This is a genomic window from Kitasatospora sp. NPDC032757 (assembly GCF_055579305.1).
Genome location: NZ_JBVINN010000006.1, coordinates 210,658 through 264,074 on the forward strand (window position 1 = coordinate 210,658; position 53,417 = coordinate 264,074).

Consider the following 53,417-nt stretch of genomic DNA (forward strand, 5'->3'; position numbering starts at 1 on the left):
AAACCGACGAGGAGGGGGTGCGCATAGCATCCTGTCCTGTTCCCCCCCCCCCCCCCCCCCCACCCCCCCCCCTCCCCCCCCCCCCCCCCCCCCCCCACCCCCCCCCCCCCCCCCCCACCCGGGTGGGTGTCAACGGGCCTGGGCCCGTCTTCGAACACCCTCGGGCGGAGCGGTGTTCGAGGACGGGCCCGAGGTCAGGTCAGGAGGTCTTCTGCAGCGACCAGGACTGGTAGGCCTGACCGTTGGGCTTCTGCAGCTCCAGCAGCCAACCGCCGTAGTACCAGCGGTTGCTGACGCCGAGCACCAGGGTCGAGCCCTCGGCGCTCAGGGTGAACCCACCACCCGACGCAGTGAGCGCCCACTTCTGGGCGGCCGCGTCGGAGCAGGGCTGCTGGGCGAGGTACTGGCCGGCCACCGGGCCGCCGCCGAGCTGGAGGCACTTGTCCGAGCGGGCGGACTTGATCCGCACCGCGCCGGACCCGGCGTCCTCGAAGGTCCACTTCTGGTTGGCGTAACCGGTGCGCTGGTAGGCGATGGCCACGGTGCCGTCGTTGAGCGAGCTGCCCCAGAGGTCGGCGGCCTGCCCGGTGAGCCCGTTCACCAGGGTGTACTTGGTACCGGGCTGCGGACGGCCGGCGTCGGCGAGGGTGCGGAAGGTGGCCGCGCGGCCGGGCTTGGAGACCGCACCCGCGCTGTCGCGGACGGCGACGGCCACGGTGTACGAGGTGCCGGGGGCGAGCCGGACCAGGCCGACCACGGTGGCGCGGACGGTGCCGATGGCCTGGCCGTTCAGCAGCACGTCATAGCCGGCGGCGGCCGGGACGGCGGGCCAGCTCAGCACGACCGAGTTCTGGGTGATCTGACTGACCGTCATGTCAGGGCCGGTGGTGCCGCCGGTCGGCGTGGCGGTCGGGGTCGGGGTCGGGGTCGGGGTGGTGCTCCCGGTGGGCGACGGGGTCCCGGTCGGGCTCGGGGTGCCCCCGGTGGCCGTGGGGGTCGGGCTCGGCGTCCGGGTCGGCGTCGCGGTCGGCGTGCCGGTCGGGGTCCGGGTCGGCGAGGCCGTCGCGGTGGGCGTGGGGGTCGGGGTGGGGTTCGGGCCGGTACCGCCGCCGGCGATCAGGAAGCGGTTGTTGGCGACGTTCCAGTGCGTGGCCAGGTAACTGCCGGGCGCGGGCGCAGTGTTGTAGTAGTCGTCGTGACGGCAGTCGAGCCGGCTGTCGCTGGCGTTGTCCGGGCAGACCGTCTTCATCGCCGGGTAGTACGGGGTGTCCGAGTAGCACATGAGGTCCCACTCGTCGACGCAGTGGCCACCCTTGCTGGAGTTGGGTGCGCTGTTGCTCACCGCACCCAGGTTGTGGCCGAGTTCGTGCGCCGCCGTGTTTCCGCCCCAGCAGCCGGAGTCGGTCCGGCCGTACGAGGGACCGAAGTTGCTCAGGTTGTCCTGGCCGGGCCGCTCGTCACCCGCGAAGGTGCCGATGCCGCAGTACACCTTGGCGTCGGTGAACATCATGTACTTGCGGTCCTTGCGGTTGAACCCCTGCGCGGCGAGCGCGCGGTTGCTCGCGTTGAAGTCGCCGATCTCGGAGTCCGAGATCTGCACGTTCAACACCGAGGCGGTGCAGTCGGGTTCGGTGACGAAGCGGACGTGCCGGACGCCGCCGGTCTCCTGGGCACTGGCGTTGTAGATGGTGTCGACCTCCGCCGCCCACTTCTTGAACGAGGGCAGGTACTGGGCGAAGCGGTCGCTGCTTGCGGTGTGGACGTACACGACCTGGACCCGGTTGCCGGCGCTGCCGTCGCCGTCGCAGACCACGGCGGAGCCGGCGGCGGGCGTCTGCTGCGGCGCCGCGGGGGCTCCCGCCGCCGGGGTGCCGGCGTCGCTGAGCAGCGCCTTCTGGCCGGCGTCCAGGACGGGGACCGAACCCTTCAACAGGTCGGCGGCAGCTGGCGGTTGGGCGTCGGCCGGCGGCGTGAGCGCCGGTACCTGGGCAGCCGCGGCGGCGACCGGCGGGACGTCCTTGTGGATGTCCACCTCCTTGGGCGGCGCGTCCGGCCCGTGGCTGCACAGCTGCCCGCCCGTCACCTCCAGCGAACCGGCGCACCGGTCGCCGGTCGGCAGGGTCAGACCGGCATAGACAAGACCGCGCTCCGGCTGGTCCTTGGGTATCTCGTGCAGCGGCGCGGCCTTCTGATCACGCTTCGGGGCGGGCGCCTGGGTGGCACCCTCGGCGGTACCGGTCTCCCCCGGCCCGCCGTCGTCGGCGACGACTCCGGCCGTGCCCGCCTCCGCCCGGTCGGCCGATCCGTCCACCGCCGCCGTGACGCCCGCCCGAACGGCGGCCGGCTCCAGCGCGGTCTGGATGCCCAGTGCCCCCGCGACCAGTCCGGCCGCCACCGCCACCGCCAGCAGCGCCGTGCGGCGCCCCGACGTCTTGCGCCGCTTGCGCCGGTGTTCCGTGCTCCGGTGTCCCATCGCGCTCTCTCCTGTCCTCGGTACGAGGCCCGCGCCACGCAACGTGGCTGCCGGGCCTTCCGACACCACGGAGACCGGGCACGACGGGAGGGGATAACAGAAACCTCTTTCGAAATTCGATCAGGCGGATCGGCGGCCCCGGCCGCGAACGCCGCCACAGGCCCTTCTCCGGGCCTGACGGTGGCTCCGGTCGCACACGGACGTGCCCGTTCCGTCCGGCTTCGGTGCACCCGGCCGCGGCGCCCGGCCGGACGGCCGTCGGGAGAGGTTCCGTGCAGGGCGTGCAACGGCCTGAAACGGCCTGCCACGAGCGGCGCGGCTGCCGGCGCGACCGAGCGCAGACGTCAGCCCGGCCGGGGGATCCGGCGATGATGATCGTGCCGCCCCGTCCGGCCGCGAGCGGCCCAGAGCAGTCGGCGCGCGGCGGTGCCGGGGAGCGCGCTCGGGGGGTACGCGCTCCCCGACAGGGGGTGGTGGCGGCCACCCGGCCGGGCCGCCCGGGGATACGGGCTCCGGCTGCCGTGACGGAATGCTAGACCCGCCGGGTTGCCCTGACCAGAACCCTGACCAGCAGACTTCCCGCCCCGGCCATGCCATTCGAACTCACCGTGCACACCCGCACCACCACCCGCGACACCACCCGGGAAGCAATCCGGGAGACCTTGAGGGAGACGTTCAGGGAGATCTTCCGGGACACCTCCGACGAAGCGTCACTCCGGCTGCCACGGCAGCCTCCGGACGGGGGGCTCCGACGTCCCCGGACGAGCACCGGGGCACGCCGTGCGCGCCGCCCGACGTGCTGCCGTGCTGCCGTGCTGCCGTGCTGCCGTGCTGCCGTGCACATGCTGCCGCATACCGGGGGCCGGGGGCCGGGTGACGACGCCGCGGCGGGAGAGGGCACTCAGGCCGCCACATCCAGCAGGGGGACGGCGGTCCGGCAGGCCCTCGGCGCGTGCATGGTCGCGAGGGAGGCGGCGAGCCGGGCCGGGTCGCCGGCCAGCCAGAGCCGCAACGCGGCGGCGAGCGCGGCGCTCGCCGGACAGGTCGACAGCCCGCAGTCCAGGGCGACCCGGTCGCCGAGCAACGGGAGGAGGTCGGCGACGGGCGAGGGCAGCCAGAGGGTGACGGCGCAGGGTGCGGGGCGGGCCAGGACGCGCGTCAGCCGGAGCGCGGCGGCGTCGCCGTGCAGCGCGGGGATGACGTCGAGCAGGCCGTCCGCCGCCACCTCCGACACGTCGCTGCCGTGGCCGCGCGCGAGTGCGCGCAGCAGCGCCCGCTCGGCCGCGGTGATCCGGACGGTCAGCATGACTTCTTCGCAGTCCATGGTCCTGGTTCCGCCTTCTGCTTCGGGTGTGCCCGTCGGTGGGTGTACTCGTCGCTCTTTACTCGTCGCCTGCGTTCTCGTCGCCTGCGTTCTCGTCGCGTGGTTCTCGTCGCTCGTCTGCTTGCCTGCCCTGGGCCCGGACCCGGACCCGATCATGTCCTGCCCGTCAGAAGGCCCTCTCCACCGGCGCAATCAGGCCGTCGTGGCCCTCGTGCCCGTCGTGGCGGCGGCGGACAAGCAGGGCCGAGACCGTCGCCCGGATCGACATGGATGCCGAACGGCCGACGGGTGAGGCCGCACGGACGGGTCATCAGGCTCCTCCTCGGTTCCGGGCGTGCACACGGGTTTCGGACCGTACGGACGGGTCGCGGGCTGTACGGGCGGACGCCGGACCGACCGGACGGGTCCCGGACCATCGTGGACCGGCGGGGGCCCTCCGGCCGAGGGCCGAAGGACCCTGCCCGTGAGGCAAGGGCGGACGCGCCTTCGGCCGAGGCCGTCCGCCCAGGTCAGGCCCTGCACACGGAAGCGGGCGCCCGGTCGCGGGCATGATGCGGGTACGCACCAGGCGGGCCGTTCCGTCCGAGGGCCGGTTGCGGACACCGTCCACCCCCGGCCAGACTCCGCCCGTGAACGAGACCGAGACCGAGACCGAGACGATCCCGCTCGACCGGGGCGACCCGCGCTGGGTCTTCCCCGCCCTCACCGAGGCCGAGGCCCCCGCCGTCGAGGCCGCACTCGCCCTCGCCGCCGGCCGGTTGCGCCGGTCTGCCGCCGGACTCGGCGTGCGGGCGGGCAGGACCGGGGCCGGGCTGGAGTACCACCGCACCGGACCGATCGTGGCGGCGACCGTCACCGGCTTCGTCGAGGCGCCGGGCCTGCTCGTGGTCTGCGCGCTCGGGTTCCCGCGCCGCTGCGGATTCGACCTGCGCTGGGGGCCGCCGTGGCGGGCCCTGGTGGAGATCGAGTTGGCGGGCGAGGTGGTGGAGGACTGGGAGGAGTGGTTCGAGCACCCCGTCGAGGCCGCCGAGGGGTTGGCCGCGGCGGCCGACCGATGGCTCGACCGGGTGGACGCCGACTTTCCGCCGCGCCACCGGGCCTGACGGCGCGGGAACGGTTCAGCACCCTCCCCCGGCCGCACCGCCCACCGGCCGGCGCGCCTGCCACACCTCCGCCGTCCGACTCGCCCACCGCGCGCCGCGCCCGGGGGACGGCGCGCACGCTCCGCCGATGGAGTGATCCCCCGAGGTATGACGCAACGCTCGCCGGACCGGCGCGTTTGCTATGGCGTGCGCCCCTCTGTTCACGGCGTGCGTGGGGGTCCGCCCTGGTCGGGGGCCCTCGGATCCCGCCTGTCGCGGCGGCGGCTCCGGCGGGCCCGCCGCGCCGGTCCCCCCTGGTGAGAGGTAATGTCATGCCCCTGACGACCGAGCTTCGCAGACCGATCGTTCCCTTCGGAAGCGCCCCCCGGTCGGCCGCCCCGGCCGCTCCCCCACTCGCGCCGGGCGCGCTCCCGGGCCTCGGCCACGCCCCCGCCCTGCTGCGCGATCCGCTCGGCTTCCTCGGCTCGCTCTCCCACCACGGGGGCGTCGTACGCATCCGACTCGGGCCGCGCACGGTCTGTGTGGTCACCGACGCCCGCCTGGTGCACACCCTGCTGGTGACGCTCGCCCACGACTGCCCGCGCGGCGCCGTCCAGGACACCCTCAAGACCGCGTTCGGCGACGGCCTGCTGATGTCCGAGGGCCAGGCGCACCGCGACCGCCGCCGGGTCGTCCAGCCCGCATTCGGCCCGGACCGGATGGCCGGATACCTCGCGGTGATGCACCAGGTCACCGAGGAGCGCGCCGCACGCTGGCGGCCGGGCCAAGTCCTCGACGTCGCCAAGGAGATGAACCACCTCGCACTGGAGATCGTCACCCGGACGCTGTTCGACGCGCGGCTGAGCGAGGACGCCACGCTCGCCTTCCACCGGGCTCTGCCCGACATGGTGAAGGGTCAGATCGTCCAGTCGCTCTACCCGCACCCGGCGTTCGCCCGGCTGCCGCTGCCGGTCAACCGGCGGTTCGACGCTGCCGTCCGGGTGCTGAACCAGGTGGTCGACCAGGCCGTCAACGGCGCTGCGCGGCCGACCGGCTGCCCGGCCGACGGCTCCGGGCGGTCCGACGGCAACGCGGACACCACTCTGCCCGGGCTGCTGCGCGCCGCGAGCGACCCGGCCACCGGCCGCCCGCTCACCGAGGCGGACGTCCGCTCCGAGGCGATCACCATGTTCGGCGCGGGCACCGAGACCGTCTCCACCACGCTCACCTGGCTGATCGACGAGCTGCTGCGGCACCCCCGGGTGGAGGCCCGCGTCCTCGCCGAGCTGGACGAGCACCTCCCGCCGGGCACCGTCCCCACTCCGGAGGCGCTCGCCCGGCTCACGTACACCCGCAGCGTCACCCGGGAGGTGGTCCGGCTGCACGCACCCAACGCCTTCCTGATGCGGACCGCAGGCGTGCCGGTCGAGCTCGGCCCGTACCGGATCCCGGCCGGCACCGAGCTGCTCTACAGCCTCACCGCGCTGCACCGTGACCCGCTGATCTATCCGGATCCGCTGCGCTTCCAGCCCGGCCGGCGGCACGGGGGCGGCGGCACGGCGAGCGCCGGCCGGCATGCGTTCCTGCCGTTCGGGGCGGGCAAGCACAAGTGCATCGGCGAGGCGTTCGCCTGGGCGGAGCTGACCGTGGCCGCCGCCGCGATCCTGCGCCGCTGGCGGCCGACGGCGGTCCCGGGCACCCGGGCCCGCGAGGTGGTCTGGACCACCGTCCAGGCCCAGGGCTTACGCGTCCGGCTCGCCCCGCGCGAGACCCCCGGCGCACCGAAGGCCCCCACCGTACGGCCGGCCGCCGCACGGCCCGCCACCTCGCGACCGGCCGCCGCGGCAGCCGGTCGCGAGGCCGCAGCCGTCGAAGCCGTCGAAGCCGCCGCAGCAACCGCGCCGGGCACGGCCGCCACACCGGGCACGGCCGCACCGGCCGTCGCCGCCGTCCCGCGGCCGGCCCGGCCCGCGTACCCGGCGCCTCGCCTGCCCACCGCGGCCGCCCGTCGCCGCCTCCCCGGCGAGCTGCGCACCGCCACGGACCGGCACGCCGACTGGGCACTCCACCACCGTCTGCTCTCCCCCGCCGAGCTGCCGCGCTACCAGGCCTTCGCACTCCCCGCGTTGATCGGCCACTCCTACCCGCGGGCCCGGGGCGCCGAACTCGACCTGCTGGTCGACGTGCTCGGCTGGTTCACCATCCTCGACGACCGCTTCGACGGCCCACCCGGCCGCCGGCCGACGGAGGCGCACGCCGTCGTCGAGCCGCTGCTCGCCGTCCTGGACGGGGACGCCCCGGCAGCCGCGGCCGGCGACCCGCCGCTGCTGCACTCGTGGCGGGAGCTGTGGGAGCGCCAGTGCGACACCATGTCCCCCGCCTGGCGCGAGCGGAGCACCGCCGAGTGGCGGTCCTGTCTGGAGACCTTCCTCGCCGAGGCCGCCCACCGGGCCGGGCGCACCTCCCCCGGCCTGCCGGAGACCGTGCGGCTGCGCCGCCACGCCAGCTGCCTCTACCCGTTCATGAACATACTGGAGCGGGTCCACGGCGCCGAGGCGCCGGCCAGGCTGCACGCCGACCCCGCGCTGCACCGGCTGCGGGCGCACACCGCCGACGCGGCGACGCTCATCAACGACCTGTACTCACTGGAGCGGGAGGAGCGCCAGGCGGCAGTGGCCTTCAACACCGTGCTGGCCCTGCAACGCATCCGCGGCTGCACCCGCACCCAGGCTGCGGCGGCGGTCCGTGCCCGGATCGCACGTCTGAGGGAGCAGAGCGACACCCTCCGGCGGCGCCTGCTGCTCCGACACCCGGCCGGCCACTGGTATCTGAACGGCACCCGGGAGCTGGTCGACGGCGTCCACGCGTGGACCAGCACCACCCGCCGGTACGTCAGTGACCGGTCACGGCCTCGGTAACGGTCGTTCCCTCGATCAGGGGCACCACCTCAGTGGCGGTCGCCGAGGGTGAAGAGCAGGATGACGAACCCGGCGAAAAGGTGTGTGGCGAAGATGTAGATGCCCGCGCGGATCAGCATGGCCCTGCGCCTGCTCTTCTCGTCGCTGATGCCGTCGGCCATGGCCGGGTTCTCCTTCGGGTCGGGCGGTCGTGCCGTGTGGGCTTGGTCCGGGCGGGTGTGCGAGGCCGCCCGCCCGGCTCTCACCTGCTGGTCGTGCGGGCGGCGCGCCCGGGGTCCGCGGCCTGCACGGCGCAGGCACCGGGCGAGCGGAGCTCGGTGAGCAGCGCGCCCTGGTCGGTGATCAGGTCGGTGAGGATGCGCCGGGCGGCGCGCAGCAGCTCGGCCACGTCCGGCGTGCTCAGCGCGTAGACCACGGTGTTGCCCTCGCGGGTGGCCGTGACCAGCTGGGTCCGGCGCAGCACCGCGAGCTGCTGGGAGAGGTTGGACGGCTCGACCTCGATCTCGGCCAGCAGCTCGCGCACCGGCCTCGGCCCGTCCTGCAACAGCTCCAGCACGCGGATGCGGACCGGGTGCCCGAGGGTGCGGAAGAACTCCGCCTTCGCCTGGTACAGCGGGACCGGCATCGTCCGCTCCCTCCCTGGTGCTCGCCTGCGCACCGTGGTGCCGGTGGCCGGGGTGCCCGATGGGCGGTGGCCGGGTCGGCCGGTTCGGCCGGTTCGGCCGTGGAGCATCATCCCCTGCGGATGAAGAATTCTTCAAGTCGTCATCGCATCGCGGCCGCCCGAGCCCGCAGGCAGCGCCCGCGATCTCCCGCAGCCGCACCTTCTCCGGCCGAGCATTCGCAGCCGAACGGGCGGGGCCCGGGAGTCCGCCGCCTCCCGGGCCCCGCCGTACTACCGGACGGTCATCAGCACGGCACCACGACGTCCACGGTCACCGGCGCCGGGTTCCACGGGTAGGCGGCCACACTGAAGCTGCCGTGCACGGTCGACCCGCACGGCGCCGTGCCGCCGACACCCCGCACCTGCACCGTGCTGGCCGTGAACAGCGTCCGCCCGTTCACCGAGCCGAGCGAGGCGCCGCCCACGATCTGCCCGGAGAGCCCGGTCAGCAGCTCGCGGGTCTGCGGCTGCGGACCACCCGGGCTCGGCGGCCCGGCCAGGGCGACCTGCCCGTAGAACTGGACGCCGTCGCCGGTGACCTCGGCGCACACCTTGGTCGACAGCCCGGCCTGCAGCCCGGACGCACCACAGGTGACGGTCGTGGCCGTGGTCGTCGCAGTGGCCGCACCCGCCTCGGCCGGAACGGCCAGCAGGGTCGCCGCGCCGGCGACGCCCGCGGCGAGCAGAGTGATTCGGTTCATGCGGTTCTCCGTTTCCCAATTTCTCATAGCGCCACATGTGACATTTCACATGTGGCGTGCCGCCACCCTCGCATACGATTCGAACGCCCGGCCGCCGATCGGGCATCGACTCACCGGACAGACCGGAAAGCGGCCTTCGATGGCGCGATCCCGGCCCTCCCCACCCGGTGGGCCGACCGCAACCCCCGAACCGGCTCGAACCCGTGTCCTTGACCGGCCGCCGGCGTTGAGCGGGCGTGAAACGTCTCCTCGCGATCGCCGCCGCGGTGACCGCCGCCCTCACGCTGACCGCGGTCGCCGCCCCGCCCGCGTCACTGCTCGGCGGCGAGGTCCGCCGGCTCCCCACCGAGGACCGGGTCGTGGCGCTCACCTTCAACGCCGCCTGGGACGAGACCGGGCTCGACACCGTCCTCACCGAGCTGCGCGAGCGTGCCGCGCCCGCCGCGTTCTTCCCCACCGGGCAGTTCGCCGAGCAGCATCCGGACGCCGTCCGCGCGGTGGCCGCCGCCGGGCACGGCCTCGGCAACCACTCCTACAGCCACCCGTTCTTCGCCGACCTCGGCCCGCAGCAGGCGCGCGCCGAAGTGCTGCGCGCCGACGCCGCGATCCGAACCGCCTCGGGCGCCGAGCCACTCCCCTTCTTCCGCTTCCCCTACAGCGAGACGACGCCGCAGCGGATCGCCGACGTCAACGCTCTCGGCTTCGCCGACCTCGAGTTCACCGCCGACACCAACGGCTACCTCGGCCCCGCCGGGGGCATGACCACCGCCAAGGCCGTCGACCGCGCGCTCGCCGCCCTCGTGCCCGGCGCGATCCTCCAACTCCACGTCGGCGCACCCGACGAGAGCCCCGACCACCGGTGCCTGGACGCCGAGGCGCTCCCGCTGATCATCGACGCCGTCCGCGCCCGCGGCTACCGCTTCCTGGACCTGCGCGAACTGCTCGACGCTGAGCGACGAGGCGACGGGCTGACGGGCTGACGGGCTGACGGAGCATCGGGGTAGCGGGGTTGCCGAGCGACCAGGCACAGCGAGGCCCGGGGCGCGACGATCCTCGGCGGGCCCGGCCATCCGGCCCCGCCCGCTGCCTGCCGCCCGCCACCCCGCCTGAACTGCCCTATGAGGGAGCCGGGTTGACCCCGGGCTCCGTCACCCGACCTCGTCGTCGACGAAGCCCAGCCGCCGGTTGAGACCGATCACGGCAGCGTTGGCCGGGTGGTGGATGGTCCGCAGCCAGCGCCTGCCGTCGGCCCGGGCGAAGTCGATGGCCAGCAGCTTCATGGCCAGCGAGATCCCGCGCCCGCGGTGGCCGGCGAGGACCCCGGTCATCTCGGCGAACGCATACCCCTCGGGTCGCAGCGTGGTCGCCGCCATCCCGGCCCAGACCGGGCCGTCCAGGGCGAGGACGACGCCCCGGGGATCGTAGACCGGGATCTCGATCCGCTGGGCGAGGTACTCGTCGAAGGTGTAGAACTCGCCCCGCTCGGGGATGTCGGCGGCGCAGGTCTTGTTCAACTCGTAGAGGGCGCGGCGGTGTTCGGCCGTGTCGCCGACATCGGCCATGGTGGTGAACACGATCCCGGCCTGCCGGGCGCCATCGAGGTACGGCGCGAACCGGGCCCCGTCGAACGCCTCCAGGTCGAGCTTCAGTCGCACCCATTCCACGGCCACGGGCCCCTCCCTCGGCTCTGCTCCCTGGTTCGCCCCTCACTCTAACGGCCGCGCCCGGCAAGGGAGGAGCGCAGGGTGTCGATCCGGTGGAGGGCATCGAGGAAGGCCCGGCGGTCCAGGTGGCCGCTGTCCAGGCCGTCGGCCAGGGCGGCGGCCGCGGCGTCGCCCTGGCCGACGTCGCGGGCCGAGCAGAGCAGCAGGTCCATGCCCGCCCCGGCAGCGGCGAGGGCCCGGGCGGGGGTGTCGCCGAAGGAGGCCAGGGCGCCGGCTTCGAGGGCGTCGGTGATGGTGACGCCCTGGAAGCCGAGGCGCTCGCGGAGTTCGCCCTGGACGACGGCGGACGAGAGGCCGGCCGGGCGGGCCGGGTCGAGGGCGGGGTAGACGGCCCAGGAGGTCATGACCAGCCGGACGCCGGCGGCGATGGCGGCGCGGTAGGGCTCCTCGCCGCGGGCGCGGAGCTCGGCGAGCGGCACCGGGAGGGTGGCGGGGCCCAGGTCGGTGTTCAGGTCACGTGCGGCGGAGCCGAGGCCGGGGAAGTGCTTGGCGGTGGCGGCGACGCCGAGCCCCTGCTGGGCGGTGAGGAAGGCGGCGCCCAAGGTGGCGACCACGGAGGGGTCCTGGCCGTAGGAGCGTTCGGAGTGGTCGATGAAGTTGTCGGGGGTGTCGTAGACGTCGAGGACGGGGGCGAGGTTGGTGTTCAGGCCCGTGTCGGCGAGGTTGCGGCCGGCGCCGGCGCCCGACCGGGCGGCCTCGCCGACCGGGTCGGAGGCCAACCCGGTCCGGCGGGCGGAGAGTTCGGGTGCACCGGGGAGCCGCCGGACCTTGCCGCCCTCCTGGTCGGTCATCAGCAGCAGCGGCCGGCCACCCGGTGCCTCGGCGGCGGCCTGGTGCATCTGCTCGACAGCGGCGTGGAGTTGGGCGGGCACGGCGGTGTTGTCGCCGAACAGGATGACGCCGGCCGCCCGGCCCTCGCGGATTGCCTGGATCAGGGCGGGCGGCGGGGTCGGGCCGGGGTAGGAGTAGACGATCCGCCGGCCGGCGAGCAGCCGGGAGTCCTCGGTCGGCATGGGGGTGTTCCTCTCCGCGATGGGCGGCGGCCGGTGGTTGCCGCGCGCCGTACCGGCCGGGGCCGGGGTCAGGGCGGTCAGCAGCAGGGCCAGCGCCGCGCAGCGGACGGTCCGCCGGAGCGACGGCATCGGGCCTCCCGGGTAGGGGACGGGGCTCTACACAGGTCTTGGCACAGACAGGGCTGGCACGGACAGGGCGTCGGGCGGACAGCGCATCGGACGAACAGAGCGTCGGACGGTGGGACGTCGGACGGTCGGGCGTCCGACAGATCGGGCTGAGCACGGGGCTCGGGGCGGATGGAGAAGGGAGCGGGGACTGAACGCGGACGGAACGGGGACCGGCGGGGCCGGGCGATCCGGTGCGCCAGGCTATCGGGATCCGGCGCGGCCGGGCCGGGCGCGACGCGCCCCCGCTACCCCATCCGCCCTAACAACCGGCCGAGCACCGCGACGCCCTCGGCGATGTCGCCCGGCGCGCCGGCCGCGTAGCCGAGCACCAGCCCGGGCCGGTGCGGCAGCCTGGCGTGCCAGGAGAGCGGCTGCACCTTGACGCCGTGCGCGAGCGCCGCCGTGGCGAGTTCGGTGTCGGAGCAGTCGAGCCCGGCCGGGAAGGTGACCATCAGGTGCAGACCGGCCGCCGCGCCGTGCACGACGGCGCCCGGCAGGTGGGTGCCGATCGCGGCGATCATGGCGTCCCGGCGCCGCCGGTGCCGCGGGCGCAGCAGGCGCAGGTGGCGCTCCAGCTCGCCGGTCTCCATGAGCCTGGCCAGCACCAGTTGCGGCAGGGCGGCGTTGCCGAGGTCGGCGAAGCGTTTGGCGGCGAGGACGGCCTCGCGGTGGCGGGCCGGCACGAGCAGCCACCCGGTGCGCAGGGCGGGGGCGAGCAGTTTGGAGACGCTGCCGGTGTAGCAGACCTGTTCGGGGAGGACGGCGCGCAGCGCGGGCACGGGGGCGCGGTCGTAGCGGTGTTCGGCGTCGTAGTCGTCCTCGATGACGAGGCCGCCCTCGCCGGCCCAGCGGAGCAGGTCGCGGCGCCGTTCACCGCCGAGCACCACCCCGGCCGGGAACTGGTGGGCGGGGGTCAGCAGCACGGCCGGGGCGCCGGTGGCGCGCAGCGCGTCGACCCGGATGCCGTCGGCGTCGACCGGGACGGGCGGGGTCGCGGTGAGCCAGTGGCCGAGGTGCTGGCGGGTGCCGAGCGAGCCCGGGTCCTCGACGGCGACCTCGGTGATGCCGGCCCGGCCGAACACCTGGCCGAGCAGGGCGAGGGCCTGGGCGGCACCGGCGACGATCAGGACCTCGTCGGGGTCGGCGCGGATGCCCCGGTTACGGGCGAGCCAGTGTGAGACGGCCAGGCGGAGCGCGGGGGTGCCGCGCGGGTCGCCGTAGCCGAACTCGTGGGCGGGGAGCCCGTCGAGGACGGCGCGTTCGGCGCGCAGCCAGGCGGCCCGCGGGAAGGCGGCGAGGTCGGGTACGCCGGGCGAGAGGTCGATCCGGGCGGGAGTGGCCCGCAGCGCGTCGAAGCTCTCGGGGACGGGCGCGGAGTCGAACAGGGCGGGCACCGGGGCGGGCGGCGCGGCCGGCGGGGGCGGCGGCGCGGGGGTGGCGACGACGACGGTGCCGCCCCTGCCCCGGCCGGCGATCTGGCCCTCCTCGGTGAGCCGCCGGTAGGCGTCGGTGACGACCCCTCGGGAGACCCTCAGCTCCGCGGCGAGCACGCGGGTGGCGGGCAGCCGGCTGCCCGGGGGGAGGCGGCCGTCCGTGATCGCCCGGCGCAGCCGCCGGGCCAGCCAGTCGGCGAGCCCGCCGGCCGGGGCGTCGGCGGTGTCGAGCTGCAGGAAGTCGGCCCCGGCGGTTTCGGACCTGTCGAGGGCCGGCTCTTTGGACCTGTTCACCGGTCCATTGTGCGGGCCAGGCTGGGGCCATGACGACGGAAACGACATTCCCGGAGACCATCTCGCAGTCGCGGGCCGCCGGCCCCACGGAGGACCACGCCTATGTGCACGGCTATTCGACGACCGAGGCCCAGCGGCTCGGCGACCAGGCGGACACCCTCGCGGAGCTGCTGCACGCAGGCACGGCGTACCCGGCCGGCAGCCGGGTGCTGGAGGCGGGCTGCGGCGTCGGGGCCCAGACGCTGCACCTGCTGGCGGGCAGCCCCGGGGTACGGCTGACGGCCGCCGACATCTCGGCCGAATCGCTCGCCCAGGCCCGCGCCCGGGTCGCGGCGCACGCGCCCGGCGCGCAGGTGACGTGGCACCACGGGGACCTGCACGAGCTGCCGTTCGCCGACGGCTCCTTCGACCATCTCTTCGTCTGCTTCGTGTTGGAGCACCTGGCCGACCCGGTGGCTGCGCTGGACGCCCTGCGGCGGTTGCTGCGGCCGGGCGGGACGATCACCGTGATCGAGGGCGACCACGGCTCGGCGTTCTTCCACCCGGAGAGCCCCGCCGCCCGCGCGACGGTGGACCACCTCGTCCGGCTGCAGGCCGACGCGGGCGGCGACGGCGAGCTCGGGCGGCGCCTGTACCCGCTGCTGACGGAGGCGGGGTTTCACGACGTCACCGTCCGCCCGCGGACCGTCTATGCGGACGGGAGCCGCCCGGAGCTGGTCGAGGGGTTCACCCGCCGCACCTTCGTCGCGATGGTCGAGTCCGTCCGCGCGGCCGCGCTCGCGGCGGGCCTCACCACGGCGGCCGCCTTCGATGAAGGCATCGCCGACCTGCGCCGCACCGCGGAGGAGGGCGGGACGTTCCACTACACCTTCTTCAAGGCGGTGGCGGTCAACTCCCGGGTGTACTGACCATCGGGGTCGATGACAGGGCTCACGGGTCGGTACACCCAGCACACGGGCGCGCTACCGGACCCCGTCGTCCCCGTCGCCCAGGGTGGTGAGCAGGGTGCGCAGGGTGGCCACCAGGGCCTCGATCCGAGGGGCATCGAGGTCGGCCAGGATGCGCCGTTCGGTGGTGAGGTGGTCGGGGAGGGCGCGGTCGACCAGGGCGTGGCCTTCGGGGGTGAGGGCCACGTCGCGGCTGCGGCCGTCGGAGCCGCTGGGGGTGCGGGTGACCAGGCCCCGGGCCTCCAGCCGGTCGAGGCGCTGGCTGATCGCGCCCGAGGTGACCATCGCGGACTGCATCAGCCCGGTGGGGGTGAGCCGGTAGGGCGGGCCGCTGCGGCGCAGGGTGGCGAGGACGTCGAAGGAGGCGGCGTCCAGGTCGTGTTCGGCGAAGTTGCGCTTCAGCTCGGCGTCCACGAGGCGGGAGACCCGCTTGAGCCGGCCGATCACCTCCATCGGGGAGACGTCGAGGTCGGGGCGCTCCGCGCCCCACTGCCGCACCAGTCGGTCCACATGATCTGCCACGAGTCCAGCCTATGCGATGCCTTAGCGGTGAGATACCTCACATCGCCCGATTCACCCGGCCGGACCCAATCTGCCTTAGCGCTGAGATACATTAGCTTAGTGCTAAGGAATCGCCTCGGAATCGTGCTGCTGACCGCTCTCGCCCCCGCCATCTGGGGGTCGACCTACCTCGTCACCACGGAACTGCTCCCGCCCAACCGCCCGCTGCTCGCCGCGGTGCTCCGCGCCCTGCCGGCCGGAATCCTCCTCCTCGCCGTCACCCGCCGCCTGCCGACAGGCAGTTGGTGGTGGCGCTCGCTGGTGCTGGGTGCGCTCAACATCGGCGCGTTCATGGCCCTCCTCTTCATCGCCGCCTACCGCCTGCCCGGCGGGGTCGCCGCCACCGTCGGCGCCGTCCAGCCGCTGATCGCCGCCGGACTCTCCGCCGGACTGCTCGGCGACCGGCTCTCGCTGCGCACCCTGATCTCCGGCATCGCCGGCGTGGCCGGCGTCAGCCTGCTGGTGCTCCGGGCCAACGCCCAGCTCGACGCCCTCGGCGTCGCGGCCGCGCTCGGCGGCGCCGTCGTGATGGCCACCGGAGTCGTCCTGTCCAAGCGGTGGACCTCACCGGCCCCGCTGCTCGCCACCACCGGCTGGCAGCTCACCGCGGGCGGCCTGATGCTCGTCCCGGTCGCGCTCCTGGTGGAGGGCGCACCGCCGTCCCACCTCACCGGCGCCAACCTGCTCGGCTACGCCTACCTCGGCCTGATCGGCGCCGCCGTCTCGTACGCGCTCTGGTTCCGCGGGATCCGGGCGCTGCCGCCGACCTCCGTCACCTTCCTCGGGCTGCTCAGCCCCGTGGTCGCCACCGCCCTCGGCTGGCTGGCCCTCGGTCAGGACCTCTCGCCGGTCCAGGGAGTCGGCGCGGTCATCGTGCTCGGCTCACTGGTCGCCGCCCAGAACCAGCGGCAGACCGGCCCCGCCGCCCCGGAGAGCCCGCTCCCCCCGGCCGGGCAGCCCGCGTCGGCCGAGGCCGCCGCGACGCAGCAGCCCGTCCCCGAACCCACCCGCTGAGCACGCACACCGCCTGACCGTACACGCCGCCCGAGCGCGTACGCCGTCCGAGACCGTACGTCCCCCCTTCCGGAACTGGAGAACCCCGTGCGCATCACCGTGTTCGGCGCCACCGGCAACGTCGGCAGCCGGGTGGTGGCCGAGGCCGTCGCCCGCGGCCACCAGGTCACCGCCGTCCTCCGCGACCCCGCCAGGCCGCACAGCCTGCCCGGAGCCGCCACCATCGCCACCGGCGACGCCCGCACCGCCGAGGACGTCACCCGGCTGGCCACCGGCCAGGACGTGGTGATCAGCGCCACCCGCCCGGCCCCCGGCAGCGAGTCCGAACTCGCCACCGCCACCAAGGGCCTGCTGGCCGGCCTGGCCGGGACGGGCGTGCGCCTGCTGCTCGTCGGCGGCGCCGGCAGCCTCACCCTGCCGGGCGGCGACGGCGCCACCGTCGTCGACGACCCCGGCTTCCCGCCCTCCTGGCTGCCCATCGCCCAGGCCTGCGGCGAGCAGCTCGCCCTCTGCCGCGCCGACAGCGAGGTCGAGTGGGCCTACCTCAGCCCCGCCGCCCTCCTCTCCCCGGGCGAGCGCACCGGCCGCTACCGCCTCGGCCGGGACGAACTGCTGGTCGACGCCGACGGCACCTCCGCCATCTCGATGGAGGACCTCGCCGTCGCCCTGCTCGACGAGGCCGAGCAGCCCGCCCACCACCGCACGCGCTTCACCGTCGCGTACTGAGGCGGGCGGCCCGGCCGCCGAACGGTCCGGTCGTCGGCAGAGCGTGCATCGCCGCTGGCGGGAGGACCGGGTTCCTGTCACACCGTGAACATGTGGAGGTTTCGTGAAATCGTGCAGTGCAACGGCTGCTGCCGTGGCGTCGACGGACAGGTTCACCCGGTCCGGTGAGACGGGGCCGGGTGAGACGGCGTCCGGTGAGCTGATGCTCGTCGCGCCCGGCACGGAACACCTGGCCGGCTTCCGTGCCGAGATCACGAACCTGGGACTGGGGCCCGTGCAGGTGTCGACGTTCGCCTTCTCGCGGGTCCGGTCACACCACACCCCGGTCCGATTCCCACGGGGTGATCCCGAGCAGTACCAGCTGGTGCTGACGACGAAACGCGCCCTGCGGGTGCCCCGGTCCGGCCATGGGACGGTGATCGCGGGGGACACGTTATGGACGGACACCTCACGTGCTGTGGAGAACCACGGCAGCTCCGACGGCGGGGAAGTCCGGGCGATCGTGCTGCAGATACCCCGGTCCGTCCTGCCACTGCGGCCGAACAGGGTGGACCGCCTCCTCGCACAGCCCATCCCCGTGACCGGAGGAACTGGAGCGATACTCGCCGATTTCCTAGGCGCACTCGTCGCGCACGGTCCGGACTGCCAGGCCGAGGAGGCCATCCGCCTGGGATCCATCGCCGTCGACCTGGCCGCCGCCTGCCTGGCCCAGCGTCTCGGAGCCCTGGGCGAGGCACCGGCCGAGGCCCGCGCCCAGGCCATGCGGCAGCGGATCACCGGCTTCATCGAGCACAACCTCGGCGACCCGGACCTCACGCCCCTGGCCATCGCCGACCGGCACAACATCTCCCTACGCGGCCTCTACGCACTCTTCGAGGGGCAACCCCTCAGCGTCGCGGCCTTCATCCGCCGACGCCGGCTCGAACGCTGCCACGCCGACCTCGCGCGCCAGGAGCTGAGGAACCACCCCGTCCAAGCGATCGCGGGCCGCTGGGGCTTCTCCAACGCCACCGCCTTCAGCCGCGCCTTCCGCGAGGCGTACGGCTTCACTCCGACCGATCACCGCGAGAACGCCCTCCGGCCCGCACTGCATGCAGTGTCAGGAGACCCTGCACGGCACGCGCACCAGAGCATGCCGATCGAGCCTAGATTTCATAGCGCTGGAGACAACAGGCCGACGTAAGCGCCGGTCAGGGGTGAGAAGTTGACGGCCTGCCGCCGGATCGGGCGGCCAGGGCACGGTCGTACCCCTTCACGCCGCGCTGCCGTCGCCGTCCACCGGAAGAAGAAGAGGAACAGTCCGTGACCATCCGCCTCAAGCTCGCCGCCGTTCTCGCGGCTGTCGCCGCCACCACCACGCTCGGCACCCTCGCCGCCCCGGCGAACGCCGCTTCCCCCGTCCAGGCCGCCGCCGGCCGCCACAGCTACAACCCGCAGGCACCGCTCGGATCGTTCGACAATCCGGTCATCATCGGCGGCAACCAGCAGCTCTCCGTTCTCACCCCGGCGCAGCGCACGGCCATGGACCAGGCGAAGATCACGCTCGCCGCCGAGGCCAAGAGCCGCGAGGACGGCACCCAGCTCAACACCGGGATGCAAGCCACCACCCAGAACAACTGCGTCATCGGCGTGTACTGGTCCCAGTGCGACAGCGTCGGCTGGGGCTGGTGGACCCTCGCCACCACCCTGGACAAGAACCACCACGAGTGGGCGACGCAGCAGGGTTACGCCCCCAGCAACAACTTCGACACCTATATGGACCGGTCCTACGACGGCGGCAGCACCTGGGACGGCATCATCAGCACGGTGGTGAACACCTCCGCCTGGGGCGAGGGCATCTACGACGGCCCCGGCAACTGGGTCCGAGCCTGCATCTACAACATGGACACCCACATCGTCGCCTGCGACGCATGGCACTGACCGACAGCACGCCACGCTCCTGAGTGAACACCACTGATCCGCAGAACCCCTCACCCCGGTCCGCCCGGGGTGAGGGGTCTCGGCCGTCCCCCGAGACCCGGTACCGGCAAGCCGGGCGCAGCGGACGCGGCCGCGCAGACGCTGGCCGAACTGGCCCGCCTCGGGGGACGGTGCGGCCCGGGGCCGTGGCGGACATCATCGAGGCCGACATGACCGAGGTCGCCGCCCGGTTGGGCGCCCAGACCCAGCGGCCGCGCGCGGCCGACACGGCGCCGCTCCCCCGGCCCGCGGACGAGCGGCACCCCGCGCGCGAGCACGCCGCTTAGGGCTTGTCTGACACTGCCCGCCGCGCGCACGACGCCGGGCATCCCGCCACCCGCTTCCCCTTTCCCGCCGATCTCTGGAGAACCCCCATGCGCATCACCGTGTTCGGCGCCACCGGCAATGTCGGCAGCCGCGTCATCGCCGAGGCCCTCGCCCGCGGCCACCAGGTCACCGCCGTCGTGCGCGACCCGTCCCGGCCGCACGGTCTGCCGGCCGAGGCCACGATCGCCACCGGCGACGCCCGCAACGCCGAGGACGTCACCCGGCTCGCCGCCGGCCAGGATGTGGTGATCAGCGCCACCCGCCCGGCACCCGGCAGCGAGGGCGAACTGGCCACCGCCACCAAGGGCCTGCTGGCCGGCCTGGCCGGAACGGGCGTGCGGCTGCTGGCCGTCGGCGGCGCCGGCAGCCTCACCCTGCCCGGTGGCAACGGCGCCACCGTCGTCGACGGCCCCGAATTCCCGGCCGGCTGGCTCCCCATCGCCCTCGCCTGCAGCGAGCAGCTCGCCCTCCACCGGGCCGACACCGCGGTCGACTGGGCCTACCTCAGCCCCGCCGCGCTCCTCGCACCGGGGGAGCGCACCGGCCGCTACCGCCTCGGCCGGGACGAACTGGTGGTGGACGCCGCGGGCACCTCGGCCATCTCCATGGAGGACCTCGCCGTCGTGCTCCTCGACGAGGCCGAGCACCCCGCCCACCACCGCACCCGCTTCACCGCGGCCTACTGAGTGGCCGGGGAGTGCCGCACCGGACGCCGCGCAGGCACAACCGTGCGCCCGGGCCCCACGTCGTCGGACCGACGATGCGGGGGCCCGGGCGCGACGGCGTCAGGAGGTGACGCGCTCGATGGTGACCGTCCGGAGCACGACGTCCTCGACCGGCCGGTCGTTGGCGCCGGTTTCGGTCTTGGCGATCGCGTCCACCACGTCGGCGCCCTCGACGACCTCGCCGAAGATGGTGTGCTTGGTGTTGAGGTGCGGGGCCGGGCCGACCGTGATGAAGAACTGCGAGCCGTTGGTGCCCCGGCCGTTCTGCTTCCCGGCGTTGGCCATGGCCAGCAGGTAGGGCCGGTTGAAGAAGAGGTCGGGGTGGATCTCGTCGTCGAACGTGTAGCCCGGGCCGCCGACGCCCATGCCGAGCGGGTCACCGCCCTGGATCATGAAGCCGGCGATCACCCGGTGGAAGACGGTGCCGTCGTAGAGCCGGTCGCTCGACGTCTCTCCGGTCTCCGGGTGCGTCCACTCGCGCTCGCCCTGGGCGAGTTCCACGAAGTTGCGGACGGTCTTGGGCGCGTGGTTCGGGAACAGCCTGACCTTGATCGTGCCGAGTGTCGTGTCCAGCGTCGCGATGAGGCTCTCAGCCACCGTCTGTCTCCTGCGTCGAAGGGCCGGGGGTCGAGCCGCAGCCGCCCCCGCTTTTCCGCGCATACAGTAGTCGACCGGTCGCGCTTGGAAACGGGCCGACGGCCCGGCGCGGGAGACCCCGGCCCGGCGGAACGCCCGGCGCCCACCCGGCCGGTTACCGCGGGGCCCGGTCCGGCGCCGGAGCCGGGACGACGGCGGCGATCCGGCCGCCGCCGAAGAACCGCAGCCGCTCGGCCCGCGCCCGATGGCCCCACCCCTTGACCCGGTGGAAGCAGAGGTCGGCCGGGACGGGGGCATCCCGCAGGTCCGCCACCAGGGCGTTCGCCGGCAGTCGGGCCGCCGCCGCGGCCCGCAGCGGGTCACCGTCCGCCGACCAGCCGTGCGGCGGGGCCGGGTGGACCCACGGCTCGCCGGTGTTGGGGAAGAAGTGCTGACCGCCCGCCAGCGCCCGGCTCGCGAAGCGGGTGCCGTCCACGCCGCCCTCCGCCGTCCTCGCCCGCTGCGCCGCGCCACGGGCGATCCGGGCGAGACGGAGCAGCAGGTGCGGCAAGGACTCGGCGAGCAGGGTGAGCTCCGGGGTTTCCGCGAGCCGCTCCGCGTCGGCCGGGACGGAGACGACGTAGCCCCACGCCCCCGACCCCTGGTCGATCCGCACCTGGACCGAGGCGCTCCGGCGGCCGTACTCGATCGACGCGACCGGCCAGAACGACCCCGCGCCGCCGACCATCTCCACCAGCGCGGGCGAGAGCCGAGCGGCGGCCGAGCCGGCGCGCAGTTCGACCGGGGCCAGCCCGGCGATCCGGACGCCGCCCAGCTCCCGCAGCACGGCGCGCACGTCGCCGGGCAGCGGCACGGGCCAGGCATCGAGCTCGGCCTCGCCGCACCCCTCGTCCAGCTCGACCAGACCGGGCAGCTCCGCCGCCAGGGCCCGCAGCTCGGCCACCGCGCGCTCGGGCGCGTCGGCCGGCACGGCGGGGCGCGCCACCGGGCGGCCGAGGAAGTCACCGCTGACGAGGCTGCGGATCAGCAGCACCTGGCCGTCGCCGGCGAGCGCGAACCCGGTCTCGCTGCTGCCCGTGTCCGCCGTGTCGTAGGAGAAGGAGTAGTAGGGCTCCCAGGCGAGCAGGCACGGGTAGCCGGGCAGCGCCCGCAGGTCCACGACGTCGGTCAGGCTGTCGCCGGGGCCCGCGAGCCGGGCCAGCCCGGGGTCGTCGGCGGCCGCGCGCAGCGAGGGGACGGCGGCCACCGTCCCGGCCCGGGGGATCTCCTCCCAGGCCTCGCCGCCCCGGGCCAGCCGGCCGGCGAACTCGGGCAGCCACCCGACGAATCCGGGCGCCTCGACGATGCTCTCCGCCTCGTCCCAGGGCTCGATCAGGAGCACCGGGCCCCAGTCGTCACGTTGCCCGGTCCCTACGCCGACCAGCACCTCGCCGCCCTCGTACCCGGTCCCGCCGACGGCCAGGTAGCCGTCTCCGAAGCCGCCCGGTCCGGACGGTCCGAAGGAGTAGGTGCCCCACTCGTCACTCTCGACTCCGCCGACCTCACGCAGTACCGCCCGGCAGGCCTCGGGCACGAAGACCGGCCAGGAGTCCATCTGCTCGTCGGTGAAGCCGGCCAGCAGCTCCACCTCGTCGGGCAGCTCCTCGGCCAGCGCGCGCAGCGCGGCAAGCGCCCGCTGCGCCTGGCGCACGCCCTGCCCGGCGCCCCGGTGCGTGCCGTGCTCCGTCCCCCGGTCCGTGCCCTGGTCCGTCGTCATGTCTGTACCGCCCGCCCTGCTGTGGTGCCGTCCTGATCGCTGCGGACGGCAGCCTAGCGGCCGTCACGGACAACGGGCCGCCGTCGATGGCGGACACCGTCCGTCCCGCCCCGGTGTTCGTCCCCCGGGCACTCCATCAGGGCTGCCGATGCTCCGACAGCTGTGCTGCGCGCCCCGGACACCCCCCGGACAACCACCGTCCGGGGGGTGTCTCCAGCTACACCCCCAAGACGGGTGCCCACCCCATCGATCACCCGGCTCCGGGCGGCCAGGATCATGGACGTGAACGTGAACGTGACCCGCCCTGACCCGTCCACCCCTGCCGACAGCCGTACCGGCACCGGCGCCCGCACCGGCACGCGCCGGCACCGGACACCGCTCGCCGCCCTGACGGCCGCGCTGCTCGCCGCCGTCACCCTGCCCGCCACCGCCGGGGCCGCCGGCGCTTCGGCCTTACCCGCCACACCTGCCGTCCCCGCCCGGTACGCGCAGCAGCACCTCGCCTGGCAGCCCTGCGCCGAGGAGCCCTCGCTGGAGTGCGCCACCATGGCCGTCCCACGCGACTGGCACCACCCGGCGGGCGGCCCGGACCTCACCGTAGCGGTCTCCCGGCACCGCGCGGCCGACCCTGCCCAGCGGCGCGGCACACTGCTCATGGCGGCCGGCGGCCCCGGCGGCAAGGGTCTGCTGCGCCCGGCCGGCTTCGTCCACGACGCGCCCGCCCTCGGGGCCGCGTACGACGTGGTGGGCTTCGACCAGCGCGGGGTCGGCCACAGCACCCAGGCCGTCTGTCAGACCCCCGAGGACTTCCAGGCCTTCTTCGCCGGGGACTTCCGTGACGACTCCCCCGCCGCACGGGACCGCGTCATCGCCAACTCCCGCAAGCTGGCGGCCGACTGCGAGCAGCGCAGCGGCGGCCTGCTGCCCTACCTGACCACCGAGCAGACCGCCCGCGACATCGACCTCTTCCGCGCCCTGCTCGGCGAGCGGCGCATCACCTACTACGGCCCGTCCTACGCCACCATGATCGGGGCGTACTACGCGACGCTCTTCCCGCAGCGGGTCGAGCGGATGGTGCTGGACAGCAACATCGGCTTCGACGGCAGCTGGGAGCAGTTCCAGCTCGGCCAGCCGATGAGCTTCCAGCGCCGCTTCGACGAGGACTTCCTGCCCTGGCTCGCGGCGCGCGACAGCACCTACCACTACGGCTCCACCCCCGCCGAGGCCAAGGCCCGCTGGGAGCAGCGGCGCGCCGCTCTGCACGACAGCCCGCTCGTCGACGGCACGCTGACGATAGGCCCCAACCAACTGGACAACGGCACCATCCAGGGCATCTACAGCAGGGACAACGGCTTCCCGCTGCTGGCCACCTCGCTGACGGCACTGGAGGACTGGCCCGGTGCCGACCCGGCCGCACGGGCGACGGCGCGACGGGTCTTCGGCGAATACCTCGGCCGGGAGTTCCTCGCCGAGTTCTTCTCGGTGACCTGCAACGACACGGCCTGGAGCCGCGACCTCTCCGTCTGGGACGCCCGGGGCGCCGAGAACACCGCCCGGTGGCCGCTGGTGGGCGCCCGGACACTGGCCTTCGCCGCCGTCTGCGCCACCTGGCCGGCCCCCACCGCGCCGGAGGTCCGCGTCACCGGCGCCGGGCTGCCGCCCACGCTGATGCTCAACTCGGTCCACGACCCGGCGACGTACTACGAGGCCGCCCTCTCCGCCCACCGCGCGCTGCGCGGCTCCCGCCTGGTGACGATCACCGGCAACGGCGACCACGGCCAGTACCCCGGCCCGAACACCTGCGTCCGCGCCGTCGTCGAGTCCTACCTGCTCGCCGGCCGGATACCCGCGCGTGACCTCACCTGCCCATCCCCGCAGACGAGTTGACCGGGCCGCCGCCGACGTACTCCAGCGGCGGGCCGTCGACCGACGGCAGCGCCTCGCCCAGCAGGTGGCGGGCGGAGCGGTGCATCGGCAGCCGGCATCCGGCCTCCGCGCTCATGTCGGCCTCGTGAGGACATGGCCCGCGGACGCGGCGTGGCCGCCGGACGGAATCCGGCGGCCACGTGGCAGGGGCGGGTGTCGGGGCGCTCAGGGGCGGTCAGGTGTTCAGGGGCGGTCGAGGGTGATGGAGTTGACCGGGCCGAGGTCGGCCCAGACGCCGTTCTGGGCGGGCATGTCGTAGTTGCAGTTGGTGCCGTTGTAGCCGAGGCACAGGTGGGAGTGGGCGCCGCCGGACTGGTTGTTGAGGACCCAGTGCCAGCCGGTCTTGTTCTGCAGGTTGTGGGCGCCGTAGCTCCAGAACACGTCGGTCGGCGGGGTGGAGGTGGGCGCGCCCTCGCCGTAGACGCACACCGCCCCGTCCGGGCAGCCGTCCCACGAGCCGTCGGCGGCCCGGGCGCCGGTGGTGCCGAGGGCGGTCATGGCGGCGGTCGCGAGGGCGAGCGCGGCGGCGGCGTGGATGATCTTGCGCATGGGTGGATCTCCCTCTGGTGTGGCTGGTCTGGCCAGTGGTCAGCAGCGTAGGAGGGGTGCGGCGGGAGCGGTCCCTGACAGATGACAGGGTCCCCTTCGAGCCCCTCCGGCGACAGCCGGGCGGCCCGCCGGAGCCCGCCGGTCCGCCGGAGCCCGCGGGTCGGCCGTGGTCACGGCAGGACGCCCCCCGGCTCCGGGGCACCGAGGTCCTGCCTGCCGACGACGCGCAGCAACTCCAGCCGTTCCGCCGTGTCCGAACCCGGGTCGGCGGTGTAGACCAGCAGCAGCTGGTCCTGGCCGCCGGTCGCCAGGACTTCGCAGTCGAGGTCGAGCCGGCCGACCACCGGGTGCAGGACGGTCTTGCGGCTGCTGCGCCGGACGGCGACGTCGTGCCGCTCCCAGTAGGCGGCGAACTCCTCGCCGGTGGCCCGCAGCCGGTCGAGCAGGGCGGCGAGGTGCCGGTCCCCGGGCCGGGCGGCGTGGGCCGCGCGCAGGTGGGCGACGTGGGCGCGGGCGAGGGCGTCGTGCTCCTCGGGCGGGAAGAGGGCGCGGGCGGCGGGGTCGGCGAACCAGCGGACCGCCACGTTGCGCAGGTGGGGCGCCCGGTCCGCCGCGTCGCCGAGGAGCGCGGCGGCCATCGGGTTCTGGGCGAGGACGTCGCCGACGTCCGAGACGACCTGGGCCGGGGTGTCGTGCAGACGGTCCAGGATCAGCAGCAGGCCGGGCCGGATGTGGCTCAACGGGCTGTGCCGGCGCGGCGGTTCGTGGCCGGCCAGGTGGAAGAGGTGGTCGCGTTCGTCGTCGGTCAGGCGTAGCGCGCGGGCGAGGGCGGCGGCCAGCTGCGGCGACGGCTGGGGACCGCGCCGCTGTTCCAGCCGGGCGTAGTAGTCGACCGAGAGCCCGGCCAGTTGGGCGACCTCCTCGCGGCGCAGGCCCGGCGTGCGACGCCGGGCGCCGGGCGGCAGGCCCACGTCGACGGGGGCGAGGCGCGCACGACGACGGGTCAGGAAGTCGGCCAGGGCCGGTCGGTCGATCATGCGTTCAGCATCGCGCACCGGCGGCACGCCGAGCCAGGGATCGCCGATCCCTGGTTGAGGAGGTCTCTCCCGCCGCCGCGGCCGGCCCGGAAGAGTCTGTCGCGGCGGCCGGACGGGCCGACCGGCGGACGAACGGCCGACGAGGAGTCGACGATGACGGTGTTTCTGGTGACCGGGGCGACAGGACAGGTCGGCCGCAGGTTCGTGCCGCGGCTGGCGCAGTGGGCCGGCGCGGACGCGGTCCGGGTGCTGGTGCGGGACGAGGCACGGGCCGCCGCCCTGGCGGCGCTCGGCGTGCAGGTGGTGGTCGGCGACCTGCGGGAGCAGGCGGACCGGGCCCGTGCCCTGGACGGCGCGGACGTGGTGGTCAACGTGGCGGCGGCGCTGCGCGGGGTGCCCGACGGGGAGGCGTTCGCGGTGAACCGGGACGCGGCGGTGGCGCTGGGCCGGGAGGCGGCCGGGGCCGGCGTGCGCCGGTTCGTGCACACCAGCACCAACCTGGTGTACGGGTGCGGGCTGGGCCGCCCGGCCGTCGAGGCGGACCGGTTGAACCCGGATGCCGCCTGGGGCGCGTACGCCGCGTCGAAGGCCGAGGCGGAGGCGGGGCTGCGGGAGCTGGGAGGCCGGCTGCCGCTGGTGGTCACCCGGCTGGCGTTCGTCTACGGCGAGGGCGACCCGCATCTGGCGGCCTCGCTGCACTGGGCGGGCCGGTGGCCTTCGCACCGTCGGCTGGCCGTGGTCCACCACTCCGACGTGGCGCAGGCGCTGTGGCGCGCGGCGGTCATGCCCGGCGCGGAGGGCCGGACGTACAACGTGGGCGACGACGCGCCGGTGACGGCCTGGGACCTGCACGAGATCAACGGGGTGCCGCAGCCGGAGGGCGTGGCCGGGCTCGACCTGCCCGACCCGTGGGACGGGCAGGTCTCGACTGCGGCGATCCGCCGGGAGCTGGGGTGGCGCCCGCTCTACCCGTCGGTGTGGACGGCCCGCGATGCCGGGGCGCTCTGAGGCCCACCGCTCCGCGCCGGCCGGCGCCGCCGGATCAGGGGGACGACCGGTACCGCGACGGCCCCGGCCAGCGCCCCCAAGAAGAGTGGGGCGTTCCACCACGGCACCAGCTCGACGGAGCGCCCGTCCGGCCAGCGGCAGACGTGCGAGGGCGGGAAGAACCCCTCCTCGAACCGGATCCCCTGGTGCTCCGGCGCCCGGTACCCCTGGGCGCTCCAGCCGCCTTCGATCGCGTTGACGCACGGCCGGGTCGGGCGGGTGTCGAAGCCGGCCATCATGCCGAGGAACCAGACCACACCGGCCAGTCCCAGCAGCAGCGCCGTCAAGGCCACCCGTGCCGCGGTCGCCGTCCCTGCCATGCCCGTCCCCCGCCCGATCGTTCGTCCACGCCTACCGAGCAGAGACGATCATGATGCGGCCGACGGTTCCACGGCCGGCGGCCGGCACCTGCGGGAGCCGCACGGCGCGCTCGACGGGCACGGCCCGGTTCTCGACCACCCCGGCCCGGCGCCCACCCCGAGGCGTACTCCTCCGCTCCCGCTCCGCCGGGCCAAGGCCGGGGGCAGGTCCTGTCCTGGCAGGACCTGCCCCCGGCCGGCGGCCGCTACCGCGGCGCCGGGGCGTAACCGGCGGGCCGGGTGGTGAAGGTGCCCCGGCCCTGGGTGCGACTGCGCAACCTGGTCGCGTAGCCGAAGAGTTCGGCCAGCGGAACGGTCGCCGAGACCACCGCGGTACCGGCCCTCGGCGCCGAGCCCTGGACCTTGCCGCGGCGGGCGGCGAGGTCACCGAGCACGCCACCCACCGCGTCCTCGGGCACGCTCACCGTCACCTCGGCGACCGGCTCCAGGAGCAGCGGGCCGGACTTCCGCAGCGCCTCGCGCAGAGCGAGCCGCCCGGCGGTGCGGAACGCCAGGTCCGAGGAGTCCTTCGGGTGGGTGGCCCCGTCGGTCAGCGTGACGAGCACGCCCGTGACGGGGTGGCCACCCAGCGGGCCCTCGGCGAGGGCGTCCCGGCAGCCGGCCTCGACCGCCTGGACGTACTCCTTGGGCACCCGCCCGCCGGTGACGGTGGAACGGAACACGAAACCCTCGGCCCCCTCGCCGTCCAGCGGCGCCACGTCCAGCACGATGTGGGCGAACTGGCCGGCGCCGCCGTCCTGTTTGACGTGCCGGTACACCAGGCCGGAGACGCCGCCGGCGATGGTCTCCCGGTAGGCGACCTGCGGCCGCCCGACGGTGACCTCCAGCCCGTGGACGCGGCGGATCTTCTCCACCGCGACCTCGAGGTGCAGCTCGCCCATGCCGGACAGCACCCGCTGGCCCGTCTCCGGGTCGGTGCGGACCACCAGCGACGGGTCCTCCTCGGCGAGCCGGGCCAGCGCCGTGGCGAGCCGGTCGGTGTCGGTGGCCCGCCGGGCCTCGACGGCCACCGTGACGACCGGGTCGGCCGCGACGGTCGGCTCCAGGAGCACCGGCGCGCCGGGCGCGCAGAGCGTGGCGCCCGCACGGGCGGCCTTCGCACCGACCACCGCGACGATGTCCCCCGCCACCGCCGACCCGGTCTCGGCGTGCCGGTCGGCCTGCACCCGGAGGATCCGGGCGATCCGCTCGGTGCGTCCCGTGCCGGCGTCCAGCACCGTGTCCCCCTTTCGCAGTGTTCCGGAGTAGACGCGCAGATAGGTGAGCCGGCCGGTGGAGGTGGCGTTCACCTTGAAGACCAGCGCCGCGAACGGCCCGGCCGGGTCGGCGGCGCGCTCCAGCACCGTGCCGTCGGGACCGCGCGTCGAACCGCCCTCGGGACCGCCCACCGGATCACCCGTGGAATCGCCCTTGGGAAGGCCGGCGGGAAGGCCCTTGGCACGGCCGACCGGTGTGCCGCGCACGGCGGGCACGTCCAGCGGCGAGGGCAGGTACGCCACCACGGCCTCCAGCAGAGGCTCGATGCCCCGGTTCCGGTAGGCCGAGCCGCAGAGCACGACCACGGCCTCGCCGGTGCGGGTGAGGTCGCTCAGGGCGGCGGCCAGCGTGCCGGGGGCCAGCGACCCGCGGTCGCAGAACTCCTCCAGCGCGCCGGAATGGAGCCCGGCCACCGCCTCCTCCAGCGCGTGGCGGCGCCGCTCGGCCTCCTCCCGCAGCTCCTCGGGCACCGGCCCCTCACGGTACGGGTCCGGGCCGGGCTGGTCCTCCCAGGTCAGCGCACGCATCGTCAGCAGGTCGACCACGCCGGTGAAACCGTCCTCCCGCCCGATCGGCAGTTGGACGGCCAACGGGGCCGGGTGCAGCCGCTCGCGGATGGAGGCGACGGCCGCGTCCAGGTCGGCGCCGGCACGGTCGAGCTTGTTGACGAAGGCGATCCGGGGCACGCCGTGCCGGTCGGCCTGCCGCCAGACCGACTCGCTCTGCGGTTCGACGCCGGCGACGGCGTCGAACACCGCCACCGCCCCGTCGAGCACCCGCAGCGAGCGCTCCACCTCGTCGGCGAAGTCGACGTGGCCCGGGGTGTCGATCAGGTTGATCCGGTGACCGCCCCAGGCGCAACTGACCGCCGCGGCGAAGATGGTGATGCCCCGGTCGCGCTCCTGCGGGTCGAAGTCGGTGACGGTGGTGCCGTCGTGGACCTCACCGCGCTTGTGGGTCTCCCCGGTCAGGAACAGGATGCGCTCCGTGACGGTGGTCTTGCCCGCGTCCACATGGGCGAGGATGCCGAGGTTGCGGACGCTGGCGATGGTCTGGACGGTCGTGGTGGCGAGGTCGGTGCGCATGGCCCGGTGCCTTTCGGGGTGTTCCGGAAAAGGGCGGCGCGATTGCGGCGACGGAACGGCCACGACGCGGGGCCGGAGAACACACGGCCACGCGGGACCTCACTCGGGCGCCCCGTCAACCGGGACACCACAGTAGTGAGTTCAGGCGTTCGTCGCAGGAATCCGATGCCGGCCGCGCAGCGGGCACCGGGCGCACGAGGACACCAGGATCACCTCGTACCGCGAGGAGGGAACGACGACAGCGGTGCGGTAGCGCACGGCCTGCCCTCCCTCGACTCGTCACGGTGGCACCACCCCCGGAACGGTGGCGGCGCATGTCTGCGAGCCGAGTCTAGGGAAGGGGGCCGACCGCGGTCACCGGGTTTTCGGAGCCCGGCTCCGGGCGGTTGGCCGGCAGACCACCCCCGCACGGCCGGCCCGACGGCCTCCGGGCGCCGGCGGCCGCGCCCGCCTCGCCTCCGTCGGGAGGAATCCCCTCCGTAGAGTGGCGGCATGATGCGCCCCAACCCTGTGACCGCCGCCGACGCGCGGACGCTCCGCCGGCTGATCGGCGAGGCCGGACTCGCGCCGTGGGAGGACGAGTTGATGGGCGTGGCCGAGCACGCCATCGCCCTGGGGCCGCGGCCGGCCGGCTTCGAGGCGCCGGAGCCGTTCTCCCGCTGCGGCGGCGTGCCGGCCGTTCCTCCCGGCTTCGTCTGGCCGGGGACGGCGGACGGCCCGGAGTCGCTGCCGGACTGCTTCGTCGCCCAGATCGACCTGGCGGAGATCTCGCGCGAGGACGCCAACGGGCTGCTGCCGCCACGCGGCCTGCTCTACTTCTTCTTCCCCGGCCATGACGGCTTCGCCGGCCGCGACCCGGTGGCCGTCCTCTTCTTCCCCGACCGGTCGGCCGCCGACACCGCCCCCTACGACGTGGCCGCCGATCCGGCGTTCGCCGACCCCACCGCCGGGTGGGGCGCCCCGCCATGGGAGTTCACCGGCCCGCCGGCCCCGCTGTACGCGGCCGGCAAGGCCATGACGGCGCGGATCGAGCGGTTCTACGACGACCCGCTCGTCGACCTCCCCGAGGAGGCCGCGGAGCGCCTGGCCACGCTGGGGCCCGCGGCCCTCGACGTCGCGCCGGAGCACGGCGCCTCCATGGTGCTGCTCGGCCCCGACCGCGAGACGGACCAGTACGTGGTGGCGCCGTACGGCCGGGGCCCGGAACGGATCCTGCTCGATGCGGGCCGCCCGGACTTCACCGAGTGTCCGCTCTACTTCGTCATCCGCGACGAGGACTTGGCCGCCGGCGACTTCAGCGGGGTCGAGGCCGTCACCGTCCAGCGGTGACCGGCCCGGGCGCCGAGGGTGAGGTGCCGGTCGGGCGCTCAGCCGGGATGAGTGCGTCCCACTGGTCCCGGGTCGGGCCGTCGTGCGTCGGCGAGAAGTCCGGGTTGGCGGCCAGCCAGGCGGTGACGTGCCGGTCCACCTCGTCCGTGCCGTAGGCGTCGTCGGCCGGTCGCAGGAGATGGCGCACCTGGGCCCGGGCCCTCATGACCACGGGATCGTCGAAGGCGCACGCGGCGAGGGCGGCGGCCCGCCGGTCCGACAGCGGTGAACTCTCCGCAAGGCGTTGCGCGTTGAGACGGTCGGCCGTCACCTGGGCGTCGAACCACGGGCGGAGGGCCTGTACCGTCCAAGTGTGGTAGCCGACTGGGTCCGCGGCGATCCGGTCGGCATGGGTGGCGAGGTGCTGGGCGGCGCGCAGGCCGAGGGCCGCGCCGTGGCCCAGGGTGGGATTGGTGTGGATGAGGCTGTCCCCGGCGTTGACCAGGCCGGTGACGACAGGTCCGTCAGCGTCGGCGAGGGCGGTCCAGCGGTTGTCCAGTCCGGCCATCGGCAGGACGGCCGACTGCGGTTCGGGGGCCAGGTCGAGCCAGGCGGCGGTGGCGGGGAACCGGCGGGCGGCAGCCTCGAACACGGCCGGGTCGGTGAGCGCGCCGCGGGTCGGATCCCCCGTGGAGAGCACCACGTTCACCGCGAACGTGTCGTTGTCGGAAGGGAAGACGCCGGCGAGCGCGAACGGTGCGGCCGAGCCGTTCTTCACCCGCCCGGGGTCACGGGGGCCGTCGGCGCGCAGGCGGTACCAGCGGCACAGATAGGCGATCCCGGCACGGTGGCTGTCGACCACGGGCGGGCGGCAGCCGGCCGCGATCAGCCAGGCGGGGACGGGCGAGCGGCGACCGGACGCATCGACGACGAGGTCCGCCCGGTGTACGTCCGCTCCCGCCTGCACGCCGGTGACCCGCGCAGGGCGGCCCTCCTCGACGGCGAGGCCGCGCACCCGGCACCCTCGCCGTACCTCGACGGTTCGTTCCCGTCGCACGGCCGCCGTCAGCGCGGCCTCCAGCACGATGCGCCGGGTGCGCAGGGTCACCAGCTCCTCGTCGCCGTCCCGGTACGGCGGGTGCTCGCCGAACCAGTCGAACTCGTGGTACTCCCGGGCTCCGCGCGCCAGCAGGTCCGCGTAGACGTCGGGGGCCTCGGTGCGCAGCACGGTGCGTACGGGTGCGAGGAGTGAGTGGGGCTGGACGGCCTGCGGGATCCGGGGCCTGTGCCAGTCGAAGAAGTCCCGGTCCAGGTCCTCCCCGGCCTGCCGTGCGTCCTGCTCGAACAGCGTGACCGTGTGGCCCCGCCGGCCGAGCATGAGCGCCGCCCCCAGCCCGCTGATACCCCCACCGATGATCGCAACCCGCGCCACTGGCTCCCCTTCGCGTCGTGTTGCGGGCCGATCCTACTCCTTGGTGATCTTGGGCCGAGAACCGGGATCCCCCTGGCCCGCGCTCGCACCCGCCGCGGCGCAGCCCCGCGCACGGCTCCGCCTCCGCCCCGGGGACGGAAACGGGAACGGAGTCGGGAACGGGACGGGACGGAAACAGAGGCGGGGGCGGGGTGAGCGCGTAGTCCACCCCACCCCCGCCTGCGCGACCGGCCGGACGCCCCGCCGGGCGTCCACGCCGAGTACCGGTGCCGGGCCCGGCCTGCCGACAGGCCTTCGGACTACCCGCGCCCGGCGCGGTGTCGGCGGAGCCAGGCGAGGGCGGCGACCAGCCCGACGGCTCCGCCCGCGCAGAGCTTGACGGCGCCCTTGGCGAGCAGCCAGCCGAGGCCCGGGAGAGTCCAGCCCAGCCAGTGGAAGACCGCCAGCAGCACCCCGGCCGCGCCCAGCGCCGCCACGATGGTGACCATCACGGCCGCGCCGGTGGAGAGTTCGCGTTCCTCCGCGACCGTTTCCCGTGTTTCGTTCGTGCCCCCAGAATCCATGAAGGGGATCCTAACCCGACGTCAGCGCGGGGCGTGGTGGGTGTCGCCGGTGTGCTCGCCGGTCTCGTGGTCGGGGAAGCTGACGGCGAGGGTGACGCGGTACTCGAAGACGTCGTCGCAGTGGCCGGGGACGCGGGCCCAGGCCAGCGAGTGCACCTCGGCCTCGGGCGCCTGCCGGCACCAGGCGGCGGCCTCCTCCAGGGCCCGGGCCGCCGAACGCCCGGTGCAGACCACGGCGGTGTAGGCGGCGACCGCGACGTCGCCGCCGCTGCGCCCGGCCCGGGATACCGCCCTGACCGCGGCCGCCGCGTAGGTGAGGTCGCGGGCCAGGTCGTCCACCACCCGGGGCGAGGCCGGCAGTACGGCCGGACGCCCCGTCACGGTCTCCGGCAGGTTCGTGCTCACTGTCAGGGCCTCCGTCCGCCTGGTCACGGGATCTACCTGGATCGGTTCCGCCGGAATCGAGTTCACCGGGATGGGGTCCGCCTGTTCGGTCACAGGGTGCGCCTGGTCACGGGCCCAGGATGACGGGTCCCCGTTCCTGGCATGACCACTTTCACCGGAACATCACCCGTCCGGGGAGCGGATGGTGTAGAGCGTGACGTCTCCGGGCGTGCCCTGGTATGAGGTGGCCGGCACATCGGCCCAGGTCAGGCCACTCACCGGCGGGCGCCGCCCGGAGCCCGACCGCACGTGGGCGCACCACCGCCGTGCCCCGGACCGCCCGTTCGGCTCCCGGCCGCGCCCGGTTCACGTCCGCCCCGGGCGCCGGCCGTGACGGATCCGTACAACTCCCGTTGCCGAAACCGGAAATACCGGACCCACCCGGCCACTAGGATCCTGCCCGAGGCAGTCCGCCGCCGCGGTGGACGCCATCGGAGGGGGATCCCATGCAGCTCAAGTCACCGCTCCCGTACGGCCGTCGGCACCTCTGGCTGCCCGCGCTGGCGCTCGCGGGCGCGGCGCTGGCCGGGTGCTCCTCCTCCGGCGGGGGCGGGTCGGCGGCGACCTCCGCCCCCGCCACCACGGCGGCGTCCGCCCCGGCCGCCGCGCCCACCACCTCGGCCCCGCCGTCCACCCCGGCCGCCCCCGCCACCACGGCGCCGACCGGGGCCGCCGCCAAGCGGCCCGCGGACGCCTGCACGCTGCTCAGCTCCCCCCAGGTGATCACCGCCGTCGGCACCGGCGGGCCGTTCGCCGGGACCCACCCCGACCCGGCGAGCGACGGCAGCCCGGTCTGGGGATGCACCTGGGGCTCCCGCCAGTCGTACGCGTCGATCCGCGAGGTGAAGCCGACCGTCCTCGCCTCCGTCAAGGCGAACCCGGACTACCAGATCACCGCCGTGCCGGGGGTGGGCCAGGAGGCGCTGCTGGCGCAGCGCAAGGACGGCACCCACCCGGTGGTCTACTTCGTCGCCGACGGCCAGGCCTACTCCGTCGAGGTGGTGAAGGACCGCGGCCCCGGCGACAACGTCAACGCCCCTGCGGAGGCTCTGGCCGAGAGCACGCTGGCCCTGGTGCTCGCCAAGTCGCTGGGCTGATCCCCGGCCGCCGCGGCTCCCGGGGCCGGGGCCCGGCGGCCCGGCGGCACGGCGGCCCGGACCGCCCGGACCGCCCGGACCGCCCGGAGGCGGCCTGAGGCCGTTCGAAGGCGACCGGGGGCGCCGGGCGGCGCATCCCGTTCCCTCCGGGGCGTGAACGGGGCCGCCGTGTGCTGCTGCTCAACGACACCGCCGCCGCCGTACTGCGCCACTGCGACGGCCGCCGCGGCGCGGACGGCATCACCGCCGAACTCGCCGCCGAGTGCGAGGGGGTGGACGCCGGCCAGGTCGGTGACCTGCCCGCCGACCTCGCCGGGCGCCGGCTGCTCACCCTGGACGGCACCGGCGCCCCGACCCGCCCGCCGGCGCCGCTCGGCCTGGTCGAACTGCGGCTGCGCGGGCTGCGCCACGCGCGCCGCACCGGCGCCGCCCGCAGCCAGGACTGCCTGGCGATCAGCGCCGACGGCGCCGCCTGGTACCTGGTCAACGCCTCGCCCGACCTGCGCGGCCAGCTGCTCGCCGGGCACGCCGGCGGTTCGGGCTCCTCCCGCGGCATGTGCCACCTGGCCGTCCGGGACTCGCTCCCCCACCTGGCCCGCCGGCCCGGACCGCGCTACCTCTACACCCACCTCAACAACGCCAACCCGCTGGCCCACCCGGGCTCCCCCGGCACCGAGGCCCTCGCCCGGGCGCTGGCGGCGGCGGGCGCGGCCGTCGCCGAGGACGGGATGCTGATCGAACTCTGACTCCCGCTCGCCGACCGACCCCTGACCACCTGCGCGTTCACCGAACGGTGGCGCCCGGGACGCCCTCCGCTCACCCGGGCCGCGTCAGATCGTCGTGATACTAATCATTGCGGCAATGCGAACTGTCATGCACGGGCAGGCACGATGGTGACAGCCCGTCCGTTCCCCGAGGGTCCGGACGGTCAGGGGAGGGGCACGCTATGAGGGCAGGACTGGGCAACGCTGGACACGGCGGCACGGGGCGCCCGGGGCGCCGGCTGCGACTGGGCAAGCGCGTCACCGGGACGGCCGCGGCGTTCACCGCGCTGGCGGCGCTGACCGGTTCTCAGGTGACCGGCCTCGGGCTCGTGCCCGTCGCGGCGGCCGGCACGGCCACCGCCGCCGGCGAGCCGGTCACCGCCGTCTCCGCCTCCACCACCCTGCCCGGCGCCGCGCTCCCCGGCACCGCACAGCCGACGCTCGCCAACACGACCGGCGGCGGCCTCCCCGTCGACGGCGGTGGCACCAGCCCGCTGCCGCAGCCGCCCACCTCCCTGCCGGAAGGGCCGTCCGCCGGAGCGTTCCGCACCGGGCCCGCCCTGCCGGAGACGGTCTTCGCCGCCTACCGCAAGGCCGAGACGGCCCTCGCCCAGCGCTCGCCCGGCTGCCACCTGCCGTGGCAGCTGCTGGCCGCGATCGGCGAGGTCGAGTCCGGCCAGGCCGGCCGCGGCGCGGTGGACGCCGCCGGGACGACGTACCGGCCGATCCTCGGCCCGGTGCTCGACGGCAAGGGCTTCGCCGCGATCCCCGACACCGACGGCGGACGGCACGACGGCGACCGCGTCTGGGACCGGGCCGTCGGGCCGATGCAGTTCATCCCCTCCACCTGGGCCACCTGGGGCGTCGACGCCAACGGCGACGGTCAGGCCGACCCGAACAACATCTTCGACGCCGCCGAGGGCGCCGGCCGCTACCTCTGCGCGGGCGGCCGCAACCTCGCCGACCCGGCCCAGCTCGACCGGGCGGTCCTCGGCTACAACAACTCGGGCGAGTACCTGCGGACCGTCAAGAACTGGATGACCCACTTCGGCACCGGCACCCCGGCCACCACCCCGGACCGCCCGGCTCCGGCGACCGTGCCGACGGCCTCCCTCCCGCCCACGGCGCCCACCACGCCGGTCCCGTCGGCCACGACCTCGGGCACGCCGTCCGCCGCACCGTCCGGGACGGCGACGCCCACCTCGCAGCCCTCCCCCTCGGCCACCGCGGGGCCGACGACCGGTCCGACGCCGGGCCCGACCGCGAGCGCCTCGCCCACCGCGAAGCCCACCACCACTCCCACCACCACTCCCACCGCGACTCCCACGCCGACGGCGACGCCCACCGGGACACCGAGCACGACCCCCAGCGGCACGCCCAGCACCACCCCCAGCGGCACGCCGACCGCGACGCCGACCACCTGCCCCGTCCCCACCGCCACGGCCACGGCCACGGGCACGCCGAGCGCGACGGCATCCCCCTCGGCCACCGCCACCGCGACGGCCACGCCCACCGCTCCCGGCTGCCCTGCCCCGACCTCAACCCCGTCGGCGAGCGCGAGCGCGACCGCCACCCCCTCCGCCGCCCTCTCCCCCTCGGCCGCACCCTCGCCCTCGGCGCACTGACCCCGAAGGCCGGGGTCGGCGGCTCCGACCCCGGCCAGGCTGGGCGGTGTGATCGTCCCTGCCCGCGGGCGGACAGGGCGCTACGGGTGCGGGGCCCGTCCGGGGGGAGATCGGACGGGCCCCGCTGCTTCCGGGGGCCGGCCGGGGCCGGCCGAAGGGGTGGGCTCAGAGGTGCTTGACGAGCTCCGGCATCAGGTCCTGGAAGGTCCGGCCACTGGCCGGCTGGCCGATCGCGGCCATCTGCCAACCACCCGCCGTGCGCTGCACCTTGGCCATGATCTGCGCGGTGTACGGGCCGCCGCCGGTGAGCGTGTAGCGGGCGAGCTCGGCGCCGGTCTGCTCGTCGACCAGCCGGCAGAAGGCGTTCTCGACCTCCTGGAAGGTCTGCCCGGTGAAGGAGTTGACGGTGAAGACGATCTGGTCGACCTCGGCCGGCACCCGGGAGAGGTCCACGGTGATCGACTCGTCGTCGGTGGCGTCACCGGCGCCGCCGGTCAGGTTGTCCCCGCTGTGCCGCACCGAACCGTCGTTGCTCTGCAGGTGCTGGAAGAAGACCACGTCCACCGGCTTGCCCTCGGCGAACAGCACCGCCGAGGCGTCCAGGTCGATCTCCTGCGAGGCCAGCAGCTTGGCGAAGAACCCCTTCTTCTGCGCGGCGCGCCAGCCGAGGCCCATCCGCACCAGACCCAGCCGACCCCCGCCCGGCTTCTCCAGGCTCAGCTTCTGACCCTTGGCCAGCGAAACGCTCATCGTGCCCTCCTCGTTCCTCCGCCGTGCGCGCCTCGAATCTACAGCACTGTAGAGATTCCCTGGGCCGACGTTCCATCCGCGCGCGGCATTCGTTCCCAGAAGACCAGGTACCCCACTCCTACGATCAACACCACATCATCCGAGCACGGAGCAGAGACCCCGGGGATCGACACCACTCTCCCGAGAGCACCCTGCTCTGCGGCAGCCGCCCGTCAGCCGGCCCGCTCCAGCCGTACCAGCGCGTCGATCGCCTCGGCCCGGCCCGAGCCGTCCTCGGTGGGGTGACGGTGGCCGGCCTCCGCGGCGACCGGGCGGCGGACACGCTCGGCACGGACGGTGCGCAGGCCGGAGTCGGCAAGGTCGGCGAGGATGTCGTCCGGAGTGAAGAGGACGCGCGGGTCCCGGGGGCCGCCGACCCCCTCGGTGAGGTTGGTGGTGTCGTGACCGACCACCAGCAGGGTGCCGCCGGGGGCGAGCGCGGCGGCGGCTCGGCGCAGCGCGGTCCGGCGGTCGTCGGCGGGGAGCTGGAGGTAGGCGACCACGACGAGGTCGTAGCCTGCGGGCGGGGCCGGGAGGGTGCGGGCGTCGCCGTGGCGCCAGGTGAGCCGGGCGGCGACCTCCCCGGGGAGTCCGGCGGCGAGCCGCCCGGCGCGCTCGAGGGCGACGGCGGAGAAGTCGAGGCCGGTGACCTGCCAGCCCTGGCGGGCCAGCCAGATGCTGTTGCGGCCCTCCCCGGCGGCGAGGTCCAGGGCCCGGCCGGGGGCGAGCCCGGTGATCTCGCGGACCACCCAGCGGTTGGGTTCCGCTCCCCAGACCAGCTCGCCCGCGGCGTAGCGCTCGTCCCAGTCCCGGCTGTCCATCGCTCGTCCTCCGTTCGGCGGGGCGCGTCCGTCCGGCGGGGCCGCCCCCTCCGCCACCGTACCGGCGAGGCGGCTTTCGGCCATCCGGCGGGCGGACGCCCCCGACGGCGAATATTGGTCCAGTCCAATCTGTGATGTCGTCGATGCGTACGGACCAGTGGTCCGGGTGTGAGCGGTTGCGGTACAGGAAATCCCGGTGAGAACGATCATGGTCATGAGCTGCTGAGCGCCGCGGCGTCCGGGCGGGGCCGGGGGACGTCTGGGGTGGGGAGGTCGGCGAAGTCGGCGTGGGCCTGCTCGACGGACTTGCCGCCCACGCGCCGCCGGAGCACGGTGTGGAGCATGTCGTCGGTGATGACCGGGGGCCGGCCGCCGTGTTTGCCCTTGCGGGCCGCGGTTTCGAGCCCTTCGAGCGTGTACTCGCGGATGTTCTCCCGCTCGGTCTCGGCCATCGCGGCGAAGAACGCGAACAGCAGCTTGCCGGGGCCGGTGGGGTCGTAGATGCCGGGCAGGGGTCCGGCGAGCATCTCCAGGATGAGGCCGTGGGCGGTGAGGTGGTCGGCGAGCGCGGTGAGTTCGGCGGCGTCGCGGCCGAGGCGCTTCATCTCGTACACGGTGAAGACGACCCGGCAGTGCGGGGCGTGCGCCTTGACCTCGCGAGCCGTAACCAAGGTCACCAAGGGCGCCGGATCCCGGGCCGCCGCCCTGGCGATGGCCTTCAAGCTCGTCGAGTCAGCCCAGGCCCGCTGGCGAGCCGTGAATGCACCCACCTCGTTGCCCTCGTCAACGCTGGGGCCCGTTTTGAACGCGGCCAGCTCGTCGAACGGCCGCAGACGACCGCGGCGTGAATAGGGTGGCGGACCTGCCTTGAAGTTCGAGAACATCCGGTCATGTTGGATGGCACGGCAGGACAGGACCTTCCGGTCGGCTTCGGGTTCCGGCCGTATCGCGGCGACGAAGACCACGGCGCCATGGCCGCGGTGCGGCTGGGGTGTGTTGAACGGGACCGGGTCGATGTCCAGTCGGTAGTGGAAGGGCTCCCGACCGCGGCCGAGATCGCCGAAGCTTCTGCCAAGTTGGAGGAACCGTCCAAGAACCAGATCCTGGTGGTGCTCGACGGGAGCGTCGTCGGCTACTCGACGATCCGGTGGTGGCAAGAGCGGGACGATACGTGGCTGTACCTGCACCGCGGCTACCTCTTGCCCGAGCATCGCGGCCAGGGCATCGGCTCAGCCATGCTGAGCTGGGCCGAAGAGCGGATCCGCCAGCTCGTCGAACAGCATGAAACGGCGCGGACGGCAGTGATCGGCGCGAACGCCATGGCCTCCGAGCAGGACGCCACGGCACTTTTGCGCGCAGCCGGCTACCGACGTGTCTTCAGCCTGGTCGAGCTGGAGCTGGGCGATCTGCAGCATGTGCCCGAGCCGGGCAGCGAGCTGCCAGCCGGGATACGGACAGGGCCGATCGGGACAAGCCACTACCGTGCAGCCTGGAGGACGGTCGTCGATTCGTACGCGGCCCCCGGTTTCACTCAGAGATGGCCTTTCCAGGACTTCGTCGACACCGCCGACCCGGCATGCTGGAGGGCTGCCTGGAACGGGCAGGACATGGTCGGCGTCGCCCTCTGCTCCATCCGCCGTCACGACCACACCGTGGGTGAGGTGGAAGAGCTGAGTGTCCGGACGGACCAGCGACGCCTTGGAATCGGCCGGGTCCTGCTGCTGGACGGGCTGCGGAGCCTTCGCGAGCAGGGTGCAACGACCGCTCGGCTGTTCACGGGCACGGCAAATCCGCACCGGTCCTACGACCTTTACGAGGGTGTGGGGTTCCGGCGGCGGAACGAGTACGTCCGTTACCGCAAGCCGCTTGCTTGATCGACCGGCCATTGGACTGTCGGGTCAGTCCACAGGATTTGACAATGCCTCGTGAGAGTCGGGGTGACCGCTACGGCGACGATGACGGATCAGCACCCCGACTGCCCCGCCAATGGGACCGTGCCAACATGAAGTAGCTGGTCAGCCTGGTGGCGTGGCAGGGTTCGTGGGTGCTCGTGCTGGTCGGGTGCGTCGGTCTGCGTTCATGGTCGTCTGCCACCGGCCGGCTTCGAGGTTGGTGAGGACCAGCAGTGCACGCAGCAGGTTCCTAGCCCGTGCCGGGTTGACCCGGAGTCGGGTGAGGATGCGCCAGTTCTTCAGCGCGGCGAAGCCGTGCTCGACGGGGGCGCGGGCGGCGGCGACGATCTGGTTGGCCTGCTTCTGTCCGGCGTATCAGGTGACGGATGCTCCGCGATGGCTGAGCCCGTCGGTCAGTCGATGCCTTCGATGATGCGGAAGTCGCGCTCGACGCTGTCGGAGAGGACCACCAGCGCCTTCTGGTATGCCTCGCTCTCGTATGCCGCGACGGCCTGTTCGAAGCTGTCGAACTCGATCAGAACGACGCGTTGCGTGTTTCCGGCCTCGTGGGCGACGACTCGACCGCCACGGGACAGGAGGCGCCCGCCCCCAGCCCGGACAGCCGGACCGGCCAGCTTGTCGTAGGCAGTCAGCCTCTCAGGGTCGGAAATGGCGCGGTAGACACTGACCCAGTAGCCCTTGGCCATGGAAACCTCCTGTGTTCGGCCGGACATGTCCGGCTGCGAATTGACGCTCAGATTGCTCGACCCCGGCGACAGAGCACCGGGCACTTGTGAGGACGTGCTGATCCGGCCTGGTCCGGCTCTGCCACCCGCGGCTCTGCCGGTTCGCGTCCCGGCGAAGTCTTCCTCGGCGCCCGGCGCCTTCGGCGACGTCCGGTCGATGGCGATCTCGCGCTCCCTCATGGTCAGGGTGAGCTGTCGGCCCAGCTCATAGCGCCCCCATCCGTGCATGGCGCCGGCCATCGGGAGGTTCCTGGCGAACATCCGGAACAGCCCGATCGGCGGCACGTCCCCGGGCATCATGCGCGAGCAGCGCGCCGGCCTGGTCGGCGTACGGCGGTTCCAGCAGGGCTGTTCGCGACATCGGCGCTCCCGTTGCCAGTGCTTCTGTTTTCGAATCACTATGCTGCTTCGAGAAGCGAAGCGCAAGGAGGAGAGGGGAACATGGGAGGCGGAACACCGCGGCCCGGCGTACCGGTGCGGGGGTCCACATCGGGACGCCCGGTCATGGCCGCACTCGATCTGCTGGGACGGCGCTGGACGCTGCTCATCCTGTGGGAGCTGAGTCAAGCCCCGGGCGGCTTCCGTGAGTTGCAGCGCCGGTGCGAGCGCATGTCCTCCAGTGTGCTCAGTACCCGGCTCGGCGAGCTGACCGACGTCCGCCTGCTCACTCTGCGCGAGGACGGATATCACCTCACCCAGCTCGGCGGGGACCTTGTCGACGCCCTCCAACCGCTGTTTGCGTGGAGCCGGCGGTGGGCGGAGGAAACGGACGCCGGGCCGGCACAAGGATCCCGGCACCGCGATGAGTAGATACGGTCTGCCCGTCACGATCGTCCGCGCATGTCTGCGCGACGGCCACGGCGGTAGCCCCACCGCGGTCCTGGTCGAGGAACCGTTGAGTGACGATGAGCGCCGTCGTGTGCCGGTTCTGATGGGAACGTCGCATGCCGTCTTCGTGTCGGTGCACGACAGCCGACGGGGCGGTCCGGTCGTGTCCCTCCGCTTCTTCACCGCCGAGGGAGAACTGCCTGCGTGCGGTCATGGGACGGTTGCCGCTCTGGCCTTCATGGCCGAGCGCGCCGGGGGCCGGGAGTATCGAGCCACCATCCATGCGGCAGGGCGTGTCTTCCCTGGTTGGTCCGTACGGGAGAAGACGCATGTCAATGCCGCCTTCGACCCCGGTCCGGTAGACCTCCGCAGGCCCACAGCGATCGAGTGCGACCTTGTTCTGCCCGCACTCGGTGTCACCTCGGGCACACTCGCTCCCGGTGCCCGCGTCGCCTCAGTGGGGCGGTCGCGGTTGCTGGTTCCCCTTACAACGCGGTCCGCTCTCACCACTCTCAGCCCGGACTTCGAACGGCTCCGTGCCGCCTGCGACCGTCTCGGTTTCCTGGGCTGCTACGCCTACTCGGTGCCGACGCCCACCGGCCGCGTCGCGGCCCGCATGTTCGCCCCGTCGATCGGCGTCGCGGAAGACATCGCCAACGCCAACAGCACCGCCTGCCTCGCTGCGCACCTGGCCGGCCAGGGCATCAGCGACATCGCAGTGGACATGGGTGACTCCCTCGGCAGCCCCTCCACGATCACCGCCACCGCACAACCCGACGCGTCGGGGCTGCGGGTCCTCTTGGGCGGCGCCGCGGATGTCATACGCAGCATCCGCATGCCATAGCCGGCCCGAAGCTCATCAGCGGCCGGCACGTCAGACGATCTCCACCGTGGACACCGGCCGACGACCGGCCCGAGCATCCCGCCCGCCACCACACCAACCCTCGTGGCCTGCAAGCTTCACGATGCACACGGCTCACTGGTCAACCGTCGCGGTGGCCCACGGACTGACCCGCTTCGGCACCGCAGCCGGGAACCCGCCTCACTCGGCGTCATCGTCCTCGTCCGGCTCGGTGGCGTCCGGATCACGGCCGGCAGCCTGGCCGACTGGAGCTGCGTCAACGGGTCGGTCGTCACCACCCCCGTCCACGGAGGGAGTTACGCACTCAGTGGCGCAGCCTCGGCCTCCGGCACGCTGCTCAACGCGATCGACAGCAGCCTTCACTGACGCACCGTCACATGCGGTCGGCGGCCGCGCGGATCACGGTGATCGCGCGGCTCCCGGTCGCCTCCGCCGTCAGCGCACCGCTGTCAGCCCTCAGCCGTCCCGCGTCATTGCTCCGGCACCGGGTCGGCCCCGTTGCCGCGGCGCGCCACGCCCGGGCGGCAGCGGAGCAGGCGGCCGACCGTCAGCCGGGCCCCGCGCACCGCACCGTGCCGGTGCAGCGCCTGGACGGCGTAGGTCGAGCAGGTCGGCGTGTACGGGCAGCAGGCCGGGCGCTTCGGGCTGATGTCGGTCCGGTAGTACCGCACCGCGCCGTACAGCACGCCGGCCGCGAATCCGCCCGGCGCCGGCGCCGCCGGGTCGGCGTGACCGCGGCGCGGGCCGCGGCCGCCGGTGAGGGCGAACCGGACGCCCGCGACCGTCATCACCGGGACCAGCGCGATCAGGCAGGGATCGCCGAGGTCACAGCAGTCACAGGCGTCGCAGGCGTCCGACCAGTCGCGGTCCTTCTTCTTGCGGTTCTGCCGCTTGTATGCCAGCCACTCCCGCCGTTGCAACTGCCGCCGCCGACGCTCCTTCTCGGGCAGCCACCACCACGCCCGCTCGGGGCGCCGCGGCGGATGGGGGGCAGGCTGGTGCGGCGGCGGGTAGGCCACGGCTCACGATCCCTTCGGAGACACCCGACGGGATCGATCCCCGACGGACCGATCAGATTATCGAAGGATGCATCCGAGCGGACCGGCCGGGACGGGTCAGTCCTGGCCGCCACCGAGCGTGGGGAAGAGGTCGGTGAACGGCTGGGTGGTGACCGAGACGCTCCGTCCGAACGGATCGTCGAAGTCCCAGATCAGGAAGAGGAGGAAGGCGATCAGCGCGCTGAACGCCCCCGCGAGCAGCAACTCCCGGGTCGAGCGCCGGATCTGGAGCGCGAAGACCATGCCCACCGTCACCACGGCCCCGACGATCAGGCCGAACCAGACCACGCCCGGCATGGTCGGTCCGGCGTTCTGGCCACGGGCGTTGCGGGTCTCGTCGGCGATGCCGATCCGGTCCATGATCGGCTGGTAGGCCTGGGCCTCCAGGTCCGACGCGGGCGTGCGGGTCGCGACGTCCGTACGCAGCTTCTCCAGCAACGCGGTGCCCTGCTCGGAGATCTCGCCGTGGTCCCGCATGTACTTCCACTCGACGTCGACCACGTACGAGACGTAGGCGTCCACATCGGCCCGGACCTTGTCGCGGAACTCGACCGGGTAGACCTGGGCGCGCTCGCTCACCTCGTGGAGCGACTGCGCCTCGCGCAGGACGTCGTCCTGGGCGGCGCCGCGCGCCTCCCAGACACCTGCGATGGCGAGGCCGAGCACGATCGCGTAGACCACGCCGATCATCATCGTCATGTACTCGATGACGTCGGGCGTCTCGTCGGTGTCCTCGTCCTGGCGGGCCCGACGGTGCCTCAGCAGCACCACCGCCACCACGACGACGCAGGCCGCGGACATGGCGATGGCCAGCGCTAGCCACTCGGACATGGGAACTCCCTTCTTCGGCTGGGGTTTTCCGGCCGGGTTCGCCGGCCGGTCGGTCCGGCGTCCGTCCGGCCGCGTCGTAGGAAGCGGCCGCACGCCGGGGGATGTGCTCGGCGCGGGGCGGTGTCGGCGCCCGCGCCGCGGTCAGGACCGGCCGGAGCCACCGCGACCGGACCGGCCGCCGCCGCGCGGGCGCAGGGCCGCCGCAGCGAGCACGGCAGGCACGGTGACCAGCAGCATCGTCCTGGTCGGCGAACTGCCGTGGTGGCGCTGCGGCGCGGGCACCGGCGGGGCCAGCGGCACCCGGACGGGCTTGACCACGGGCCGGGGCCGCACCGGGCTGGGGGCCGGCGGGCTGGGAGCGACCGTCGGCGCGGGCGGCTCGGGTGCGGGCGCCGGGGGCGGGACGACCGGCTGCACGGTGGGCTTCGGCGCGGGTGGCGGCGTCGGCCGGGGTGACGCGGGCGGCGGGGTGGGCCTCGGCGTCGGGGTGGGCGCGGCCGGCGGTACCGGGGCGGGGGCCTGCGGCGGTGTCGGCGCCGGGGTGGGTCTGGGCGGCGACGTCGGAACGGGTGTCGGCGTCGGTGTCGGCGTCGGTGTCGGTTTCGGAGTCGGTTTCGGGCTTGCGGTGGGCGTAGGAGTGGGCGTAGGAGTGGGGGTGGGCGTCGGGCACGGGTGGTGGTGACCGGGCTTGGGGTGCGGGTGCGGGTAAGGGTGCGGCTTGGGGTGGTGCAGCACCCCGGAGAGGTCGACCGTCACGCCGACCTCCACGTCGACGTCGACCTCGACGTCCACGCCCCCCTTGCCGACCGACACCGAGACGTCCGTGCCGGTGTCGACACAGGTCTCGACCACCGGGCCGTGGGGTTTGCCCCCGCTCTGGTGCTCGGGGGCGCGGGCTCCGGCCGCGCCGCTCAGCAGCGCACAGAGCGCGGCGACCCCGGCCGCCGCTCCGGCCAACCGGACCCGGCGTCCGCGCAGGACGCCGCCGTCACCGCTCACGATGATCAGGTCTGCGGTCACGGCTGCCCGTCCACCGGTATCCGTCGTGGCCGCTGGGACTGCCGTCGCTGCAGCATGGGCTCCATGCACCTCTCGCATCGTCGGGAGCGTCGTCAGGGAGGACCGGCCGGCGCCGGGAGGGCCGACACCGGACGGCCCGCCTCGAAGGGCGGGCCGTCCGACATCAGGTGAAACGATCTTGCGGTGGGCCGGGTTACGGCCGGACTGCGTCCTGTCCGGCCGTCAGTGGCCGACGGCCCGGCGGACCGCTCAGTGGCGGCCGTGCGCGATCTCGACGTTCTCCAGGACGCCGACCGCGTCCGGCACCAGGATCGCGGCCGAGTAGTAGGCGCTGACCAGGTAGGAGATGATCGCCTTCTCGCTGATGCCCATGAACCGGACCGAGAGGCTGGGCTGGTACTCGTCCGGGATGCCGGTCTGGTGCAGGCCGATGACGCCCTGGTTGTCCTCGCCGGTCCGGATCACCAGGATGGAGCTGGTGTTCTCCTTGGTGATCGGGATCTTGCTGCACGGCAGGATCGGCACCCCGCGCCAGGCCGGCACCTGCTGCCCGCCGAGGTCGACATGGTGGGGGTAGAGCCCGCGCGCGTTCAGCTCACGGCCGATCGCCGCGATGGCCCGCGGGTGGGCGAGCAGGTAGTCCGGGTCGCGGCGGCGGCTGAGCAGCTCGTCCAGGTCGTCCGGGGTGGGCGGGCCGGAGTGGGTCTGGATCCGCTGGTCGAAGTCGGCGTTGTTGAGCAGGCCGAACTCCGGGTTGTTGATGAGCTCGAACTCCTGGCGCTCACGCAGCGCCTCGATGGTCAGCCGGAGCTGGTGCTCGGTCTGGTTCATCGGCTGGTTGTAGAGGTCGGCGACCCGGGTGTGGACCTTCAGCACGGTCTGCGCGACGCTCAGCTCGTACTCGCGCGGCTTCAGCTCGTAGTCCACGAAGGCGCCGGGCAGCTCGTACTCGCCCCGGTGGCCGGCCGACATGGCGATCTCGGCCTCTCCGCGCTCGTTCTGGCGCTGGAGCGGCAGCGCGAGGAAGTCGCGGATGTGGTCCTGGAGGGCGGTCGAGCCGTCCAGGATCGCCTGGAACTCCCGCCGGGGCAGGGAGAGCACGGTACCGGCGGTGGCGGTCTTGGCGGTGTACTCCCAGACGGCGTCGGAGTCGAGCACCGCCTGCTCGCCGAAGCGGTCGCCGTCGCCGAGGACACCGACGACGGTCTCGTCGCCGTACTTGCCGGTGCCGACCTGGTTGATCTTGCCGTGGGCGATCAGGTAGATGCGGTCGGCGGCCGCGCCGCGCTCGGCCAGCACCTCACCCGGGCCGAAGTCCCGCTGCTCGCAGCGGCCGGCCAGGGCGGTCAGCACGTCGTCGTCCTCGAAGCCGCGCAGCAGGGCGAGTTCACCCAGCTCGCGCGGGATGACCCGGACCTCCGAACCGGTCTTGATGAACTCGATGCGGCCGTCGCCCACGGTGTAGGTGAGGCGTCGGTTGACGCGGTAGGCGCCACCCGCGGCCTGCACCCAGGGCAGTACCTTGAGCAGCCAGCGGGAGGTGATCTCCTGCATCTGCGGCGCGGACTTGGTGGTGGTCGCGAGATTGCGGGCAGCGGCCGTCGTGAGGCTCGACTGCTGCGGAACCTGCTGTGTCTCCGGGCTGGTGTCCACCGGCATCGGCAGGGTTCTCCTTCATCTGGTCAGGTCACGCCGACCCGCCTCGGCAGCTGCCGTGGCAGATCGTCAGATAGGCGTCATGGTGGGGGCGTTGGCGAATGATCCGCGCTCTTCTCCGCCCTCTCGGGCGGCCCATCGGGAACCCTAGATCACCGCCACCCGGCAGACCTCGTACGCACAGCGAGTGCCGCCCGATAGGGTGAATCTCGACCGTGCGGCGGTTGGAATCCGTCAACTGCCCCCAGGCGGAACCCCGAATTCCTGTGCATGCGAATCGCCCCCGGCCCGGAACCATCCCATCCATCCGAACGGAGCAGCGGCCGGATTGGGGGCCGGGCCGGGGAGACACCAACCGTGCGGACGGGCGTTCGATCCCCGAACGGACAACGCCCGGGACGGCGGACGGCTGACGGCGGACTGTCCGACCAGAGCCCGCGCCCACGGCCGCCACCGGCACGGGCCGGCCCGCGCCCACCGCCGCCACCGGCACGCCCCCGGGCTCAGCCTCTGCGCGTACGCCGGCGGCGCCGGTACCAGAGCGCGCCCACCAGCCCGGACAGGCCGAACAGCACGACGGTGAGGACCGGCCACCGGCTCCCTGCGACTCGGATGTCGGCGAGCAGCAGGGTGACCACGGCCGCCACCGGGAGCACCAGCGACACCCCCGCCCGGACGCCCGCCGCGACGATCCCGGGGTCGGTGCGCGCGCGGCGATGCTCGGCCCAGCCGGCCGGGTCGCCACCGAAGTAGAAGTCGACGGCGCGGACCCCGACGCGGTCGGTGGCGCGCGCGTAGGAGACCGCCATGTACGGCAGCCACACCAGCGGAACGACCATGCCGACCAGGAGGACCACCACCACCAGTAGCCACGAGCCGGCCGTCCGCAAACGGGAAGGCGGCGGCTCGACGCCCTCGCTGGTCAGCCCGAGCAGCCGGGCCATCCGCCAGATCAGCGACCAGAAACCGCGGCGGCGGCGTCCGCTCCCCGCGGTCGGCGGGGCCTCGAGGGCGCGCTCGGCGGCGGCGACGTCCGGGTGGGCGCCCTGGAGCACCAGCACCTCGGCGGCCCGCGCGGGGGCGGCCGGGTCCCTGCCGGCCAGGGCCGCGAGTTCGAGCAGCAGCTGTCCCTGCTCCAGCAGGGCGGTGCAGAACGCGAACGGCACCAGCCACAGGAACGGTCCGCCGACGAATGCGCCCTCGCTCTGGCTCACCCGCCGGGCGTGCTGGACGGACCGCGCCACCAGCTCGCCCTGCGCCGCGTCCGGGTGCGCGGCCCGCAGCGCGGCGACCCGGCGGGCGGCACGGGGGCCGCGGTGGCGGACGGCGAACACGGCGAGCACTTCGGGCAGCTGGGCGGGGTGGGCCCGGACCGCGCGCAGCAGCTCCGCCACCGGGGGTTCGGGCGCGTCGTGCTGCTCCGGTACCGGTACCGACGATCCCTCTGGTGTCACGTCCGTCTCACCGCTTCGGCGCTCACCGCTTCAACTCGGCCCGCCCCGGCCCCTCCGCCCCGGGCCGCTCGGCCTCGGCCGCGGGCCGCCACGAGCGGGTGCCGCGGCCTCTCCCAGCAGCCTAGTGGCGACGCGCCGGACCCGCTCGCGCCGCCGCTCAGGCCACCTCGAACCCGTGCCGGACCCGGTCGAAGCGACCGGCCGCCAAGTCCTCGTCGGTGATCCAGAACGAGACGTTCACGCACTCGCCCCACTCCACGTCCAGGGCCTGGTTCTCGACCTGGAGCAGCGGCCGGTATCCGGCGGGGCGGCCGGTGTCGGTGTCGCACCAGCCCAGTACGCGCACGTCGGGGCGGGGCAGGTGGTCCCGGAAGTCGGCCGCGAGGTCGAGGGCGATCATGAAGTCGTCCGGGAAGAGGTTCTCCAGTTCCTGGTCCTGGTAGGAGGGAGCGGAGAGCTGCCAGCGGGCCCGGACGGGGACGGCCGCGACGGCGGGCGTGCTCAGCTCGCTCTCCGGCGCGGGCCGGGGCGGCGCGCCGGCGGGGACGTGCAGGACACGGCAGCCGCGGCCGCTGAAGTCGGAGATCCAGTCGTCGTGGAAGAAGAGGAGCAGGCCGTCCTCGGGCAGCGGCCAGTCGCCGGCGGCGCGGAAGGCCTCCGCCAGCCCGCCGCAGTCGAGCCCGGCAAGGAACTGCATCGGCCGGCCGGCGAACTCGGGCCACTCGGTACCCTCCGGCAGCGCGGGCAGTCCGCCGAGCCGTCCGGCCTCCGGGCCGGCCGCCACCGCATCGAGTGCGAGGGAGGGCCGGAACAGCCGGTCGACCAGCGGCGCGGTGTCGGCGTCCGCCCGCGCGCGGATCGCCTCGTACACGGCGAAGGGCATCGGAAACCCGAGGTCGGCCGGCAGCGTCTCGCCCGGACGTACGGCGCTCCAGCCCGGGAGGGCACCATCGGGGCTGGTCGCGGTGGTGGTCCCGGTCGGTGTGCCGGGCTCGGGCGCGTCGGAGGTCAGCGGTTCGGCCATGGGCCCAAGCCTGCCATCCGGGTCTGACAGTCGGCGCATCCCGCGTCCCCGCGTCCGTGTTATCGGGGCTTCTGCACGTCCGTGCTTCCGGGCTTCTCCGTTCCCGCGCTCCCGCACTTCCGCACTTCCGCGCTCCCGCGCTCCCGTGCCTGGCGTGCTTCCGCCTGGACGGCCCGTCAGGTGCCGGTACGGGGGCGGCCGGCACCTGACGGGGGTTCGGGGGCATCCCGGGGAGTCCGGGACTGCCGGTTGCGGGGCGGCTCAGGAGCAGGTGACCTCGTTGCCGGGGACGTCGAGGATGCCGGAGTCGGAGGCCGCACCGGCCTGGTACTCGTCGTAGATGTAGGTGTAGAAGTCGATCCGCGCGCCGGAGCCGCAGGCCGAGTCGGCGGCGATGTCGTAGGTGAGCGTGACGGTGGTGCTGCCACCGGCCGCGACGGGCACGGTGTGGTGGACCAGCCCGCTGGTGGCGCCGGTGTCGCACCCGCTCACATGGCCGCCGCAGGAGGAGAACGCGTACTTCAGCCCGGCGATCTGGGTGGTGCCGTAGGTCGGCTGGATGGACTGGTAGACGAACTGCACGGGGGTGTCGTGCGGATTGCTCAGGGTCAGCGTGAGCGTGACCGATGAACCCGGGGCCGCCGTCGCCCTGTCGGAGCTGACGACGAGCAAAGGGGTGTCGGCCTGGGCGGGGGCGGCCGAGAGGAGCAGACCGATGACGAGGGCCAGGATCGCGGCAATTCCGAAGCGGCTCACATGTGTTCTGCGCATGACCAGGGAGCGTAGGGGGCGCGGCCGCGGCCGGCGCCGGTCTCCGCCCCGGCCCGTACGGGCATATGACAGTGGAGCGGACGCGGCGGGCCATTGCCTACGCCGCGCCTTCCCCGCGGCGGGGCCGCCCCCTTACCCTCGGGCCGCACCCCGCCCCGGTCGAGCCCGCTCGGCCCGTCGAGCCGCACGCTGCCCCCGTTGAGCCGCGCTCGGCCCGTGTGGAGCCGCGCTCGGCCCTCGGGCTGCGATCAGACCGGCGACGGCAGGACGTCGCAGAGCGCGGCGACGGCCGCCTGGTAGGCGTGGTCCGGCGGCGTGGCGTACCCGACCACCAGGCCGTCCGTCGCGGGCATCGCGTCCTGCCCGGCCAGCGGGTGCCGGTAGTCCGCCATCCCGTCCACGGCCAGCCCCCGGTACGCGGCCGCCTTGAGCACCGACCGTTCGGTGCCGGGCGCGAGCCGGAGCACCGCGTGGAGGCCGGCCGCGATGCCGGACACCTCGATGTGCGGCGCCCGCGCGGCGAGGGCGGCCACGAGGTGGTCGCGGCGGTCCCGGTAGCGGCGGCGCATCCGGCGGACGTGCCGGTCGTAGCCGCCCGAGTCGATGAACTCGGCGAGCGTCAGCTGATCGAGCGTGCTCGCCCAGGCCTCGCGCTCGCCCTTGGCGGCCAGCACCCGGTCCACCAGGTGGTCGGGCAGCACCATCCAGGCGAGGCGGAGCGCGGGCGTGAGGCTCTTGCTCGCTGTGCCGAGGTAGACCACCCGCTCCGGGTCGAGCCCCTGCACCGCGCCGACCGGCTGCCGGTCGTAGCGGAACTCGCCGTCGTAGTCGTCCTCCAGGACCAGCCCGCCGCGCCCGCGTGCCCAGTCGACCACCGCCGCGCGCCGGGCCGCGTGCAGCGGCCCCCCGGTCGGGAACTGGTGGGCGGGGGTGAGCAGCACCGTCCGGACGTCGGGCAGCGCGGCCAGCCCGCCGACCTGTGCGCCGTCCTCGTCCAGCGGCAGCGGCACGGTGGTCACCCCCGCCCTCGCCAGCAGCGCGCGGTGGAAGGCCAGCCCGTACGCCTCCACGGCCAGCGGACCGTGCTCGCGGGCGGGCAGCACGGCGCCCGCGCCGTCGAACAGCAGCCGCAGCGCGTGGGCGAAGCCGGAGCAGACGACGATCCGTTCGGGGTCGGTGCGCACTCCGCGGGCGCGGGCCAGGTAGTCGGCGAGGACGGCCCGCAGTTCGCGCCGCCCCTGCGGATCGCCGGGCCCGAAGGCCTCGTTGGGTGCGGCGGTGAGCGCCCGGCGCCCGGCGGCCAGCCAGGCGGTGCGCGGGAAGGAGGCGGCGTCGGGCTGGCCCTGGCGGAGGTCGTGGGCGAGCCGCCGGGGCGGGGACGCCCGGCGGGCCCGGTTCGCGGCGACGGGCTCGGCCCGGTCGGCGACGGTGGTGCCCGAGCCCTGCCGGGCGGTGAGCCAGCCCTCGGCGACCAGCTCCGCATACGCGTCGGCGGCGGTGTTGCGGGCGATGCCGAGGTCGGCGGCGAGCGCGCGGTAGGGCGGCAGCCGGGTGCCGGGGGCGAGGCGGCCGCTGCGGATCGCCTCGCGCAGGGCGGCCATCAGCGCGGCGCGTCGGCCGCCGGTGGCGGGCAGTTCGAGGTGCAGGTCGCTGCCGGAGGTCGTGGCGGCGGTGTCGTCGGTGGCGGCCACGCCTGTGGCCGGGGTGGCGGCGGTGTCGGTCGGGGTGGCGGCCGACGCCGCGGCCGGGGTGGCGGTCCGGGTGTCCGTCATGGTCACGAACCCTATCGCCGGGCGGCCGAGGGCCCCGGGGGTGGGCCGTCCGCACTCCGGCGGGGGCGGCGCTGCTCCGACCGGGTGGCGCGGCTCCTGCATCGGGGGCGTATTGCGGCAACAGCATCTCGCTCCTCGGCTGACAGGCCTGCGCCGCTTTCCCGATCGTTTCCCGCTTCCTCCGTAGAGCGAAGGGCTGCGCTCCCGGCTTCCGGCCGGCGACGCAGCCCTTCCGTCCTTCCCGGGGCGTCCCCCACCCTGCTCCACCCCCTCCCCGACGGGAGGCGCTACGGAACCACCGTCACCGGCCACCGCCCCGCCTTCACCAGCCGCACCGCCACCGAGCCGATCACCCGGTGCCCGGCCTGCTCCGAGGCCCCGACGACGACGGCGTCCGCCCGCAGCTGGTCCGCCAGCCGCGCCAGCCCGGTGAACGGATCGCCGCGGACGGTCAGGAAGCGCCAGTCCAGCCGCCAGACGTCGCGCAGCCGGTCTTCGGCCTCGCGCAGGGCGCCCAGCAGTTCGTCGGCGATCTCCCGGGTGGTCTCCTCGACGGCCGCGCCCGCGAGCGCGGTGGCCGCGCCGAGAACGGGCTGTACGTACGCGACGGCCAGGGTCGCGTTCTGCCGGCGGGCGAGGCCGGCCGCATAGGCGGTGGCCCGCCAGGACGAGTCCGAGCCGTCCAGGCCCGCCAGGATTATCCCGGGCCCGTCGGTACCCAGCTCGAACCCGGCCGGCGCGGCCGCCGCACCGGGCTCCTCGGCGCCGCCGACGGCCCCTGCATCGCTCTCGTTGCTCATGGCCCGAGGCTATTCCGGGCACAGCGGGTGACGGCGCTGGGCACGACGGGTGAGGGCTGTGGTGCGGGCCACCCCCGGCCCGGTCACCACCCCACCACTTCGGCACGCGCGGCCGAGGGCCCGTCACCCACCGTCGACGATGTGCGCGGCCTCACACCCCCACCCGTGTGGCC

52 protein-coding genes and 2 pseudogenes are annotated in these 53,417 nt (G+C 74.3%); 21 read left to right on the forward strand and 33 right to left on the reverse strand.

Annotation, left to right across the window (positions count from 1 at the left end):
• Nucleotides 1-199: 199 nt before the first annotated feature.
• Together ACZ5WK_RS11820 and ACZ5WK_RS11825 are read right to left on the reverse strand one after the other, a co-directional pair.
• On the reverse strand, nucleotides 200-2,473 hold the full coding sequence (locus tag ACZ5WK_RS11820; RefSeq protein WP_465547186.1) for an RICIN domain-containing protein: 2,274 nt from the start codon (nucleotides 2,471-2,473) through the stop codon (nucleotides 200-202).
• A gap of 901 nt (nucleotides 2,474-3,374) precedes the next feature.
• On the reverse strand, nucleotides 3,375-3,797 hold the full coding sequence (locus tag ACZ5WK_RS11825; RefSeq protein WP_465547187.1) for a hypothetical protein: 423 nt from the start codon (nucleotides 3,795-3,797) through the stop codon (nucleotides 3,375-3,377).
• Between the two features lie 629 nt (nucleotides 3,798-4,426).
• On the opposite strand from ACZ5WK_RS11825, the gene ACZ5WK_RS11830 reads away from it, so the two are divergent.
• Entirely contained in the window at nucleotides 4,427-4,900 is a 474-nt protein-coding gene (locus tag ACZ5WK_RS11830; RefSeq protein ID WP_465547188.1) for a hypothetical protein, read from the forward strand.
• A 311-nt stretch (nucleotides 4,901-5,211) separates the two neighbouring features.
• Nucleotides 5,212-7,797 carry a cytochrome P450 gene (locus tag ACZ5WK_RS11835; RefSeq protein WP_465547189.1) on the forward strand — a complete coding sequence of 862 codons (2,586 nt, stop codon included), beginning with the start codon at nucleotides 5,212-5,214 and terminating at the stop codon, nucleotides 7,795-7,797.
• A gap of 29 nt (nucleotides 7,798-7,826) precedes the next feature.
• Here the strand turns inward: ACZ5WK_RS11835 and ACZ5WK_RS11840 are convergent, their stop codons facing one another.
• The 3 genes from ACZ5WK_RS11840 to ACZ5WK_RS11850 all read right to left on the reverse strand — a co-directional run bounded on the left by ACZ5WK_RS11840 (nucleotide 7,827) and on the right by ACZ5WK_RS11850 (nucleotide 9,162).
• Complete coding sequence (locus ACZ5WK_RS11840) at nucleotides 7,827-7,958, reverse strand: DUF6126 family protein (RefSeq protein ID WP_465547190.1); 132 nt, start codon at nucleotides 7,956-7,958, stop codon at nucleotides 7,827-7,829.
• An 80-nt stretch (nucleotides 7,959-8,038) separates the two neighbouring features.
• Nucleotides 8,039-8,422, reverse strand: a complete 384-nt coding sequence (locus ACZ5WK_RS11845) for an ArsR/SmtB family transcription factor (protein WP_465547191.1) — start codon at nucleotides 8,420-8,422, stop codon at nucleotides 8,039-8,041.
• Nucleotides 8,423-8,706: 284 nt separating this feature from the next.
• Nucleotides 8,707-9,162, reverse strand: coding sequence for a hypothetical protein (locus tag ACZ5WK_RS11850; RefSeq protein WP_465547192.1), 456 nt, complete (start codon nucleotides 9,160-9,162; stop codon nucleotides 8,707-8,709).
• A 236-nt stretch (nucleotides 9,163-9,398) separates the two neighbouring features.
• On the opposite strand from ACZ5WK_RS11850, the gene ACZ5WK_RS11855 reads away from it, so the two are divergent.
• Complete coding sequence (locus ACZ5WK_RS11855; RefSeq protein WP_465547193.1) at nucleotides 9,399-10,142, forward strand: polysaccharide deacetylase family protein; 744 nt, start codon at nucleotides 9,399-9,401, stop codon at nucleotides 10,140-10,142.
• 168 nt (nucleotides 10,143-10,310) lie between these two features.
• Here the strand turns inward: ACZ5WK_RS11855 and ACZ5WK_RS11860 are convergent, their stop codons facing one another.
• The 3 genes from ACZ5WK_RS11860 to pdxR (ACZ5WK_RS11870) form a co-directional block, all read right to left on the reverse strand.
• Nucleotides 10,311-10,832, reverse strand: coding sequence for a GNAT family N-acetyltransferase (locus ACZ5WK_RS11860; protein ID WP_465547194.1), 522 nt, complete (start codon nucleotides 10,830-10,832; stop codon nucleotides 10,311-10,313).
• Nucleotides 10,833-10,873: 41 nt separating this feature from the next.
• Nucleotides 10,874-12,028 carry a glycoside hydrolase family 3 N-terminal domain-containing protein gene (locus tag ACZ5WK_RS11865; RefSeq protein WP_465547195.1) on the reverse strand — a complete coding sequence of 385 codons (1,155 nt, stop codon included), beginning with the start codon at nucleotides 12,026-12,028 and terminating at the stop codon, nucleotides 10,874-10,876.
• Between the two features lie 284 nt (nucleotides 12,029-12,312).
• The gene (pdxR, locus tag ACZ5WK_RS11870) at nucleotides 12,313-13,842 is read right to left on the reverse strand and encodes a MocR-like pyridoxine biosynthesis transcription factor PdxR (RefSeq protein WP_465547196.1); all 1,530 of its coding nucleotides are present in this window, start codon (nucleotides 13,840-13,842) and stop codon (nucleotides 12,313-12,315) included.
• On the opposite strand from pdxR (ACZ5WK_RS11870), the gene ACZ5WK_RS11875 reads away from it, so the two are divergent.
• Complete coding sequence (locus ACZ5WK_RS11875) at nucleotides 13,824-14,702, forward strand: methyltransferase domain-containing protein (protein WP_465547197.1); 879 nt, start codon at nucleotides 13,824-13,826, stop codon at nucleotides 14,700-14,702. The genes pdxR (ACZ5WK_RS11870) and ACZ5WK_RS11875 overlap by 19 nt on opposite strands.
• Before the next feature lie 54 nt (nucleotides 14,703-14,756).
• Here the strand turns inward: ACZ5WK_RS11875 and ACZ5WK_RS11880 are convergent, their stop codons facing one another.
• Nucleotides 14,757-15,263 carry a MarR family winged helix-turn-helix transcriptional regulator gene (locus ACZ5WK_RS11880; protein WP_465547198.1) on the reverse strand — a complete coding sequence of 169 codons (507 nt, stop codon included), beginning with the start codon at nucleotides 15,261-15,263 and terminating at the stop codon, nucleotides 14,757-14,759.
• A gap of 123 nt (nucleotides 15,264-15,386) precedes the next feature.
• On the opposite strand from ACZ5WK_RS11880, the gene ACZ5WK_RS11885 reads away from it, so the two are divergent.
• From ACZ5WK_RS11885 to ACZ5WK_RS11910, 6 genes are all read left to right on the forward strand, one after another.
• A complete protein-coding gene (locus ACZ5WK_RS11885; protein WP_465547199.1) occupies nucleotides 15,387-16,316 on the forward strand; it encodes an EamA family transporter in 930 nt (309 codons plus the stop codon).
• A gap of 87 nt (nucleotides 16,317-16,403) precedes the next feature.
• Nucleotides 16,404-17,042 (forward strand): NAD(P)-dependent oxidoreductase, encoded by a 639-nt coding sequence (locus tag ACZ5WK_RS11890; RefSeq protein WP_465547200.1) that lies wholly within the window; start codon nucleotides 16,404-16,406, stop codon nucleotides 17,040-17,042.
• Nucleotides 17,043-17,244: 202 nt separating this feature from the next.
• Entirely contained in the window at nucleotides 17,245-18,225 is a 981-nt protein-coding gene (locus tag ACZ5WK_RS11895; protein WP_465547201.1) for a helix-turn-helix domain-containing protein, read from the forward strand.
• Nucleotides 18,226-18,344: 119 nt separating this feature from the next.
• A complete protein-coding gene (locus ACZ5WK_RS11900) occupies nucleotides 18,345-18,962 on the forward strand; it encodes a hypothetical protein (RefSeq protein ID WP_465547202.1) in 618 nt (205 codons plus the stop codon).
• A 185-nt stretch (nucleotides 18,963-19,147) separates the two neighbouring features.
• Nucleotides 19,148-19,288, forward strand: a complete 141-nt coding sequence (locus ACZ5WK_RS11905; RefSeq protein WP_465547203.1) for a hypothetical protein — start codon at nucleotides 19,148-19,150, stop codon at nucleotides 19,286-19,288.
• Nucleotides 19,289-19,375: 87 nt separating this feature from the next.
• Entirely contained in the window at nucleotides 19,376-20,014 is a 639-nt protein-coding gene (locus ACZ5WK_RS11910; RefSeq protein WP_465547204.1) for an NAD(P)-dependent oxidoreductase, read from the forward strand.
• A gap of 99 nt (nucleotides 20,015-20,113) precedes the next feature.
• Here the strand turns inward: ACZ5WK_RS11910 and ACZ5WK_RS11915 are convergent, their stop codons facing one another.
• Together ACZ5WK_RS11915 and ACZ5WK_RS11920 are read right to left on the reverse strand one after the other, a co-directional pair.
• Nucleotides 20,114-20,650, reverse strand: coding sequence for a peptidylprolyl isomerase (locus ACZ5WK_RS11915; protein ID WP_465547205.1), 537 nt, complete (start codon nucleotides 20,648-20,650; stop codon nucleotides 20,114-20,116).
• Nucleotides 20,651-20,804: 154 nt separating this feature from the next.
• Nucleotides 20,805-22,406 (reverse strand): hypothetical protein, encoded by a 1,602-nt coding sequence (locus tag ACZ5WK_RS11920; RefSeq protein WP_465547206.1) that lies wholly within the window; start codon nucleotides 22,404-22,406, stop codon nucleotides 20,805-20,807.
• A gap of 282 nt (nucleotides 22,407-22,688) precedes the next feature.
• Between ACZ5WK_RS11920 and ACZ5WK_RS11925 the strand changes: the two genes are divergently transcribed.
• Nucleotides 22,689-24,293 (forward strand): alpha/beta hydrolase, encoded by a 1,605-nt coding sequence (locus ACZ5WK_RS11925; RefSeq protein ID WP_465547207.1) that lies wholly within the window; start codon nucleotides 22,689-22,691, stop codon nucleotides 24,291-24,293.
• Here the strand turns inward: ACZ5WK_RS11925 and ACZ5WK_RS11930 are convergent.
• From ACZ5WK_RS11930 to ACZ5WK_RS11940, 3 genes are all read right to left on the reverse strand, one after another.
• Nucleotides 24,265-24,408 (reverse strand): hypothetical protein, encoded by a 144-nt coding sequence (locus ACZ5WK_RS11930; RefSeq protein WP_465547208.1) that lies wholly within the window; start codon nucleotides 24,406-24,408, stop codon nucleotides 24,265-24,267. The genes ACZ5WK_RS11925 and ACZ5WK_RS11930 overlap by 29 nt on opposite strands.
• 107 nt (nucleotides 24,409-24,515) lie before the next feature.
• Nucleotides 24,516-24,881, reverse strand: coding sequence for a hypothetical protein (locus ACZ5WK_RS11935; protein ID WP_465547209.1), 366 nt, complete (start codon nucleotides 24,879-24,881; stop codon nucleotides 24,516-24,518).
• A 170-nt stretch (nucleotides 24,882-25,051) separates the two neighbouring features.
• Entirely contained in the window at nucleotides 25,052-25,915 is an 864-nt protein-coding gene (locus tag ACZ5WK_RS11940; protein ID WP_465547244.1) for a helix-turn-helix transcriptional regulator, read from the reverse strand.
• Between the two features lie 156 nt (nucleotides 25,916-26,071).
• Between ACZ5WK_RS11940 and ACZ5WK_RS11945 the strand changes: the two genes are divergently transcribed.
• Entirely contained in the window at nucleotides 26,072-26,926 is an 855-nt protein-coding gene (locus ACZ5WK_RS11945) for an NAD-dependent epimerase/dehydratase family protein (protein ID WP_465547210.1), read from the forward strand.
• On the opposite strand, the gene ACZ5WK_RS11950 is transcribed toward ACZ5WK_RS11945, so the two are convergent.
• Together ACZ5WK_RS11950 and ACZ5WK_RS11955 are read right to left on the reverse strand one after the other, a co-directional pair.
• On the reverse strand, nucleotides 26,884-27,285 hold the full coding sequence (locus ACZ5WK_RS11950) for a hypothetical protein (RefSeq protein WP_465547211.1): 402 nt from the start codon (nucleotides 27,283-27,285) through the stop codon (nucleotides 26,884-26,886). The two genes, ACZ5WK_RS11945 and ACZ5WK_RS11950, sit on opposite strands and share 43 nt — an antisense overlap.
• Before the next feature lie 245 nt (nucleotides 27,286-27,530).
• Entirely contained in the window at nucleotides 27,531-29,687 is a 2,157-nt protein-coding gene (locus ACZ5WK_RS11955) for an elongation factor G (RefSeq protein WP_465547212.1), read from the reverse strand.
• Nucleotides 29,688-30,179: 492 nt separating this feature from the next.
• On the opposite strand from ACZ5WK_RS11955, the gene ACZ5WK_RS11960 reads away from it, so the two are divergent.
• Entirely contained in the window at nucleotides 30,180-31,016 is an 837-nt protein-coding gene (locus ACZ5WK_RS11960) for a DUF1963 domain-containing protein (RefSeq protein WP_465547213.1), read from the forward strand.
• Here the strand turns inward: ACZ5WK_RS11960 and ACZ5WK_RS11965 are convergent.
• The 3 genes from ACZ5WK_RS11965 to ACZ5WK_RS11975 all read right to left on the reverse strand — a co-directional run bounded on the left by ACZ5WK_RS11965 (nucleotide 31,000) and on the right by ACZ5WK_RS11975 (nucleotide 33,395).
• Complete coding sequence (locus tag ACZ5WK_RS11965; RefSeq protein ID WP_465547214.1) at nucleotides 31,000-32,427, reverse strand: NAD(P)/FAD-dependent oxidoreductase; 1,428 nt, start codon at nucleotides 32,425-32,427, stop codon at nucleotides 31,000-31,002. The genes ACZ5WK_RS11960 and ACZ5WK_RS11965 overlap by 17 nt on opposite strands.
• Before the next feature lie 299 nt (nucleotides 32,428-32,726).
• Nucleotides 32,727-32,990 carry a hypothetical protein gene (locus ACZ5WK_RS11970; RefSeq protein ID WP_465547215.1) on the reverse strand — a complete coding sequence of 88 codons (264 nt, stop codon included), beginning with the start codon at nucleotides 32,988-32,990 and terminating at the stop codon, nucleotides 32,727-32,729.
• Nucleotides 32,991-33,011: 21 nt separating this feature from the next.
• Nucleotides 33,012-33,395: a hypothetical protein gene (locus ACZ5WK_RS11975; protein ID WP_465547216.1), complete on the reverse strand. Its 384-nt coding sequence runs from the start codon at nucleotides 33,393-33,395 to the stop codon at nucleotides 33,012-33,014.
• Between the two features lie 485 nt (nucleotides 33,396-33,880).
• On the opposite strand from ACZ5WK_RS11975, the gene ACZ5WK_RS11980 reads away from it, so the two are divergent.
• The 3 genes from ACZ5WK_RS11980 (at nucleotide 33,881) to ACZ5WK_RS11990 (ending at nucleotide 36,920) form a co-directional block, all read left to right on the forward strand.
• Nucleotides 33,881-34,531 (forward strand): hypothetical protein, encoded by a 651-nt coding sequence (locus ACZ5WK_RS11980; RefSeq protein ID WP_465547217.1) that lies wholly within the window; start codon nucleotides 33,881-33,883, stop codon nucleotides 34,529-34,531.
• A gap of 170 nt (nucleotides 34,532-34,701) precedes the next feature.
• Nucleotides 34,702-35,277: a PqqD family protein gene (locus ACZ5WK_RS11985; RefSeq protein ID WP_465547218.1), complete on the forward strand. Its 576-nt coding sequence runs from the start codon at nucleotides 34,702-34,704 to the stop codon at nucleotides 35,275-35,277.
• A gap of 200 nt (nucleotides 35,278-35,477) precedes the next feature.
• Nucleotides 35,478-36,920, forward strand: coding sequence for a lytic transglycosylase domain-containing protein (locus ACZ5WK_RS11990; protein ID WP_465547219.1), 1,443 nt, complete (start codon nucleotides 35,478-35,480; stop codon nucleotides 36,918-36,920).
• Between the two features lie 165 nt (nucleotides 36,921-37,085).
• Here ACZ5WK_RS11990 and ACZ5WK_RS11995 read toward each other — a convergent pair whose 3' ends face one another.
• The 3 genes from ACZ5WK_RS11995 to ACZ5WK_RS12005 form a co-directional block, all read right to left on the reverse strand.
• A complete protein-coding gene (locus ACZ5WK_RS11995; protein ID WP_465547220.1) occupies nucleotides 37,086-37,670 on the reverse strand; it encodes a TerD family protein in 585 nt (194 codons plus the stop codon).
• A 212-nt stretch (nucleotides 37,671-37,882) separates the two neighbouring features.
• On the reverse strand, nucleotides 37,883-38,530 hold the full coding sequence (locus ACZ5WK_RS12000) for a class I SAM-dependent methyltransferase (RefSeq protein WP_465547221.1): 648 nt from the start codon (nucleotides 38,528-38,530) through the stop codon (nucleotides 37,883-37,885).
• A 212-nt stretch (nucleotides 38,531-38,742) separates the two neighbouring features.
• A complete protein-coding gene (locus tag ACZ5WK_RS12005; RefSeq protein WP_465547222.1) occupies nucleotides 38,743-39,135 on the reverse strand; it encodes a recombinase family protein in 393 nt (130 codons plus the stop codon).
• A gap of 52 nt (nucleotides 39,136-39,187) precedes the next feature.
• Between ACZ5WK_RS12005 and ACZ5WK_RS12010 the strand changes: the two are divergent.
• Together ACZ5WK_RS12010 and ACZ5WK_RS12015 are read left to right on the forward strand one after the other, a co-directional pair.
• Nucleotides 39,188-39,378: pseudogene (locus tag ACZ5WK_RS12010) on the forward strand (IS256 family transposase); the annotation flags it as partial.
• A 42-nt stretch (nucleotides 39,379-39,420) separates the two neighbouring features.
• Complete coding sequence (locus ACZ5WK_RS12015) at nucleotides 39,421-40,404, forward strand: GNAT family N-acetyltransferase (protein WP_465547223.1); 984 nt, start codon at nucleotides 39,421-39,423, stop codon at nucleotides 40,402-40,404.
• 141 nt (nucleotides 40,405-40,545) lie between these two features.
• Here the strand turns inward: ACZ5WK_RS12015 and ACZ5WK_RS12020 are convergent.
• Together ACZ5WK_RS12020 and ACZ5WK_RS12025 are read right to left on the reverse strand one after the other, a co-directional pair.
• A pseudogene (locus ACZ5WK_RS12020) lies at nucleotides 40,546-40,776 on the reverse strand (transposase family protein); the annotation flags it as partial.
• 59 nt (nucleotides 40,777-40,835) lie between these two features.
• Entirely contained in the window at nucleotides 40,836-41,129 is a 294-nt protein-coding gene (locus ACZ5WK_RS12025; protein WP_465547245.1) for a DUF1330 domain-containing protein, read from the reverse strand.
• A gap of 480 nt (nucleotides 41,130-41,609) precedes the next feature.
• On the opposite strand from ACZ5WK_RS12025, the gene ACZ5WK_RS12030 reads away from it, so the two are divergent.
• From ACZ5WK_RS12030 to ACZ5WK_RS12040, 3 genes are all read left to right on the forward strand, one after another.
• Entirely contained in the window at nucleotides 41,610-41,978 is a 369-nt protein-coding gene (locus ACZ5WK_RS12030) for a winged helix-turn-helix transcriptional regulator (RefSeq protein WP_465547224.1), read from the forward strand.
• Nucleotides 41,971-42,840, forward strand: coding sequence for a PhzF family phenazine biosynthesis protein (locus ACZ5WK_RS12035; protein WP_465547225.1), 870 nt, complete (start codon nucleotides 41,971-41,973; stop codon nucleotides 42,838-42,840). Before ACZ5WK_RS12030 ends, ACZ5WK_RS12035 begins: the two co-directional genes overlap by 8 nt.
• Nucleotides 42,841-42,942: 102 nt before the next feature.
• Nucleotides 42,943-43,224 (forward strand): hypothetical protein, encoded by a 282-nt coding sequence (locus tag ACZ5WK_RS12040; RefSeq protein ID WP_465547226.1) that lies wholly within the window; start codon nucleotides 42,943-42,945, stop codon nucleotides 43,222-43,224.
• A 104-nt stretch (nucleotides 43,225-43,328) separates the two neighbouring features.
• Here the strand turns inward: ACZ5WK_RS12040 and yidD are convergent, their stop codons facing one another.
• The 9 genes from yidD to ACZ5WK_RS12085 form a co-directional block, all read right to left on the reverse strand.
• Nucleotides 43,329-43,877 (reverse strand): membrane protein insertion efficiency factor YidD, encoded by a 549-nt coding sequence (gene yidD / locus ACZ5WK_RS12045; protein ID WP_465547227.1) that lies wholly within the window; start codon nucleotides 43,875-43,877, stop codon nucleotides 43,329-43,331.
• A 96-nt stretch (nucleotides 43,878-43,973) separates the two neighbouring features.
• Nucleotides 43,974-44,747 carry a bestrophin-like domain gene (locus ACZ5WK_RS12050; RefSeq protein WP_465547228.1) on the reverse strand — a complete coding sequence of 258 codons (774 nt, stop codon included), beginning with the start codon at nucleotides 44,745-44,747 and terminating at the stop codon, nucleotides 43,974-43,976.
• 141 nt (nucleotides 44,748-44,888) lie between these two features.
• Entirely contained in the window at nucleotides 44,889-45,767 is an 879-nt protein-coding gene (locus ACZ5WK_RS12055; protein ID WP_465547229.1) for a hypothetical protein, read from the reverse strand.
• Between the two features lie 249 nt (nucleotides 45,768-46,016).
• A complete protein-coding gene (locus tag ACZ5WK_RS12060) occupies nucleotides 46,017-47,426 on the reverse strand; it encodes a family 2B encapsulin nanocompartment shell protein (RefSeq protein ID WP_465547230.1) in 1,410 nt (469 codons plus the stop codon).
• A gap of 500 nt (nucleotides 47,427-47,926) precedes the next feature.
• Entirely contained in the window at nucleotides 47,927-48,877 is a 951-nt protein-coding gene (locus ACZ5WK_RS12065) for a hypothetical protein (RefSeq protein WP_465547231.1), read from the reverse strand.
• A gap of 157 nt (nucleotides 48,878-49,034) precedes the next feature.
• Nucleotides 49,035-49,901: a DUF1963 domain-containing protein gene (locus ACZ5WK_RS12070; RefSeq protein WP_465547232.1), complete on the reverse strand. Its 867-nt coding sequence runs from the start codon at nucleotides 49,899-49,901 to the stop codon at nucleotides 49,035-49,037.
• A gap of 261 nt (nucleotides 49,902-50,162) precedes the next feature.
• Nucleotides 50,163-50,672, reverse strand: a complete 510-nt coding sequence (locus tag ACZ5WK_RS12075; protein ID WP_465547233.1) for a hypothetical protein — start codon at nucleotides 50,670-50,672, stop codon at nucleotides 50,163-50,165.
• 248 nt (nucleotides 50,673-50,920) lie between these two features.
• Complete coding sequence (pdxR, locus tag ACZ5WK_RS12080; protein WP_465547234.1) at nucleotides 50,921-52,444, reverse strand: MocR-like pyridoxine biosynthesis transcription factor PdxR; 1,524 nt, start codon at nucleotides 52,442-52,444, stop codon at nucleotides 50,921-50,923.
• Nucleotides 52,445-52,731: 287 nt separating this feature from the next.
• Nucleotides 52,732-53,244: a universal stress protein gene (locus ACZ5WK_RS12085; RefSeq protein ID WP_465547235.1), complete on the reverse strand. Its 513-nt coding sequence runs from the start codon at nucleotides 53,242-53,244 to the stop codon at nucleotides 52,732-52,734.
• Nucleotides 53,245-53,417: the final 173 nt, after the last annotated feature.

What these genes read in the sequence shown, in the direction of transcription:
- ACZ5WK_RS11995 (WP_465547220.1), bottom strand. Translation starts at nt 37,670, where the DNA reads ATGAGCGTTTCGCTGGCCAAGGGTCAGAAGCTGAGCCTGGAGAAGCCG.
- ACZ5WK_RS12015 (WP_465547223.1), top strand. Translation starts at nt 39,421, where the DNA reads ATGTTGGATGGCACGGCAGGACAGGACCTTCCGGTCGGCTTCGGGTTC.
- ACZ5WK_RS12025 (WP_465547245.1), bottom strand. Translation starts at nt 41,129, where the DNA reads ATGGCCAAGGGCTACTGGGTCAGTGTCTACCGCGCCATTTCCGACCCT.
- ACZ5WK_RS11935 (WP_465547209.1), bottom strand. Translation starts at nt 24,881, where the DNA reads ATGCGCAAGATCATCCACGCCGCCGCCGCGCTCGCCCTCGCGACCGCC.
- ACZ5WK_RS12030 (WP_465547224.1), top strand. Translation starts at nt 41,610, where the DNA reads ATGGGAGGCGGAACACCGCGGCCCGGCGTACCGGTGCGGGGGTCCACA.
- ACZ5WK_RS11955 (WP_465547212.1), bottom strand. Translation starts at nt 29,687, where the DNA reads ATGCGCACCGACCTCGCCACCACGACCGTCCAGACCATCGCCAGCGTC.
- ACZ5WK_RS11820 (WP_465547186.1), bottom strand. Translation starts at nt 2,473, where the DNA reads ATGGGACACCGGAGCACGGAACACCGGCGCAAGCGGCGCAAGACGTCG.
- ACZ5WK_RS11850 (WP_465547192.1), bottom strand. Translation starts at nt 9,162, where the DNA reads ATGAACCGAATCACTCTGCTCGCCGCGGGCGTCGCCGGCGCGGCGACC.
- ACZ5WK_RS11875 (WP_465547197.1), top strand. Translation starts at nt 13,824, where the DNA reads ATGACGACGGAAACGACATTCCCGGAGACCATCTCGCAGTCGCGGGCC.
- ACZ5WK_RS11950 (WP_465547211.1), bottom strand. Translation starts at nt 27,285, where the DNA reads ATGGCAGGGACGGCGACCGCGGCACGGGTGGCCTTGACGGCGCTGCTG.
- pdxR (WP_465547234.1), bottom strand. Translation starts at nt 52,444, where the DNA reads ATGACGGACACCCGGACCGCCACCCCGGCCGCGGCGTCGGCCGCCACC.
- ACZ5WK_RS12050 (WP_465547228.1), bottom strand. Translation starts at nt 44,747, where the DNA reads ATGTCCGAGTGGCTAGCGCTGGCCATCGCCATGTCCGCGGCCTGCGTC.
- ACZ5WK_RS12035 (WP_465547225.1), top strand. Translation starts at nt 41,971, where the DNA reads ATGAGTAGATACGGTCTGCCCGTCACGATCGTCCGCGCATGTCTGCGC.
- ACZ5WK_RS12060 (WP_465547230.1), bottom strand. Translation starts at nt 47,426, where the DNA reads ATGCCGGTGGACACCAGCCCGGAGACACAGCAGGTTCCGCAGCAGTCG.
- ACZ5WK_RS12005 (WP_465547222.1), bottom strand. Translation starts at nt 39,135, where the DNA reads ATGAAGCGCCTCGGCCGCGACGCCGCCGAACTCACCGCGCTCGCCGAC.
- ACZ5WK_RS11895 (WP_465547201.1), top strand. Translation starts at nt 17,245, where the DNA reads ATGCTCGTCGCGCCCGGCACGGAACACCTGGCCGGCTTCCGTGCCGAG.
- ACZ5WK_RS11990 (WP_465547219.1), top strand. Translation starts at nt 35,478, where the DNA reads ATGAGGGCAGGACTGGGCAACGCTGGACACGGCGGCACGGGGCGCCCG.
- ACZ5WK_RS11920 (WP_465547206.1), bottom strand. Translation starts at nt 22,406, where the DNA reads ATGACGACGGACCAGGGCACGGACCGGGGGACGGAGCACGGCACGCAC.
- ACZ5WK_RS11980 (WP_465547217.1), top strand. Translation starts at nt 33,881, where the DNA reads ATGCAGCTCAAGTCACCGCTCCCGTACGGCCGTCGGCACCTCTGGCTG.
- ACZ5WK_RS12000 (WP_465547221.1), bottom strand. Translation starts at nt 38,530, where the DNA reads ATGGACAGCCGGGACTGGGACGAGCGCTACGCCGCGGGCGAGCTGGTC.
- pdxR (WP_465547196.1), bottom strand. Translation starts at nt 13,842, where the DNA reads ATGTCGTTTCCGTCGTCATGGCCCCAGCCTGGCCCGCACAATGGACCG.
- ACZ5WK_RS12070 (WP_465547232.1), bottom strand. Translation starts at nt 49,901, where the DNA reads ATGGCCGAACCGCTGACCTCCGACGCGCCCGAGCCCGGCACACCGACC.
- ACZ5WK_RS11970 (WP_465547215.1), bottom strand. Translation starts at nt 32,990, where the DNA reads ATGGATTCTGGGGGCACGAACGAAACACGGGAAACGGTCGCGGAGGAA.
- ACZ5WK_RS11845 (WP_465547191.1), bottom strand. Translation starts at nt 8,422, where the DNA reads ATGCCGGTCCCGCTGTACCAGGCGAAGGCGGAGTTCTTCCGCACCCTC.
- ACZ5WK_RS12085 (WP_465547235.1), bottom strand. Translation starts at nt 53,244, where the DNA reads ATGAGCAACGAGAGCGATGCAGGGGCCGTCGGCGGCGCCGAGGAGCCC.
- ACZ5WK_RS11910 (WP_465547204.1), top strand. Translation starts at nt 19,376, where the DNA reads ATGCGCATCACCGTGTTCGGCGCCACCGGCAATGTCGGCAGCCGCGTC.
- ACZ5WK_RS11840 (WP_465547190.1), bottom strand. Translation starts at nt 7,958, where the DNA reads ATGGCCGACGGCATCAGCGACGAGAAGAGCAGGCGCAGGGCCATGCTG.
- ACZ5WK_RS11960 (WP_465547213.1), top strand. Translation starts at nt 30,180, where the DNA reads ATGATGCGCCCCAACCCTGTGACCGCCGCCGACGCGCGGACGCTCCGC.
- ACZ5WK_RS11930 (WP_465547208.1), bottom strand. Translation starts at nt 24,408, where the DNA reads ATGAGCGCGGAGGCCGGATGCCGGCTGCCGATGCACCGCTCCGCCCGC.
- ACZ5WK_RS11945 (WP_465547210.1), top strand. Translation starts at nt 26,072, where the DNA reads ATGACGGTGTTTCTGGTGACCGGGGCGACAGGACAGGTCGGCCGCAGG.
- ACZ5WK_RS11825 (WP_465547187.1), bottom strand. Translation starts at nt 3,797, where the DNA reads ATGGACTGCGAAGAAGTCATGCTGACCGTCCGGATCACCGCGGCCGAG.
- ACZ5WK_RS12075 (WP_465547233.1), bottom strand. Translation starts at nt 50,672, where the DNA reads ATGCGCAGAACACATGTGAGCCGCTTCGGAATTGCCGCGATCCTGGCC.
- ACZ5WK_RS11835 (WP_465547189.1), top strand. Translation starts at nt 5,212, where the DNA reads ATGCCCCTGACGACCGAGCTTCGCAGACCGATCGTTCCCTTCGGAAGC.
- ACZ5WK_RS11865 (WP_465547195.1), bottom strand. Translation starts at nt 12,028, where the DNA reads ATGCCGTCGCTCCGGCGGACCGTCCGCTGCGCGGCGCTGGCCCTGCTG.